This is a genomic window from Geothrix alkalitolerans (genome assembly GCF_022808885.1).
In the GTDB taxonomy this organism is placed as follows: domain Bacteria; phylum Acidobacteriota; class Holophagae; order Holophagales; family Holophagaceae; genus Geothrix; species Geothrix alkalitolerans.
On sequence record NZ_JAKZLE010000003.1, the window covers coordinates 52,789 to 110,459 of the forward strand.

Annotated in this window: 42 protein-coding genes and 1 tRNA gene (2 of these 43 only partly in view); 17 read left to right on the top strand and 26 right to left on the bottom strand. The window is 67.9% G+C overall.

Going from position 1 to position 57,671, the window contains the following annotated elements:
• Positions 1-1,024 carry the 3' portion of a Kelch repeat-containing protein gene (locus MLJ35_RS08035; RefSeq protein WP_243383891.1) on the top strand. The gene continues 257 nt to the left of window position 1, outside the view, so only the last 1,024 of its 1,281 coding nucleotides appear in the window; the start codon falls outside the window, past its left edge; the stop codon is at positions 1,022-1,024.
• Here MLJ35_RS08035 and MLJ35_RS08040 read toward each other — a convergent pair.
• Positions 1,021-1,674 (bottom strand): riboflavin synthase, encoded by a 654-nt coding sequence (locus tag MLJ35_RS08040; protein WP_243383892.1) that lies wholly within the window; start codon positions 1,672-1,674, stop codon positions 1,021-1,023. The two genes, MLJ35_RS08035 and MLJ35_RS08040, sit on opposite strands and share 4 nt — an antisense overlap.
• 18 nt (positions 1,675-1,692) lie before the next feature.
• Positions 1,693-3,267 carry an amino acid permease gene (locus MLJ35_RS08045; protein WP_243383893.1) on the bottom strand — a complete coding sequence of 525 codons (1,575 nt, stop codon included), beginning with the start codon at positions 3,265-3,267 and terminating at the stop codon, positions 1,693-1,695.
• A 204-nt stretch (positions 3,268-3,471) separates the two neighbouring features.
• Between MLJ35_RS08045 and MLJ35_RS08050 the strand changes: the two genes are divergently transcribed.
• The 3 genes from MLJ35_RS08050 to MLJ35_RS08060 all read left to right on the top strand — a co-directional run bounded on the left by MLJ35_RS08050 (position 3,472) and on the right by MLJ35_RS08060 (position 7,740).
• Positions 3,472-4,422 (top strand): DUF58 domain-containing protein, encoded by a 951-nt coding sequence (locus MLJ35_RS08050; RefSeq protein WP_243383894.1) that lies wholly within the window; start codon positions 3,472-3,474, stop codon positions 4,420-4,422.
• Between the two features lie 22 nt (positions 4,423-4,444).
• Positions 4,445-4,861, top strand: a complete 417-nt coding sequence (gene cdd, locus MLJ35_RS08055) for a cytidine deaminase (RefSeq protein WP_243383895.1) — start codon at positions 4,445-4,447, stop codon at positions 4,859-4,861.
• 71 nt (positions 4,862-4,932) lie between these two features.
• A complete protein-coding gene (locus MLJ35_RS08060) occupies positions 4,933-7,740 on the top strand; it encodes a tetratricopeptide repeat protein (RefSeq protein WP_243383896.1) in 2,808 nt (935 codons plus the stop codon).
• A 130-nt stretch (positions 7,741-7,870) separates the two neighbouring features.
• Here MLJ35_RS08060 and fmt read toward each other — a convergent pair whose 3' ends face one another.
• Together fmt and def are read right to left on the bottom strand one after the other, a co-directional pair.
• Positions 7,871-8,791 (bottom strand): methionyl-tRNA formyltransferase, encoded by a 921-nt coding sequence (gene fmt, locus MLJ35_RS08065; protein ID WP_243383897.1) that lies wholly within the window; start codon positions 8,789-8,791, stop codon positions 7,871-7,873.
• The gene (gene def, locus MLJ35_RS08070; protein ID WP_243383898.1) at positions 8,788-9,291 is read right to left on the bottom strand and encodes a peptide deformylase; all 504 of its coding nucleotides are present in this window, start codon (positions 9,289-9,291) and stop codon (positions 8,788-8,790) included. The genes fmt and def overlap by 4 nt, the downstream gene beginning before the upstream one ends.
• A 77-nt stretch (positions 9,292-9,368) precedes the next feature.
• Here def and MLJ35_RS08075 point away from each other — a divergent pair, with 77 nt between their 5' ends.
• The gene (locus MLJ35_RS08075; RefSeq protein WP_243383899.1) at positions 9,369-11,273 is read left to right on the top strand and encodes a peptidylprolyl isomerase; all 1,905 of its coding nucleotides are present in this window, start codon (positions 9,369-9,371) and stop codon (positions 11,271-11,273) included.
• Between the two features lie 24 nt (positions 11,274-11,297).
• On the opposite strand, the gene MLJ35_RS08080 is transcribed toward MLJ35_RS08075, so the two are convergent.
• The 3 genes from MLJ35_RS08080 to MLJ35_RS15900 all read right to left on the bottom strand — a co-directional run bounded on the left by MLJ35_RS08080 (position 11,298) and on the right by MLJ35_RS15900 (position 14,309).
• Positions 11,298-11,936: an ATP-binding cassette domain-containing protein gene (locus MLJ35_RS08080; RefSeq protein WP_243383900.1), complete on the bottom strand. Its 639-nt coding sequence runs from the start codon at positions 11,934-11,936 to the stop codon at positions 11,298-11,300.
• A 29-nt stretch (positions 11,937-11,965) separates the two neighbouring features.
• Positions 11,966-13,234, bottom strand: coding sequence for a serine--tRNA ligase (serS, locus tag MLJ35_RS08085; RefSeq protein WP_243383901.1), 1,269 nt, complete (start codon positions 13,232-13,234; stop codon positions 11,966-11,968).
• A gap of 67 nt (positions 13,235-13,301) precedes the next feature.
• On the bottom strand, positions 13,302-14,309 hold the full coding sequence (locus MLJ35_RS15900) for an asparaginase (RefSeq protein ID WP_275976448.1): 1,008 nt from the start codon (positions 14,307-14,309) through the stop codon (positions 13,302-13,304).
• 124 nt (positions 14,310-14,433) lie between these two features.
• Between MLJ35_RS15900 and MLJ35_RS08100 the strand changes: the two genes are divergently transcribed.
• Positions 14,434-15,339: a YoaK family protein gene (locus MLJ35_RS08100; RefSeq protein WP_243322675.1), complete on the top strand. Its 906-nt coding sequence runs from the start codon at positions 14,434-14,436 to the stop codon at positions 15,337-15,339.
• A gap of 68 nt (positions 15,340-15,407) precedes the next feature.
• Here the strand turns inward: MLJ35_RS08100 and MLJ35_RS08105 are convergent, their stop codons facing one another.
• From MLJ35_RS08105 to MLJ35_RS08115, 3 genes are all read right to left on the bottom strand, one after another.
• Entirely contained in the window at positions 15,408-16,052 is a 645-nt protein-coding gene (locus MLJ35_RS08105) for a hypothetical protein (protein WP_243322674.1), read from the bottom strand.
• Between the two features lie 42 nt (positions 16,053-16,094).
• Entirely contained in the window at positions 16,095-17,612 is a 1,518-nt protein-coding gene (locus tag MLJ35_RS08110) for a response regulator (protein WP_243383902.1), read from the bottom strand.
• 111 nt (positions 17,613-17,723) lie between these two features.
• Positions 17,724-19,028 (bottom strand): hypothetical protein, encoded by a 1,305-nt coding sequence (locus MLJ35_RS08115; RefSeq protein ID WP_243383903.1) that lies wholly within the window; start codon positions 19,026-19,028, stop codon positions 17,724-17,726.
• A gap of 50 nt (positions 19,029-19,078) precedes the next feature.
• On the opposite strand from MLJ35_RS08115, the gene MLJ35_RS08120 reads away from it, so the two are divergent.
• Entirely contained in the window at positions 19,079-19,603 is a 525-nt protein-coding gene (locus tag MLJ35_RS08120; protein ID WP_243383904.1) for a class IV adenylate cyclase, read from the top strand.
• 60 nt (positions 19,604-19,663) lie between these two features.
• Here MLJ35_RS08120 and MLJ35_RS08125 read toward each other — a convergent pair whose 3' ends face one another.
• The gene (locus MLJ35_RS08125; protein ID WP_243383905.1) at positions 19,664-20,818 is read right to left on the bottom strand and encodes a trans-sulfuration enzyme family protein; all 1,155 of its coding nucleotides are present in this window, start codon (positions 20,816-20,818) and stop codon (positions 19,664-19,666) included.
• 42 nt (positions 20,819-20,860) lie between these two features.
• Here MLJ35_RS08125 and MLJ35_RS08130 point away from each other — a divergent pair, with 42 nt between their 5' ends.
• Positions 20,861-21,274: a hypothetical protein gene (locus MLJ35_RS08130; protein WP_243383906.1), complete on the top strand. Its 414-nt coding sequence runs from the start codon at positions 20,861-20,863 to the stop codon at positions 21,272-21,274.
• 23 nt (positions 21,275-21,297) lie between these two features.
• Here MLJ35_RS08130 and MLJ35_RS08135 read toward each other — a convergent pair whose 3' ends face one another.
• The 8 genes from MLJ35_RS08135 to MLJ35_RS08170 form a co-directional block, all read right to left on the bottom strand.
• The gene (locus MLJ35_RS08135) at positions 21,298-22,692 is read right to left on the bottom strand and encodes a serine/threonine-protein kinase (protein WP_243383907.1); all 1,395 of its coding nucleotides are present in this window, start codon (positions 22,690-22,692) and stop codon (positions 21,298-21,300) included.
• Between the two features lie 62 nt (positions 22,693-22,754).
• Positions 22,755-24,755 carry an NAD-dependent DNA ligase LigA gene (gene ligA / locus MLJ35_RS08140; RefSeq protein ID WP_243383908.1) on the bottom strand — a complete coding sequence of 667 codons (2,001 nt, stop codon included), beginning with the start codon at positions 24,753-24,755 and terminating at the stop codon, positions 22,755-22,757.
• Positions 24,755-25,840, bottom strand: a complete 1,086-nt coding sequence (gene rodA / locus MLJ35_RS08145) for a rod shape-determining protein RodA (RefSeq protein ID WP_243383909.1) — start codon at positions 25,838-25,840, stop codon at positions 24,755-24,757. The genes ligA and rodA overlap by 1 nt, the downstream gene beginning before the upstream one ends.
• Positions 25,837-27,723: a penicillin-binding protein 2 gene (gene mrdA, locus MLJ35_RS08150; protein WP_243383910.1), complete on the bottom strand. Its 1,887-nt coding sequence runs from the start codon at positions 27,721-27,723 to the stop codon at positions 25,837-25,839. Before mrdA ends, rodA begins: the two co-directional genes overlap by 4 nt.
• Complete coding sequence (locus MLJ35_RS08155) at positions 27,723-28,211, bottom strand: hypothetical protein (protein ID WP_243383911.1); 489 nt, start codon at positions 28,209-28,211, stop codon at positions 27,723-27,725. The genes mrdA and MLJ35_RS08155 overlap by 1 nt, the downstream gene beginning before the upstream one ends.
• Entirely contained in the window at positions 28,208-29,095 is an 888-nt protein-coding gene (gene mreC / locus MLJ35_RS08160; protein ID WP_243383912.1) for a rod shape-determining protein MreC, read from the bottom strand. Before mreC ends, MLJ35_RS08155 begins: the two co-directional genes overlap by 4 nt.
• Before the next feature lie 19 nt (positions 29,096-29,114).
• Positions 29,115-30,158: a rod shape-determining protein gene (gene mreB, locus MLJ35_RS08165; RefSeq protein ID WP_338028450.1), complete on the bottom strand. Its 1,044-nt coding sequence runs from the start codon at positions 30,156-30,158 to the stop codon at positions 29,115-29,117.
• 245 nt (positions 30,159-30,403) lie between these two features.
• The gene (locus tag MLJ35_RS08170; protein ID WP_243383913.1) at positions 30,404-30,697 is read right to left on the bottom strand and encodes a glutaredoxin family protein; all 294 of its coding nucleotides are present in this window, start codon (positions 30,695-30,697) and stop codon (positions 30,404-30,406) included.
• A gap of 54 nt (positions 30,698-30,751) precedes the next feature.
• On the opposite strand from MLJ35_RS08170, the gene MLJ35_RS08175 reads away from it, so the two are divergent.
• Positions 30,752-31,363 (top strand): hypothetical protein, encoded by a 612-nt coding sequence (locus MLJ35_RS08175; protein WP_243322645.1) that lies wholly within the window; start codon positions 30,752-30,754, stop codon positions 31,361-31,363.
• A 52-nt stretch (positions 31,364-31,415) separates the two neighbouring features.
• Here the strand turns inward: MLJ35_RS08175 and MLJ35_RS08180 are convergent.
• Positions 31,416-31,491: transfer RNA gene (locus MLJ35_RS08180), tRNA-Phe, on the bottom strand.
• Between the two features lie 105 nt (positions 31,492-31,596).
• Between MLJ35_RS08180 and MLJ35_RS08185 the strand changes: the two genes are divergently transcribed.
• The 6 genes from MLJ35_RS08185 (at position 31,597) to MLJ35_RS08210 (ending at position 47,198) form a co-directional block, all read left to right on the top strand.
• Positions 31,597-32,277, top strand: a complete 681-nt coding sequence (locus MLJ35_RS08185; RefSeq protein ID WP_243383914.1) for a YfgM family protein — start codon at positions 31,597-31,599, stop codon at positions 32,275-32,277.
• 25 nt (positions 32,278-32,302) lie between these two features.
• Positions 32,303-33,607: a thymidine phosphorylase gene (locus tag MLJ35_RS08190; RefSeq protein WP_243383915.1), complete on the top strand. Its 1,305-nt coding sequence runs from the start codon at positions 32,303-32,305 to the stop codon at positions 33,605-33,607.
• A 243-nt stretch (positions 33,608-33,850) separates the two neighbouring features.
• Positions 33,851-36,886, top strand: coding sequence for a TonB-dependent receptor (locus tag MLJ35_RS08195; protein ID WP_243383916.1), 3,036 nt, complete (start codon positions 33,851-33,853; stop codon positions 36,884-36,886).
• A gap of 418 nt (positions 36,887-37,304) precedes the next feature.
• Positions 37,305-40,253 (top strand): TonB-dependent receptor, encoded by a 2,949-nt coding sequence (locus MLJ35_RS08200; protein WP_243383917.1) that lies wholly within the window; start codon positions 37,305-37,307, stop codon positions 40,251-40,253.
• Between the two features lie 323 nt (positions 40,254-40,576).
• Positions 40,577-43,756, top strand: coding sequence for a TonB-dependent receptor (locus MLJ35_RS08205; RefSeq protein ID WP_243383918.1), 3,180 nt, complete (start codon positions 40,577-40,579; stop codon positions 43,754-43,756).
• 391 nt (positions 43,757-44,147) lie between these two features.
• Positions 44,148-47,198: a TonB-dependent receptor gene (locus MLJ35_RS08210; RefSeq protein ID WP_243383919.1), complete on the top strand. Its 3,051-nt coding sequence runs from the start codon at positions 44,148-44,150 to the stop codon at positions 47,196-47,198.
• A gap of 135 nt (positions 47,199-47,333) precedes the next feature.
• Here MLJ35_RS08210 and MLJ35_RS08215 read toward each other — a convergent pair whose 3' ends face one another.
• The 4 genes from MLJ35_RS08215 to leuS form a co-directional block, all read right to left on the bottom strand.
• The gene (locus MLJ35_RS08215; protein WP_243295112.1) at positions 47,334-47,891 is read right to left on the bottom strand and encodes a cob(I)yrinic acid a,c-diamide adenosyltransferase; all 558 of its coding nucleotides are present in this window, start codon (positions 47,889-47,891) and stop codon (positions 47,334-47,336) included.
• A 170-nt stretch (positions 47,892-48,061) separates the two neighbouring features.
• Positions 48,062-48,703, bottom strand: a complete 642-nt coding sequence (pyrE, locus tag MLJ35_RS08220) for an orotate phosphoribosyltransferase (protein WP_243383920.1) — start codon at positions 48,701-48,703, stop codon at positions 48,062-48,064.
• Positions 48,703-49,641: a PLP-dependent cysteine synthase family protein gene (locus tag MLJ35_RS08225; protein WP_243383921.1), complete on the bottom strand. Its 939-nt coding sequence runs from the start codon at positions 49,639-49,641 to the stop codon at positions 48,703-48,705. Before MLJ35_RS08225 ends, pyrE begins: the two co-directional genes overlap by 1 nt.
• A 4-nt stretch (positions 49,642-49,645) precedes the next feature.
• Positions 49,646-52,129: a leucine--tRNA ligase gene (gene leuS, locus MLJ35_RS08230; RefSeq protein WP_243383922.1), complete on the bottom strand. Its 2,484-nt coding sequence runs from the start codon at positions 52,127-52,129 to the stop codon at positions 49,646-49,648.
• 147 nt (positions 52,130-52,276) lie between these two features.
• Here leuS and MLJ35_RS08235 point away from each other — a divergent pair, with 147 nt between their 5' ends.
• Positions 52,277-53,551, top strand: coding sequence for an amidohydrolase (locus MLJ35_RS08235; RefSeq protein WP_243383923.1), 1,275 nt, complete (start codon positions 52,277-52,279; stop codon positions 53,549-53,551).
• On the top strand, positions 53,544-54,167 hold the full coding sequence (locus MLJ35_RS08240; RefSeq protein ID WP_243383924.1) for a trimeric intracellular cation channel family protein: 624 nt from the start codon (positions 53,544-53,546) through the stop codon (positions 54,165-54,167). Before MLJ35_RS08235 ends, MLJ35_RS08240 begins: the two co-directional genes overlap by 8 nt.
• Positions 54,168-54,173: 6 nt before the next feature.
• On the opposite strand, the gene MLJ35_RS08245 is transcribed toward MLJ35_RS08240, so the two are convergent.
• Positions 54,174-56,426 carry an aconitate hydratase gene (locus MLJ35_RS08245; RefSeq protein WP_275976450.1) on the bottom strand — a complete coding sequence of 751 codons (2,253 nt, stop codon included), beginning with the start codon at positions 56,424-56,426 and terminating at the stop codon, positions 54,174-54,176.
• A gap of 46 nt (positions 56,427-56,472) precedes the next feature.
• On the bottom strand, positions 56,473-57,671 hold the 3' portion of the coding sequence (locus MLJ35_RS08250; protein WP_243383925.1) for a sodium:solute symporter family protein. The gene runs 514 nt beyond the window's last position; 1,199 of the gene's 1,713 nt are visible here — the last part of the coding sequence; its start codon lies off the right edge, out of view; its stop codon occupies positions 56,473-56,475.

The following is a 57,671-nucleotide window of genomic DNA, read 5'->3' on the forward strand; positions in this document are numbered from 1 at the left end:
GATCCAGTCCATCAGCGAGCCCATCACGGACGTGACGGGCGTGACCCACGGCAGCCTCTTCGGCCAGGTGACGATCGGCACCACCCAGGCAGACACCTTCAGCTTCCAGATCACGGCCTCCGACAAGCAGGCGTCGGCCTCCCAGGCCCTGAACGGGACCTTCCGGGTGGCACCCGTCCCCTACACGGCCCTGCCAGCCATGCCCACGCCCCGCTACCGCGTGGCCACGGCCACGGTGGGTGGCGTGATCTACGTCCTCGGCGGGGGAGACTCCCTCGGCAACCACTTCACCACCGTGGAGGCCTTCGATCCCGCGACGGGCCTCTGGTCCGCCCGGGCCAGCCTGGCCATGCCGCGCGATCCGGCCGTGGCGGGCGTGATCGGCGGGAAGATCTACGTGGCCGCCGGGGGCTTGAGCCGAACCACAGAGGTGTTCGACCCGGCCGCCGGACTCTGGACCACCGTGGCCCCCCTGCCCACCGAACGGCAGGGTGCCTTCGGCTGCGAGCTGGGCGGCCGCCTCTACGTCGCGGGCGGGAACCAGGGCATGGATCTCACCACAGTCGAGGCCTATGACCCCGTCCTGGACGCCTGGATCACCTGCGCGCCCCTCCCCGTCGCCCGGTCCTGGGCCAGCGCCTGCGCCCTCAACGGAAAGCTCTACGTGGTCGGCGGGTACGCCGGGGGGACCGTGAACCCCTGGCTGGCGCGGGTGGATGTCTACGATCCCGCCACCGACACGTGGTCCTCCGCCCCGCCCCTCCCGGCCGTCTCCGGGGTGTACCAGCACGCCGTCCTGGCCCTCGGCGGCCAGGTGGTGGTGCTCGGAGGCGCCAACGCTGAGCCGGCCCTCACCACGGTGTACCGCTTCGACCCCGGGAGCGGGACCTGGACGCAGGGCGCCCCCCTGCCGAGGCCCCTGGCCCAGTACGGCGCCGGCTCGGCCTCAGGAAAGGGCTACCTCTTCGACGGCCTGGGCACCCTCGCCTACGATCCCGCCAAGGACCTGGGACCCCTGAACTAGGCTCTGTCCCAGCCGCCCTGCGCGAAGCGCGCGAGCTTCTCGTCGCGGGCGCGGAGGGCCATGGCGCGGGCCACGAAGCGGCCGATGGGGTCAACCTCCAGGTTCACCGGGTCGCCGGGGCGCATGGTGGCCAGGGCGGTGCGGGTGACGGTTTCGGGGATGAGGGCCACGGTGAACCAGTCCGTGCCGCAGTCCACCACCGTGAGCGAGATGCCCTCCACGGCGATGGAGCCCTTGGCAGCGGTCATGGACGCCAGCTCCGGGGGCATGGCGAAGCGCCAGATGCCTTCCGCCACGCCGCCCTGGACCTGGGGACGCGCCAGCAGCTGTCCCACGCCGTCCACGTGGCCGGAGACCAGGTGGCCGTCCAAGGGATCGCCCACGCGCAGGGCCGGCTCCAGGTGCAGGGTCGCGCCCAGGGGCAGGCGGCCCAGGGTGGTCTTCGCCAAGGTCTCCTCGCTGAGGTCCGCCTCCCAGGCCCGGCCGTCCACGGCGACGCTGGTGAGGCAGGCACCGTTCACGGAGATGCTGGCGCCCAGCTCCGCGCGCGCCAGCAGGTCCGCCGGGGCCGCGATGCGCAGGCGCGCCCCGCCGGCCCGGGAGGACCGGGAGTCAAGGGTGCCGAGATGTCGGATCAGACCGGTGAACATGGGACAGCTCCGGATCCATCATCGCGCAGCTGGCGACTCCAGGCGGCTGTTCCGCGAGCCGAAGAAGAAGTAGATCACCAGCCCGATGCCCAGCCAGCCGAAGAAGCGGTACCAGGTGATGGCGGGCAGGCCCCTGGCAATCCAGAAGCAGCCGAGGATGCCCAGGGGCGCCACGATCCAGGCGAAGGGCATGACGAACTTCCGGGGAGCCTCGGGCCGGCGCTTCCGCAGGATCAGCACGGCGGCGCAGACGATGACGAAGGCGAAGAGGGTGCCGATGTTGGCCAGCTCCACCACCTCATCGATGTTGAGCAGGGCGGCCGGGATGGCCACCAGGAAACCCGTCAACACCGTGGCGGTGGAGGGAGTCTTGAACCGGGGATGGACCTTCCCGAACCAGGATCCGAGCAGGCCGTCGCGGCTCATGCTCAGGAAAATGCGGGGCTGGCCCACCTGGTAGACGAGGAGGGCCGCGGTGGTGGCGATGACGGCCCCGAAGCTGATGACGGCGGCGATGCCGGCCATCTTGTGCTGGGTGAAGATGTAGGCCAGGGGATCCGCGATGCCCCCCAGCCTCGTGTAGTGCAGCATGCCTGTCACCACCAGGGCCACGGCGGCGTAGATGACGGTGCAGATGACCAGGGAGCCCAGGATCCCCCGGGGCAGGTCGCGGCCGGGATCGCGGCATTCCTCGGCCGTGGTGCTCACGGCGTCGAAGCCGATGAAGGCGAAGAAGATGATGGCGGCGCCGGCCTGGATGCCACGGAACCCGTGGGGCACGAAGGGATGCCAGTTGTCCGGGCTGATGAACTTGACGCCGAGCCCCACCACGGCCAGCAGGATGATCACCTTGATCACCACCATGACGCCGTTCACCCGCGCGCTCTCCTTGATGCCGATGTAGCAGAGCCAGGTGATGACCGTGGTGATGATCACCGCCAGGAAGTTGATGGTGATGGGGAAGCCCGCCACCGTGGGCGCGGCCTTCAGCACCTCCCAGTTGGCGAAGGTGGCGCCGCCGCTGATGAGCCCCGCCTTGGCCTGGGCCAGGGCCTGGAGCTTGGCGCCCAGGTCCATGGCCGGCACCCCCTGGACCAGCTTGAGGGCGCTGCGGGGGTCCATGCCCAGCCAGCCGGGGATGTCCACATGGAGCACCGTGGACAGGAAGCTGCGGGCATAGTCGCCCCAGGAGATGGCCACCGCCACGTTGGAGATGGCGTACTCCAGCAGCAGGTCCCAGCCGATGATCCAGGCCATCAGCTCGCCGAGCGTGGCGTAGGCGTAGGTGTAGGCGCTGCCGGACACGGGGATCATGGACGCCATCTCGGCGTAGGCCAGGGCAGTGAAGCCGCAGATGACCGCCACGATGAGGATGCTGAGGACCAGGCCCGGTCCCGCGGGGAGGCGCCCGTCGGCCATGTTCCCGGCGGCGGCGGTGCCGATGCTGGAGAAGATGCCCGCCCCGATGATGGCGCCGATGCCGAACATGGTGAGGTCGAAGGCCCCCAGGTTCTTCTTGAGCTGGTGCTCCGGCTCCTCGGCGCTGGCGCGGAGCTGCTCCAGGGTTTTCGTGCGAAGGACACGTTCCAGCATGGGGGGCCTTGTGGGGATGAAGGACCATGCTAGCAGGCGGATTTCCGATCCCATGGCGGGGTAGGCTGGAGCCATGAGCACGAAGCAGGAGCGAAGTGCCACTTTGGCGCAGCCGAAGCCCGATGGGCGGGGCGCAGGGAGGCTCCGCCTCGGCAAGCGGAGCGCGCCGGAGCACGCGACGCGTGCATTAGGCGGAGGTGCCGCGTGAGGCTCTGGAACGACCGCCGCCTCCGGCTCTCCCTCACGGGGCTGGGCGTGCAGTGCCTGCTGGCCCTGTTGGCGGTGGGCGCCTTCTCCGTGAACACCGGGAACAACCTGCTCTACCTGGTGTTCTCCTTGATGCTGGGCCTCTTCCTGGTCTCAGGGGTCCTGAGCCGCCGCGCCCTCCAGGGCCTCCGGATCGCCAGCCTCGAGGAGGGCAACCTCTTCGCCCGCGTCCGGGGCGGCCTCCGGCTCCGCCTCCAGGACCAGGGCCGGAACCATGGCCGCGGCCGGATCCGGGGCCTGGAACTCCACCTCACCCTGGAGGACGGCCAGGTGGAGCCCGGCTTCCTGGGCCGGTCCACCTCCGATGGCGAGATCCTGGTGGTCCTCCAGGCCCGCGCGGGCCACCGGGGCTGGACGAAGGCGCGGCGGCTGGAGCTCCGCACCCGCTTCCCCTTCGGCCTGGTGGAGAAGGCCCGCTTCATCGACCTGGATCAGGACCTGCTCATCCTCCCCCACCCCCGCACCCCGCCCGCCTCCCCGGTGGGATGGCGGGGCGAGGGCCATCGCACCGTCACCCAGGAGGGAACCAGCAGCCCAGAGGGGGCACGCCCTTGGCGGGCGGGCGATCCCCCAGGCCGCGTCCACTGGAAGCGCACGGCCCAGCGGAGCCAGCTCTGGGTGCGCACCTTCCACGAGGAGCGTCCCCAGGGCCTGCATCTGCGGCTCGACCTCACCGCCTGGACCCCGGGCCGGCCCTTCGAGCGGGAGCTGGAGCGCCTCTCCGGCGCGGTGCTCCAGGCCCGCCTCCAGAAGCGGGAGGTCAGCCTGGAGCTCCAGGGCCCCCTGGAGACCCGGGAGGTGCGGGGGCATACCTCCTGCTGGCGCGCCCTGGCCCTCGCCCAGGCCGAGGGTTCCGGAGACCCAGCGGCCCCCGAGAACCTCCGCTAATCTGAACGTGACGGAGGCGCCGGTGTTCGACGATCCCCAATCCCCATCCTGGACGCCCCTGCTGGAGGCGGCCTGGAAGGCCCGCGCGAATGCCCACGCCGCCTACTCCCACTTCCAGGTCGGGGCGGCGCTGCTGACCGCCTCGGGCGACATCGTGGCCGGATGCAATGTGGAAAATGCCGCCTACCCCGTCACCCTCTGCGCCGAGCGGGGGGCCCTCAGCGCGGCCGTGGCCGCCGGCCTGCGCCCGGGAGGCCTGGTGGCCGCCGTGGTGGTGACGGACGTGGACATGCTGACGCCGCCCTGCGGCGCCTGCCGGCAGGCACTGGCCGAGTTCGCCGAGCGGCTGCCGATCCTCCTGGCCAACCGCCATGGCCGCGAGCTTCACCGCCTGGAGGACTTGCTGCCCCACAGCTTCACAGGGCGCAACTTCACTTAGACCACAGGATCTATCCAAGTGGGCCCCCGCCGCCTACACTTTCCGAACCGTCAGGCATCTTGAGGAAGTGAATGGCCATTGATCGCGTCAAAGTCAAGAAGGAAGCCGACAAGCTCTTGACGGCGGGGAAGGTCGATCGGGCCATCGAGGAGTTCCACAAGCTCGTCGAGGACAACCCCAAGGACTACGCGACCCTGAACCAGATCGGCGACCTCTACGTGCAGATCGGCCGGTCCCGGGAAGGAGTGGAGATCCACAAGCGGCTCGGCGGGTCCTACGAGCGGGACGGCTTCCACGCCCGGGCCGCCGCCATCTTCCAGAAGGTGGTGCGCAACGCACCGGAGGACATCGACGCCGCCCAGCGCCTGGCGGACCTCTACCGCCAGATGAACAAGGTCACCGATGCGGTGAAGGTCCACCTGCAGGTGGCCGAGCACTTCCAGAAGAAGGGCCTCATCAAGCGGGCCCTGGAGGAATTCAACAAGGTCGTCGACCTCGACCCCAAGAACCTGAAGATGAAGGTCAAGCTGGCCGACCTCTACAACAAGGAGGGCATGAAGGACCGCGCGGCGGGCATCTACCTGGAAGTGGCCGAGTCCCTGGCCATGGAGCAGATGCACGGGGAGGCCAACCAGATCCTCGAGCGCGCCAAGTCGATGATCTCCACGCCGCATGTCTTCCTCACCCAGAGCCGGCTGGGGGTGATCCAGGGCGACTATGCCCTCGCCGCCCAGCACCTGCGTGAGGGGCTGGCCAGCAACCCGCGCGATACGGAGCTGCTGGAAGCCCTGGCGGAGATCGAACTCCGCAGCGGACACCCCGACCGCGCCCTGGAGGCCCTGGGAGAGATCGCCCAGCTCCCGGAGAAGTCCCTTCCGCTGGCCGAGAAGGCCCTCCGCAACCTGGTGAACGCCGACCGCGGCAACGAAGGCCTCCTGCTGTTCGCGCCCATCGCCCGCGAACTGGCCCGCCGGGGTTCCGGCGACATCGTCGGCCGCAGTCTCCGTGGGGCCATGCAGAGCGCCATGAGCCTCGAGGCCTGGGTGCTGCTCGCCGAGATCGCCCACCAGAGCGGCAACCGGGCCGACCAGGTCCATGCCCTGCAGAATGCGTACAGTCTGGCCCACCAGGCCAATGACCAGTCCCAGATCGGACAGCTCGCCAACCAGCTCCGCGGGTTGGGCGTGGTTCCCGATGCCTCGGCGCCGCTGCCCAGCCCGCTCCAGGCCGGTTCCTCCGCGGGCTTCCAGGCTCCGGCGATCATGGAGACCACCCTTCAGGGCGGGGGGGACACGGAGCTGGATCCCGTCCGACGCCTTCGCATCGAGCAATTCTCCCGGGAGGCCGAGGCCCTGCTGCGCGGCGGCAGCCACGACCGCGCCGTGGAAAGCTACAAGAAGGCCCTGGAGCTCGATCCATCGGATCTCGCGATCATCGAGGCCATCGTCGCCGTGCACCGGACCACCGGGCACCTCACCAAGGTGCAGATGCAGTACGTGCAGAGCGCCCAGGCCCTCAACCAGCTCGGCAGGAAGCGCGAGGCCGCCCAGCTGCTGGACATGGCCGAGCAGCTCTTCCCGGGATCGACCCGCATCCACCGCCGGACCCTGGGCCTGCCCGAGCCCGGCGCCCGCCTGCCCGAGCCTCCGCCCCCTCCGCCGGTTCCTGCGCCGGCCCCGCCGCCGCCGCGACCGGCCATCCCCCTCGCCGCTCCCGCGCCCGCTCCGGCCCCCGCTCCCATCCCCCTGCCAGAACCCCAGCCCGAGCCCCAGCCCGAGCCCTCCCTCTCCCTGGAACAGCCCATCGAGCTGGAGCTTCCCGACCTTGCTCCGGCGCCGCCGGCCAAGCAGCCGCGCACCCCCTCACGGGAGCCCATCCCCCTGGGTGAAGGCCTGCCCGTGCTGCCGGAGCCCATCCTCCCGGCCGCGGCCCTGCCTTCGGCCCCCACAGCGGCGGCGGTCCCGCCTGCTGCGCTCGACGCCTCCGACTTGAGCTGGATGGACGAGACTCTGTCCGACCTGAGCGCCGGATCGGAAGCCGTCTCCTCCCCCACGCTGCAGCTCCCCCCCATGCCCACGGGCGTCCTCTCACCGGAGGTCGTCGAGGCCCTGCCGCCGCTCTCGGCCGGAGAGCCCTGGGCGCCCCCGGCGGAGCCGGCCCTGCCGGATGAGCTGGGCGGCCTCCTGGGCGACATCGACTTCCAGCTGGATTACGGAAGCCCGGAGGAGGCGGAAGTCGAGATCCAGGCCGCCCTCAAACAGTTCCCCGGGCACCCCGAACTGGAAGCCCGCATGGAGCGGGCCTCCATCGCCCTCCAGAAGCTGGGCCACGCCCCCAAGGCCAGCGCCCTGGAGGAAGGTGACTTCGCCAATTCCTTCTTCGACCTCACGGACGTGCTCGGCACCGCCCTGCTGGACACGGGCGAGGGCGAGGAGATGCACGACGCCACCCACGTGGTGGAGAAGATCCAGAGCGTCGACGAGTTGTTCAGCGCCTTCCGCGAGGGCGTGGAGAAGCAGGTCAAGGGCGACGACTACGACACCCACTACAACCTGGGCATCGCCTACAAGGAGATGATGCTCATCGACCCCGCCATCGAGGAGTTCAAGATCGCCATGGGCGACCCCGAGCGGACCCTCGAGTGCTGCTCCATGCTCAGCATCTGCGAGCAGAGCCGGGGCGATCTCCAGGCCGCCGTGGACTGGCTCCGGCAGGGTGTCGAGGCCCCCGGCTTCCCGCCCGAGGACAGCATCGGCCTCCGCTACGACCTGGCCGAGATCTACCTCCAGCAGGGCCAGACCGCCCTCGCCGCCGCCGAGTTCAAGGCCGTCCACGAGATGGACCCCGACTACCGCGACGTGGCCGCGAGACTGGCCTGACGCTTTCCGGGGGACCCGCGCTCCGCTTCGCTGCGCGCACACCCCCGGTCCCCCACGCCCCCGCCCAGCGAAGCCGGGCGAGGGCTTTCATCCTGCTTGCCCACCCGCTTCCCCTCGGGCCTGGCGTGAGCTAGCTCACTACCCGGCTGCCGCTGGCGCCCCAGGGCTGGAGGGCCTGGAGGGCGGGCTGGACGGGCTTGCCGGGACGCTGGAGCTGGGTGAGCTCCAGGGCGCCTTCGGGGGTGGTGAGCCAGGCGCCCTCCTTACCCCAGAGGAGCTGGCCCGGGTCGCGGTAGCAGGTGCGCAGGGCCCCCACGCCACAGACCTTGAGGGGCTGACCCTCCAGCTGCAGCTCGGATCCCGGCCAGGGCCAGAGGGCCCGCACCTGCCGGTGGAGTTCCGCCGCCGGGCGGTGCCAGTCGAGGTGGCCCATGTCCTTGCGGAGCTTCGAGGCGTAGGTGGCCTCCTCGTGGCGCTGCTCCACGGGTCGGCCGCAGCCGCAGAGCAGCAGGGGCAGCTGATCCATGAGCAGCTCGGCCGCGTCTTCCGCCAGGGTGGCCAGCAGGCTCTCGGCCGTGTCCCCATGGCCGATGGCGCGGCGGGACTGCGCCAGGATGGGCCCTTCGTCCAGCCCCGGGGTGAGGCGCATGAGGCTGACACCCGTCTCCTCGTCCCCCGCCAGGAGGGCGTGATTCACCGGCGCCGCGCCCCGCCAGCGGGGCAACAGGGAGAAGTGCAGGTTCCAGACACCGTTGGGACAGGAATCCAGCATCCAGCCGGGCAGCAGATGGCCATAGGCCACCACCACGGCGAGGTCGATCTTCAGGGAGTCCCACAGCTCGCGGGTCTCCGGCGCCTTCCAGGTCGGGGGCTGGTGGACGGGCAGGCCCAACTCCAGGGCCGCCCCCTTCACGGGCGGGGCCTCCAGGTGGCGCCCCCGGCCCGAAGGCCGGTCGGGATTGCAGAACACCGCCTCAATGCCTTCCTCGGCCAGGGCCCGCAGGGCCGGGACGGCCGCGCGGGGGGTGCCAAGGAACGCGATGCGTGTCATCCCCGGGCCTGTTTTTGGTACTTGCGCTGGATGACCTGGCGCTTGACCGGTCCGAAGTACTCCACGAAGAGCCGGCCGCGCAGGTGGTCGATCTCATGGCAGAAGGCCCGGGCCAGCAGGTCCTCGCCCTCCAGCTCGTGCCAGCTGCCGTCCTTGGCCCGGTTGCGGATGGCCACCTTCTGGGGGCGCTCGAGCACTTCCCGGATGCCGGGAATGGACAAGCAGCCCTCTGGCCCCACCTGGCTGCCCTCGGTCCGGACGATCTCAGGGTTGATGAGAACCAGCTTCTGGGCCGGATCCTCTCCGCAGGAGCAGTCGATGACGGCCAGGTTGAGGTTCACGCCGACCTGCGGCGCCGCGAGGCCCACACCTTCCTCGTCGAGGGCCGTTTCGAACATGTCGGACACGAGCTGTTCCAGCTCGGGGGTCCATGCCCCCACATCCTCGCTGTTCTTCTTCAATCGGGGATCGCCCCAGGTCAGTACGGGCAGGACGGCCATGCATTCGCTCCAGCATTCCAGTGTAATCCATCGGGGTTCCCGGGGTAATCTGAGAGGTCCGTACCCCGGAGCCCCGCATGCTGCGTTCCTTCCGCCAGGTCTTCAAATCCAACCGCACGCCCATGGCGGCGGTCATGATCGTGGTCCTCCTGGGCCTGGTGGCGTATCTGGCCCCCTCCGGGCGGGTGGATACGCCGGATACCGTCGTGGCGCGGGTCTACGGCCGCGAGGTGCTCCTGCGCGACCTGGCCGAGCACATGCAGGAGCTCTACCAGCGCTACGGCAAGCAGGCCAGCCCCGAGGCCCTCAAGCCCTTCGTCCAGTCCCAGGCCCTGAAGGACCTCATGAACCAGAAGCTCATGGAGGAGCTGGCGGAGCGGCACCACGTGGTGGTGACGGATGAAGAGGTGGGCGCCCGTCTCCGTGCCTTCCTGAAGCAGTACCCCGTCCTCCTGGATGCCAACGGCAACCTGAAGTCCACCGCGGAACTGAAGCAGATCTTCCAGGACACCGGCTTCAACCCGGCCATCCAGGAGCGGAACCTGCGCAGCGAGCTGCTGCGCACCAAGCTCATTCAGCAGGCGGCCGTCCAGGTGCCCGTGGACGAGGCCTGGCTGGCGGTGGAGAACCGGCTGCGCAACGAGAAGGTCGCCTTCCAGCAGGCCACCCTGGCCGTGGACCCCGCCGCCGTGGCCGACCCCGGCGACGCAACCCTGGAGGCGTTCTACAAGGCCGGCGGCCAGCGCTTCCTCCAGCCCCCCCGCCGGGTGATCCAGTACGTGGCGGTGGACCGCGCCGCCCTGGGCAAGGACCTCCAGGTGGACGACGCCACCCTCAAGGCCGCCTTCGAGGCCCGGAAGAACGATTTCATCGAGTTCAAGGCCCGCCACATTCTCTTCAAGGCCGAGGGCGACACCCAGTTCCAGGAGGCCACGGCCAAGGCCGAGCTGCTGCGGGAGCGCCTCGTGAAGGGGCAGGACTTCGCCAAGGCCGCCGAGGAGCTCAGCGAGGATCCCAGCGCCAAGGGCAACGGCGGCGACCTGGGCTGGTTCAATGCCTCGAAGATGGTCAAGCCCTTCTCGGATGCCGCCGCGACGCTCAAGCCCGGCGAGATCAGCCAGCCCGTGCGGACCGTCTATGGTGTCCACCTCATCAAGCTGGAAGGCCGCCGGGAGAAGCGGTTCGAGGAGGTCAAGGACCAGCTGGCCCGCGAGATCTCGGAGGACCGTTTCAACGCCCGCGCCCAGGAACGCCTTGAGCAGATCCGCAAGCGCGCCAACGGGGGCGACCTCGGAGCCGCGGCCAAGAGCTTCGCCAGCCAGGCCCAGCTCAGCCAGCCCTTCAGCAACGAGCCCGGCGCCCAGTCCGAAGGCCTGCCGGAACTGCCCCAGATCGCCGGCGAGGCCTTCCGCCTGAAGGTGGGCGAGGTCTCCAAGCCCATGCGGTTCGCCGATCGCCACATCCTCTTCCGCGTGCAGGAGGAGCTGCCTGAGGCCGTGCCGCCCTTCAAAGAGATCCGCGCCAAGGTGCTGACCGCCTACCGCCTGGAGGAATCCCGCAAGCAGGCTCTGGCCAAGGCCGAGCAGGCCATCAAGACCGGCGGCATCCAGGCCGTGGGCCCCGTCTCCGACCAGGCTGCGGCCCCTCTCAGCGGCCTGCGCGACCTGGTGTCCCACCCCGGCATCCGCAAGGCCCTGCTGGACACCCCCGTGGGCCAGACCACGCCCCTGCTCTGGGCTCCGGACGGCAAGCTCTGGGCGGCCCGCATCGTCTCGCGGGAGCCCGCCCCGGCCCTCGACTTCGAAAAGCGCCGGAGCCTCATCCAGGAGGTCCAGACCTCCGAGGCCCAGAAGCTCCTCTCCGCCGAGCTCCAGTCCCTGGACCAGGAAGGCCGCCTGCGCCCGGGCCTCAGCAGCTTCTGGGGCCACTTCGGCGGCATCTACGTGAACGCCAGCGCCGTGCAGGTGCCGGTGGAGGAGTAGCTAACAGCTATCGGCTGTCAGCTGTCAGTGACTGATAGCTGACAGCTCCATCGCCCGATCGCACAGGACCTCCACAGCCGCCTGATCGTGGCTGGCCAGGAGGAGGGCCGTGCCCTCGGCCTTGAGGTCCAGGAGCAGGGTCAGCAGGTGGCTCGCCAGGGTCGCATCCAGGGCCGAAAAGGGTTCGTCCAGCACGAGCAGGACCGGTTCCAGCATGAGGGCCCGTCCCAGACAGAGGCGCTGGGCCAGGCCCCCGGACCAGGCCCCGGGCCGCTGATCCAGGGCCGCCTCCGGGAACCTCACGCGCGCCGCCATGGCTGCCGCAGCCTCCCGGCGGGATGACTCCGTGCCCCGATTCCAGATCTCGAGGGGCTCCTGGAGGATCTCCCAGCCCGTGCGGTGGGGCGGCAGACTGGCCAACGCATCCTGGAACACCGCCTGGATCCGGGGCCGGCGGACCCGCCGTTCCCGCTCCGGCAGGGGCGACCAGGGCGCGCCCTCCAGGAGGATCCGGCCTTCCGTCGGTTCCAGCAGACCCAGCACGAGATTCAGCAGGGTGGTCTTTCCCGCCCCGCTCGCGCCGACCACGCCCAGGGCTTCCCCCTGGGCAATGGAAAAAGAGACACCCCTGAGCACATCCTTCCCCATGCGCTGAAGGCGCAAGCCTTCAGCGCAAAGGACGGGCCCTTCCCTCAGCGGATCACCTCGGCGCCCAGGTAGGGCCGCAGGGCCTCGGGCACCGGGATGCTGCCGTCGGGCTGCTGGTAGTTCTCGAGGATGGCCACCCAGGTTCGGCCCACGGCGAGGCCGCTGCCGTTGAGGGTGTTCACGAAGGCGGGCTTGCCCTCCTTGCCCTTCATGCGGATGTTGGCGCGCCGGGCCTGGAAGTCGCCGAACCAGCTGCAGGAGCTGATCTCCCGATAGGTATTCTGCGAGGGGAGCCAGACTTCGAGGTCGTAGGTCTTCTGGCTGCTGAAGCCCATGTCCCCCGTGCAGAGAAGCACGCGGCGGTAGGGCAGTCCCAGGGCCTCGAGGATGGCCTCGGCGTTGGCCGTGAGCCGCTCCAGCTCCGCCTCCGCGTCATCGGCGGCGGCGAAGGTCACCAGCTCCACCTTGTGGAACTGGTGCTGGCGGATGATGCCCTTGGTGTCCTTGCCGTAGCTGCCCGCCTCGCTGCGGAAGCAGGGCGTGAAGGCGCAATGCCGCAGAGGGAGGGTCTCCGCCGGCAGGATCTCGTCGCGGTAGAGGTTGGTGACGGGGACTTCCGCCGTGGGAATGAGGTAGAGGGGCGCGCCGTCCCCGCGCGAGGTCTTGAAGAGGTCCTGCTCGAACTTGGGCAGCTGGCCCGTGCCGTACATGCTCTCGGCGTTCACCAGGTAGGGCGGAATCACTTCGGTGTAGCCCGCCGCCGTCTGGCGGTCCAGCATGAAGGCGATGAGGGCCCGCTCCAGCTTGGCGCCCAGGCCCTTCAGCACGGCGAAGCGCGCGCCGCTCAGCTTGGCGGCGCGGTCCAGGTCCAGGATGCCCAGGGCGGTCCCAAGCTCCACATGGTCCTTCGGCGCGGCGATCGAGGGGACCTGGCCCCAGCGCTTGACCTCGACATTCGCATGCTCGTCGCGTCCGGAGGGCACGCTGGCGTGGGGCGGGTTGGGGATGCCGGCCAGGAAGTCCCGGAAGGCGGCTTCGATCTCGCGCTCGGCCGCTTCCAGGTCCTTGAGCTTGTCGCCCACCTCGCGCTGCTGGGCGATGAGGTGGTCCGCGTTCTCCTTGGCCCGCTTGAGGCGACCCACCTCTTCGCTGACGCGATTGCGCTCGGCTTTGAGGGCCTCCGCCTCCTGGAGCGCGGCCCGGCGCCGCTGGTCCAGCTCCTGGTAGCGCGCCTGATCCAGGGCGTAGCCGCGCTCGGACAGGCGGGCCGCCACGGCGTCAAGGTCGTTGCGCAGGAGGTTGGCGTCGATCATGGTGGGGATTCCCGGAAACGATCAGTTTAACTTGCTCCGAACGGGCCTTGGCGCGTTCGGAGGAGGCTCAGGCCTGCGCCCAGGCTCCCTCCGGCATGGGCTCTCCTGCCCAAGCCACCCCGAAGGCCTCCCGCACCGCCTCGATGCCGCCATCGGTGCCCAGGACCAGGCCCATTTTGGCCAGGGCCGCCCAGCGGGTATGCAGGCCGCCGGAGATGGCGCCCATCGCCTCGATCTGCCGCCCCAGCTCGTATGCCGAGAGGTCCACGCCGCCGTAGGGGCACTGGGAGATCACCACCACGGGCAGCCGCCGCTGCCGTGCGTCCTCCAGCATGGCCCGGAGGTCCGCCCGGCCCATGGGCAGGTTGCCCGCGCCGAAGGCCTGGATCAGGATCGCCCTGGCGCCCGCGGGGGCCAGGCTCCAGGCCATGCCCGGGTGGGGCGTCAGGGTGTGGATGGCCAGATCCAGCCGCGCTCCCACGCCCTCCGGCACCTGGCGGACGAACTGGCCCACATCGGGGTGGAGGCGGATTTCCGCCCCGATCTCCGCCAGGGGCGGCAGGTTCGGGCTCTGGAAGGCTTCGAACTGGTGGACGCTCAGCTTGTCCGCCGCCACCCCGCGGATCCAGTGGGTACCGAAGCAGATCCCCACCTCGGGGATGCCGCGGCAGGCCAGGTCCACCGCGTTGACGAGGTTGCTGCGGGCGTCGCTGCGCACGAAGGCCAGCGGGCGCTGGCTGCCCGTGATGACCACGGGCTTGCCCAGGTCCGCCAGCAGGAAACCCAGGCATGAGGCCGTGAAGGCCATGGTGTCCGTGCCGTGGATGATCACGAACCCGTCAAAGTCCTGGGCCGCGGCCCGCACGCGGGTGGCCAGCGCCAGGATGTGCTCCGGCTCCAGGCAGGAGGAATCCTGGTTGAAGGGCACCTCCACCGAGAGCTTCGCCATCTGGCCCAGCTCCGGCACCTGCTCCAGCAGGTGGTCCAGGAATCGCCCCGGCGCCAGCGAGGCCGGTTCCCCGCTGGGCATCATGCCCAGGGTGCCACCCGTGTGGAGAAGGAGGATCGTCCGCATGCTTCCACCCTAATCGAAACGGGCCGGACTTCTCCATCGGGCACGGCGCACCGTCGATGCTCTGGTCCATGGTTGGCCCACGCCCCTTCCGGATGGTTAACTGGACCGGGACCTTCGCCAGCTCATGCGCCGCATTCCCCGCTACCTCCAGCTGATCGCGGGCCGCTATCTCCGGCGGCTGCTGAGGGGGCGTCTGTCCGGCCGGCAACTGCAGACGGCCGTGGAGACGGCCATCGCCACCCTGCCCATCCAGGAGAAACTCCTGGTGCGCGAGGGGGCCCTGCGCTCTGAGACCCTGAACCGTCAGCTGGCCTGGGCCATGGCCTTCATCGCCGGGGCGGTGAACGCCGGCGGTTTCCTGGCCGTGAGCCACTACACCTCGCACGTGACCGGCGTGGTGTCCTCCATGGCCGACGAGCTGGCCGACGGGGACCTGGCCACCGCCTTGGCGGCGCTGGCCATGATGCTGAGCTTCCTGGCGGGGGCCTTCGTCTGCACCACCCTGATCAGCTTCGGCCAGCGCCGGCGCATGCGCAGCCGCTACGCACTGACCCTCGTGTTCGAGGCCCTTCTGATGATGGTCTTCGGACTCATGGGCAACCGCCTCCAGCAGGAGATCCGGTTCACCCTGCCCAGCACCGTCATGCTGCTCTGCTTCATCATGGGCATGCACAACACCGTCACCTCCATCATCTCCGGCGCCGCGGTGCGCACCACGCACCTCACGGGCACGGTCACGGACATCGGCATCGAGCTGAGCCGCCTGACCTACGTGAACGTCCACCACCGGCACGGCCGGGAGCGCATCGTCGCCAACCGCCAGAAGCTCACGCTGCTTCTGCTGATCCTGGTCTCTTTCATCGTCGGCGGCGTGTCGGGGGCCCTCGGGTTCCGGCACATCGGCTTCAAGGTCACGGTGCCCCTGGCCCTGTTCCTGTGCTTCCTCGCGGCCCGTCCCCTGCTGCTGGAGATGCGCCTCCTGCTGCACCGCCTCCGCCGACAGTGGGATCCGGACCACACGACGCCGTGACCTCCGGCCCTCCCCGGGCGGCGGATCGTTGGCTACAACGTGGATGACCGCGGAACCTGCAATGCGGCCTACAGCGCGACCACGGCCGCCTTCAGCTCGTCGAAGCCCTGGTCGCAGGTGCAGCTGATCACCACGGCGCACTGGCCGGGCTGGCTCGGCGGCAGCTGGACCTCCCCGTCGAAGTGGCCATCGCTGGCCGTGCGCCCGCTCAGGAGGCTGGTGGCCTTCTTGAGGCTGGACACCAGCTTCACCGAGACCTCGGCATCGGCCACGGGGCTCTGGCTCTGGCTGAGGCGGGCCTGCAGGCGCACCCGGAAGGGGGCTCCGAAGGCCGGCTTCAGGGGCTGGTCCAGCACCAGCTCCAGCGTGTCCACATCGCCCTCCAGCTGGAGGAACTCGAGGATGGCCTGGTCCAGGGGGCGGTCGTTGAAGGCCTGCTTCTCCAGCAGGTCCGGCGGCGTCTGGTCGTACTTGCCGTTCTTGATGTCCCGGATCACCGCCCGGTGCTGCTCATCCATGCGCTCCTGGACGGCGACATCGGACACGGGTGGGGTCGAGATCAGGTCCTCGTAGGAGGACCGGTAGTTGTCCAGGATCTCGCCGCCCACGTAGATGAGGGTCTCGATCTTGGGGTTCGACATGCCCTTGTCTTCGGTCTGCACGTGGTAGACGCGATTCCCATGGCGGACATCGGTGTTGTAGCCGGTGATCATGGGAGGAACCCGGAAGACGAAGTGGCAGGGCGGTTCATGAACCTACCTTTGCAATCTTCCAGCCAGTTCCGGCATGACCTCCCAGGCGATCTCGCGGATCACCTGATCGCCCATGCGGGCCACCAGGGCCTTCACCAGGGCATCCATCAGCGCAGGATCGGCCAGGAGCGCCTGGACCTGGGCGGGCGTGAGGGCTGCCTGCCCGGGTGCGGCAGGCGCCTGCCCAGGCGCGGCAGTGGTCGCCTCCACCGGGGCGGCCAGGACGGGCATGACTGGCGCAGCGGGCGGCGCGAACGGGACCACCGGCGGAATCCCGGCGACCGGGGGCGCCGGAAGGGGAGGCTCCAGGAACGGGACCGCCTGGGGCTCCGGTGCGGCCGGATGAGGGGACGGGTGAGGGGTCTCGGGAGCGGGCTGGTGAGCCTCCTGCGACCGCCCCAGCAGACCGGCGGCTCCCGCCGCCAGGCCGGCGAAGGCGACGCCCGCCGCAGGGAGGACCGAAGGACGCTCGGCCGCGGCGGGCGGTTCGGGCAAGGGCGGCAGCTCGAGGGTGCCTCCCAGGTCGTCGAGGGCCTCGAGGCCCGAGAAGGCCGGCAGGCTTTCCTCGACCAGGGCCTCCGCCGGGGCAGGTTCAGAGACAGGTTCGGGGGCGGGCTCCGGCACCGAGGCAGCCACCGGGGGAAGCGACGGAGGGACCGGCAGGGACTCGGCCGCCGCAGGGATCGCGGCCGGCAGCGAGGGGAGCGACTCGGTGGCCAGGCCGTGAAGGCTATCCAGGTCCAGTTCTTCCAGGTCGAGGTGGACCTGGGCCACAGCCGGGGGTTCGGAGGCCAAGGCGGAAATCGGCACAGCCATCGGTTCGGGAACCGGTGCGTGAATCGGTTCAGGAGCCGGCACGGGGGCCGCCCCGACCGCCACATCCTCGGGCCAGAGGTCCTCGGCCGTCAGGACCAGCAGGTCATCCTCGGCCGTGTCGACGAGGGCGATCTGGGGAGGCTCGGGGCCCGCATCAAGGGTTGGCAGGCTGATGTCCGGAACTGGGAAGTCGGCCGCCACCGCCGGAGGCGGGAGGTCGGGCGGAAAGACCGGTCGGGCGAATTCGGCGGTCTTCGCAGGCTCCTGCGTCGGAGGGGCCACGGCGGCAACCAGTGCGGCGGCAGGCGCGGCAGCCACCGGCGCAGCGGAGGCGACCGGGGTCGCCAGCAGCGCCTTCACGCGGTCCGCCAGCTCCCGGAGCTCGATGGGCTTCTTCAGGAAGCCCTGGATGGGGGCCTGGGCCAGCTTGGCCGGGTCCACGGGGTCCAGCACACCGGCCATCATGGCGATGGGAAGGCGGGCGGTGGCCTCCATCTCCCGCATGCGGGCCAGCAGGGCCCACCCGTCCATGCCGGGCATGGCGGTATCCACCAGCGCCACGTCGAACCGTTCGCCCCGGGCGATCCGGTCCAGGGCCTCGGCAGCGGAGTCGACGCAGACCACTTCCACATCCGTGGGAGCCAGCAGGGATTCGGCGATGCGGTGGATGCTGGGATTGTCGTCCACGAGGAGGAGGCGGGGCATCTGGTTACCTCGGGAGGCCGGGAGGAAGAAAGAGTGGCTGGGCACAACGCTACCAGAAATCTGCACTTCCAACGCAAGCGAATGGGCCGGAGGCGTGTCTGGAATCTGACGCTAGCGCAACAGCTTCTTCAAGACCCGTACCCGTTCCACTTCCACCAGGCGGACCAGCAGGACCCGGTCCCCCACCCAGATCCAGGCGACGCCCAGGGGTTCGCGCAAGGCGACCTCGGGGCCTCCGGGCAGCCAGCCCTTGACGGAGACGCGCAGGTTCAGGGCGGCGCGCCAATCCGGACGGAAGGCCTCGTTCAGCGCCTGGCGCTGGCGCTCCGGCGGCAGGGCGCTCTCGTTCCACCGCTGGTCCCAGGCATCGAAGGCCCCGTTGTCCCGCCAGGCCCAGGCCGCGTCCCAGGCGGGCCAAGGCAGCGCCCCCTCGGGCACCGGGGTCCAGTCCACCCCCGTCATCGGGCTCGTGCGGCGGGCCATCCCCTCGTCGGCGAGAGGCGAAGCCAGGGCCATGCGCTGAGGCGGGTGGGCCGTGAGCAGCCCCGGTCCCGCGGCGGCGCGGCGCCACCGGCCCTCCTTCAGAACCCAGGCGGCCCACCCCTGGACGCCTCCGTACCAAAGGCGGTCCGCCCGCGGGAACCAGAGGCGGTCCCCCGCGTGCCAGGGCAGCTCGATGCGGGCCCCGGGCAGGTCCCGGCCATCGTCCGACAGGGCCTCCAGCTTCGTGGCCAGGCCCCGGGGCGGAGGGGGGAGACCCGCTTCGTCCCAGGCGGCGAGGGTGGCTTCCCCCAGATCGGTCTCCAGGGGCAGGACGCCGACCAGAAGGCGGGATTCCGCCCGGGGATCCGGTTTTTCGAAAAAGCCCAGCAGCACGGCCTTCCCGTCCCAGCTGAATCGGCTCCAGGGCCCGGACTCCGTGGACCAGATCACCCGGCCCTCGGGCACCTCCAGCAGCCGAGTCTCGTAGCGGCCGTCTCCCATCTGGAGGGTGACCAGCAGGCGGTTGCCCTTGCCCGGATCCAGCCGAGCGGAGGAAAGGGGGGCATCGAATCGGTACCGGCGCCATTCCAGCCCGCGCCAGAGGACGACCTCGCTCCGTCCCTGGGGACCGTTCAGGGCTAGGCCCTGGTCGCCAAGGTAGGGCGAGGCCGGCTCCCAGGGTGTCCCGAAGCCGCCTTCGAAGGGCCAGGGCTCGGACTGGTCCGGGTCCAGGGCCCCCTGGAAGCGGGGCGCCCAGCCATCCTCCAGCCTCAGCTCGGCGAGGGTCTCACTGCCGCCAAAGCTCATCACCGCGGGGGCGTCCGCCGCGCCCACCCCGCCCGAGGTCACCGGACGCGGCGCCTGCACCACCGCGAAGAGCAGCAGCATGGCGGCGATGAAGAGGGTGGCGATGATGTACCGTTGTGGGATCACGATGGGACCGCAGAGACAGCACCATCATGCCTGATCGGAGGCGCGCCGCGATGAAGCACAAACCCGCCGTGGAGACCGAGCTCAAGCTGCGCATCCCGGCCACGGGGCCCTACCGCGCCCTGCTGGAGGCTCTCGGGTTTCGCGAGGTCATCCCCGCCCAGGCCGAGGTGAGCGTGCTCTGGGACCGGGATGGCGAGCTTCGGGCCGCGGGCTCGGCGTTGCGGACCCGGCGCTTCGCCGGGGCCTTCCGGCTGACCTGGAAGGGCCCCAAGGTGCCGGACCCCATGCTCAAGATCCGCCCGGAGCACGAGGCTGGCATCGACGACGGCGAATCCCTGGAGGCCATCCTCCGCGCCCTGGGCTACGTCCCCGTGCTGCGCATGGAGAAGCGCCGGGCTGTGTGGGAGCGGGAGGAACTGGAGGCCTGCCTCGACGAGACCCCCTTCGGCTGCTACCTGGAGCTGGAGGGCGACCCCCAGGCCATCCGCGCCGCCATGGAGGGCTTGGGCCTCGCCCCCGACCGCGCGGAGCCCCGCAGCTACCCTGAGCTCTACCAGGCCCACGGACTCGGTTAGGCCCCTAAAAGAAGAACCGCCAACCGCGGAGAATCAACCGCCCGGATGGGTCGGCGCGATTTAGACCTTCAGCACCTGCTCCAGGTCCTCGATGAGGTCCTGGACGTCCTCCACGCCCACGCTGAGGCGCAGGAGGTTGTCGTTGATGCCGAGGCGCTGGCGGTCGGCCTCGGGCACGCTGCCGTGGGTCATGCTGGCGGGGTGGCAGACCAGGCTCTCCACGCCACCGAGGCTCTCGGCCAGGGAGAAGACCTTGAAGCTGGAGGCCATGCGGCGCGTGCGCTCCGCGTCGCCCGTGTCGAAGCTGACGATGCCCGAGAAGCCTTTCATCTGCTGCTTGGCCAGGGCGTGCTGGGGGTGGGACTCCAGACCCGGGTAGTAGACGGCCTTCAGGTCCTTGCGGGCCTCCAGCCAGCGGGCGATCTGGAGGGCGCTCTGGTTGTGGCGCTCCATGCGCAGGTGCAGCGTCTTGGTGCCACGCAGGATGAGCCAGGACTCCATGGGCGAGAGGATGCCGCCGGCGGCCTTCTGGTGGAACCGCAGGCCCTCTGCGATGTCGTCGCGGCTGGTGATGGCGATGCCGCCGATGGTGTCGCTGTGGCCGTTCAGGTACTTGGTGGTGGAGTGGAAGACGAGGTCAGCCCCCAGCTCCAGGGGGCGCTGGTTGTAGGGCGTGGCGAAAGTGTTGTCCACGGCCAGCACGGCCGTGCAGCCCGCCTCCGTCATCACGCGGCGCACGCCGGGGATGTCCGTGAGGCCCAGCATGGGATTGGTGGGCGTCTCCAGCATCACCAGCTTCGTGTTGGGACGCAGCGCCGCCTTGAAGGCCGCCAGATCGCCCGTGTCCACCTGGGTGTAGGTGAGGCCGAAGCGGGTCATTACCTTGTCCAGCAGGCGGAAGGTGCCGCCGTAGACGTTGTCGCCCAGCACCACGTGGTCGCCGCTGGAGAGCTGCTCGAAGATGGCCTGCACCGCCGCCATGCCTGAACCGAAGGCCATGCCGTGGGCCCCGCCCTCGAGGGCCGCCAGGTTGGCCTCCAGCGCGTCGCGGGTGGGGTTGCGCACGCGGGCGTAGTCGAAGCCCTTGTTCTGGCCCAGGCCCTCCTGCACGTAGGTGCTGGTGAAGAAGACGGGCGTCATGATGGCGCCGCTGGTGGGATCCGGGCTCTGGCCGGCGTGGATGCAGCGGGTGTCGAAACGGCCTTGGGGATTCATGGGACCATCCTTCCTGGTCCACCAGTGTGAAGGTGAGCGTCCATGAGGAAAAGCATCGCTTTGGTTTCTATGCTGGCGGTCCTCCTGGCTTGTCGATCCGACAAGCCCGAGGACCGGATCCGGAAGGCCTTCGAATCCTGTCGCGCCGCCGTGGAGGACGGGGACGCGGCGGCCGCCGTGGGGCCTCTGGACCCGGCCTTCCGCGGCCCAGAAGGCATGGACAAAGGTGGCGCCCGGCTGTTCCTCACGGGCCTCCTGAGGCAGGACAAGGTGGGTGTGACCGTGCTGCGCAACGACCTCGCCGTGCGGGGAAACGAGGCCTTCCAGGAGGTGGACCTCATCATCACGGGCCGCCAAGGCGGTCTCCTGCCCCGGGACGCCACGCGCCGATCCTTCGGCCTGCGCTGGCGGAAGGCCGGCGACGACTGGCGGATCCTGGAGATCCAGGAGCGCTAGGAACGTCAAGAACGCTGGGAGCGCTAATCCCCCAGGTAGGCCATGAACTCCTGGTGCAGCTCCAGGGGGAGGTGGCAGGCGGCGGCCTCCTCATCCACGAGCTGAGCGCAGCGGGGGACCGCCTTCAGGAGCGAGGCCGGAATGCCCCCATCCCGGGCGTGGCGCAGGCTCTGCATCATGGCCTCCCGCCAGCCCAGGCGGTAGAGCGTGACCAGCAGCATGGCGTGGGCCCTTGCATTGCCCGGATCGATGGCGAGGGCCTGGAGCAATTGGCGTCGCGTGGTTTCCAGGACATCCTTCCGGACTTCCGCCTGGCCCGCGGGACGCTTTTCCAGTGGAACCTCCCCCTCATGCTCCGGAGCCGGCGCGACCCCTCCGGCCCTGGCGACCCCCCGGGGCCCCGAACCCGGGGACGGGGGCCTCGCAGGGGGGGTGTCCCGGGGGCGCCCGGAGGCAGCGGGGGCAGAGGCGGGGAGTTCCCTCGGCACTGTGGCCTCCTGGGCTCTCGCGGGCCGAGGCGCAGGAGCCGCTGGGAACGGGGCCGGGGCCCCGCGGGGCGGCGGGGGACCGGCGTGGAGGCACTCCGGGCTCCAGCGCCAGTTCGGATCCTTGGCGGCCCTCAGGGCCGCCGCCAGGGCCTCGGCGCTCTGGAACCGGTTCGCCGGGTCCTTGGCCAAGGCGCCGCTCAGGAGGTTCCAGACGTCGCGGCTGATGCCGTGGAAGGCCGTGGGCAGGAGGGGCGGCGGAGGCTCGTGCAGCAGGCGGTAGATCACGGCGCCGGGATTGGGCCCGTCGAAGGGGGGGATGCCCGTCAGCGTCTCGTAGAGGACCACCCCCACGGCGAACAGGTCGCTGCGGGCATCCGGACGGCCCCCCTGGAGGTACTCCGGCGCCATGTAGGTCACGGTGCCGAAGACGATGCCCTCATCCGTGGTGTCGGTGTTGAAGATCTTGGCCACCCCGAAATCCAGAACCTTGGCCTGGAGGGCCTTCCCGTCCCACACCACCCGGATGTTGGACGGCTTGATGTCCCGGTGCAGCACCTGGTGCTGGTGGGCCACCGCCAGCCCGTCGCAGACCTGGGCCAGCACCTCGAGGGTGTCCCGCGGCGAGAGGGTGCCCGCCCGGATGAGCGTGGCCAAGTCTTCGCCCTTCACCAGCTCCATGGCGAGGTAGAGCACCCCCTGCTCCTCCCCCATCTCATGGATGGTGACGATGTTCGGATGGTTCAGCGCCCCGGCGGCCCGGGCCTCCCGGGCGAACCGCTCGCGCGCCTCGGGCCCCGCGGCCGCCGAGGCCTGGATGACCTTGATGGCCACCTCCCGCCCGATGATGGGATCGCGGCCCACGTAGACATCGCCCATGCTTCCCTGAGCCAGCAGGCGGAGAATGTCGAACTTGCCGAGGCGCGTGAGCACGGGACTTTCCAAGGATTCGGCCCCGATCATCGGACGATCCCCAAGCCGGCGTCCAGGCCTTTTCAGTCCCCCTGCCCCAGCAGCCAGCCCTCGTCCCGCACGGGAATGCCCAGGGCCTCGGCCTTGGCCAGCTTGGAGCCGGCCTTCTCCCCGGCCACCAGCAGCGTGGTCTTGGCGCTGACGCTGCCCGTGACCTTCGCCCCCAGGCGCTTCAGCAAGGCCTCAGCCTCCTCCCGGGAGAGCGTGGGCAGGGTGCCGGTGACGACGGCCACCTCGCCGGAGAGCGGCAGGCCGCTCCGGTCGCGGGGTTCTGGCGGAGTTGGATGGATGCCCAGGGCGGACAGCCGCGCGGGCAGGTCCGGGTGCAGGGCCGCAAAGGCGCGCAGGGCGGCGGCGACCTTGGGACCCACTTCCTCCACGGCCTGGAGGCGGCCCTCTTCGGCCGTCCACAGCGCCTCCAGTGACGGGTAGGCCTCCGCCAGCAGCTCCGCGGTGCGGGCGCCCACCATGGGGATGCCCAGGGCGTGGAGCCACCGGGACAGGGGCTTCGTGCGGGCCGCCGCCAGGGCGTCCATGAGGTTCTGGGCGGATTTCTCCGCCATGCGCTCCAGGTTCGACAGGTACGCCAGACCCAGCAGGGGCTCCTCCAGCAGGGTGAAGATCTCCCAGGGCTGCTGGAAGCGGCTCGACGCCACCAGCTGCTCCACCAGGGCCTCGCCCATCCCCTCGATGTCCAGGGCGGACCGCCCGCCGAAGTGGAGCATCCGCGCCACCAGCTTGGCCGGGCACTCGGGGTTCAGGCAGCGGATGGCCACCTCGGCGTCATCGGCCTTGCCCACCTCGCCGCCGCACACGGGGCAGACGGGAGGTACCTCCGGCGCCGGCAGGTCGCGGTCCTCTTCTCCGGGCACCAGGGCCACCACCTTGGGGATGACCTCCCCGCCCTTCTCGATGAACACGCGGTGGCCCACCTTCAGGCCCAGGCGAGCCAGCTCGTCGGCGTTGTGGAGCGTCGCCCTGCGCACGGTGGAGCCCGCCACCTCCACGGCCTCAAGCTCCGCCACCGGCGTGAGCTTGCCCGTGCGGCCCACCTGCCAGGTGATGCCCAGCACCGTGGTGGTCACCTGCGTGGCGGGGTACTTGAAGGCGATGGCCCAGCGCGGCACGCGATCCGTGGCGCCCAGCCGCTGCTGAAGGTCGGCATCGAGCACCTTGATCACCACCCCGTCCGTGTCGAACGGGAGCTTCTGGCGAGCCTCGGCCTGGGTGAAGATGAAGGCCAGCATGGCCTCCAGGTCCCCGGTGGCATGGGCAGGCATGACCCCGAAGCCCCAGGCGCCGAGGTGGACCATGGACCGGGCGTGATCTTCTGCCGGGCCGCCATCCCAGAGCGCCTGCCAGGGCAGGAAGGACAGCCCGCGGCTGGCCACCTCCCGGCTGTCCAGCAGCTTCATGGTGCCGCTTGCGGCGTTGCGGGGGTTGGCGAAGCGGGCCTCGCCCCGGGCGTCCCGCTGGCGGTTCAGCTCCTCCCATCGCTTGCGGGACAGGAACACCTCGCCGCGCACGGTGAGCGTGTCCGGGGCGTTCTCGGGCAGCCGCATGGGGATGTCCGCGATGGTCCGCGCGTTCTCCGTCACCAATTCCCCGGTCTCGCCGTCGCCGCGGGTGAGGGCCTCCACCAGCTCGCCTTTCTCGTAGCGCAGCGACAGCGACAGCCCATCCACTTTCAGCTCTGCCGCGTACCGCGGCGGAGCCTCCGGCGCGAGCTTCCGCCACTTGGTCTCCCAGTCGCGCAGTTCCGCTTCGGAATAGGCGTTGTCGAGGCTCAGCATGGGCGTGGCGTGGCGGCGCTTCTCGAAGGCCTCCACGGGCGGCGCGCCCACGCGCAGGGTGGGGCTGTTGGGATCGGCCAGCTCGGGATGGGCGGCCTCCAGGTCGCGCAGCTCCCGCTCCAGGGCATCGTACTCCGCGTCGGAGACGGTGGGCTGGTCCAGCACGTAGTACCGGTGGCGGTGCTGCCGCACCTGGTCAGCCAGCTGCTTCATGCGGGTCCGGAGATCCATCACTTCACCTTCGACCGGTACAGGATGCCCATGATGAGCCCCAGGGCGAGGAAGAAGCTGAGGGTGCTGCTGCCCCCGGCACTGAAGAAGGGCAGCACCATGCCCTTGTTGGGCAGGGCCCCGGCCACCATGCCCACGTTCACCAGCAGGTGCAGGGCGAAGATGCCCGCCGCCCCGGCGCAGAAGTAGGCCTCGGCGGTGGTGTGGGCGGCCTTGGCCGCGTCGAGGATGCGGCCGAGCAGGAGGCCGAAGAGGCCCAGGGCCAGCAGCACGCCCAGGAAGCCCCGCTCCTCCGCCCACACGCTGAAGGCGAAGTCGGTGGTCTTCACCGGCAGGAAGTTCAGCTGGGTCTGGGAGCCGCTGGTGAAACCCTTGCCGATGAGGCCGCCGGAACCGATGGCGATGCGGCTCTGATTCACCTGGTAGCCCTTGCCCTGGAGGTCGCTGGAGGGATCCAGGAAGATCATCACCCGCTGCTTCTGATAGGGCTTCAGCACGACTTTCCACGCAGCGAACCCACCCACCGTCACCAGCAGCAGGAGGGCCACCACCCACCGCGCCCGGAGCCCCTTCATGAGGGGGATGATGAGCAGGATGGGCAGGAAGCTGAGGGCCATGCCGAGGTCGGGCTGGCGCTGGACGAGCAGCATGGGAAAGGCCACCAGGCCCACCGCGCCCAGCAGCTCGAGGCGGCCGATGCTGTCCGCGGGCCGGGAGCCCAGGCGCTGGGACACGTAGAGCAGCGTCACCCACTTCATGAGCTCCGAGGGCTGGAAGGTCTGGCCGGCCACCACGAACCAGCGGGTGGCGCCTCCGATCTTCTTGCCCACCACCAGCACCGCCGCCAGGGCCGCCAAGCCCAGCAGGTAGGCGGGAAAGCTGTAGCGGAGGACGCGGCGGGGGTTCGTGTTCGCCAGCAGGAGCATCAGCGCCAGCCCCATGAGGTTCCAGACGGTCTGCTTGAGCCAGATGGTGGCCTGGGGCGTGTTCCGGCCCGCCGAATAGAGGGTCAGCGTGCCCAGGGCCATGAGGGCGAGGATGACCCACAGCAACCGGGAATCCAGGGCTCGGACGCGATCCTTCATTCCGCCGCCTCCGCAGGAGGGGCGAAGGGATCCACCATGCGGCCCCTCGGGGGCGGGATGGGATTCTTCACGCGATCCACGAACCAGTACTTCACGAGCTTGGCGGCGATGGGCGCGGCGGCGGTGGAGCCGAAGCCCGCGTTCTCCACCACCACGGCGAAGGCGATCTGGGGCTTGTCGTGGGGCGCGTAGCCCGCGAAGAGGGCGTGGTCCTTCAGGTGCTTGGCCTGGCGGGCGTAGTGGCTCTTGTCCACGAAGGTGGCCACCTGGGCCGTGCCGGTCTTGCCCACGAAGGGGGCTTCCCGCGCGATCTCCCGGATGAAGGGGTTGGCCGCGGCGGTTCCGCTCTGGACCACCTCGTACAGCCCCTCGTCCAGCACCGCCCAGAGCCTCGGATCGAGCGGTGTCTCCTTGGTGCCCGGGGGAGGCGCGGGCTCCAGCTGATTGGTCTGGTCGCTGCGGAAGCCGTAGAAGAGGTGGGGCGTGAGCACCTTCCCCCGGGTGGCCAGCGTGGCGTAGAACCGCGCCAGGCCAATGGGCGTGACGCCCACGGCCCCCTGGCCGATGCCCACGCTGATGGTCTCGCCGGCATACCATTTGGGATCCTTGGGCACGGCCTTGCGCTTCCAGGCCCGGCTGGGGATGCGGGTGCGCTTCTCCCGGGGCAGGTCGATGCCCGTGCGCTCCGTCAGGCCGTACTTCTCCGCCGTGGCGTAGATGTCGTCCACATCCAGCCGGGAGGCCACCTCGTAGAAGTAGACGTCGCAGCTCTGGGCGATGGCCTGGACCAGGTTCAGGCCCCCGTGGCCCGTGGGCTTGTCGCAGCGGAAGTCGCGGCCGTAGAAGTTCTTCTTCCCGGCGCAGTAGATCACGGTCTGGGGGGTGATGACGCCCTTCTCCAGACCCGCCAGAGCCACCAGAAGCTTGAAGGTGGAGCCCGGCGCGTAGATGCCCTGGATGGCCCGGTTGATCATGGGGCGCGTGGGATTGTTCAGGTAGCGGTCCACCATCTCCTGGCTGAGGCGGTTGAGGAAGAGGTTCGGATCGTACGAAGGGCTGGAGTACATGGCCAGGATGCCGCCGTCGCGGAGGTCGAGCACCACGGCCGCGCCGGCCTCCTCTCCGTAGGCGTCCTGCATGACCTTCTGGAGGCCCGCGTCCAGGGTGAGGTAGAGGCTGTGACCCGCGACGGCGTCCGTCTGGCCGAAGTGGGCGACTTCCGTGCCCAGCTGGTCCACGAGGATGCGCCGCTGGCCGTCCACCCCCTTGAGCTTGTCGTTGCCGCTGGCTTCGAAGCCCTCCTTCCCGATGGTCTCGCCCAGCCGGAAGACATCGGGATTGGCCTTCATCATCGGCTCGTCCACCTCACCCACGTACCCCAGCACGTGACCCGCCAGCTCGTCGCCGAGATACACACGCCGCGGCGCCACGTCCACACTGAGGAAGGGGAAGCGGGCCCGGACCCGCTCCGCCTGAGCGATGCCCACATCATCCAGGTTCTCCTTAAGTACCAGCGGACGGCCCTTCCCGGCCAGACGGTAGCTCTGGATCTTCCGCATGAGCCCGGCCGGGTCCAACTCCAGGGCCTGGGCCAGGCTCTGCACGACTTCCGGTCGGGTGGGGAGATCCTCCCGCTGGATGACGAGATGCAACGCGCGGCGGTTGTCCACGAGGCGGTAGCCGTTGCGGTCCAGCACCAGGCCCCGCGGTGCGGCGATGGGGCGGATCTTCACCGCCTGCTGCATGGCCAGCTGCTTGAACTCTCCGTGCCGGACGATCTGGAGCCAGGCGTAGATCAGCACCAGCAGGGCCACCAGGCCCCAGGCCAGGCCCTTGAACACCCCGAGGCGGCGGTGGAGGAGGGGGCGCTGCCGGGGGTCCATCAGCCCAGCCGGGGAGAAGGCCCGGAGTACAGCAGGCGCCAGGTCGCCCAGCCCCAGAGCGGAAGGCTGAGGAAGGCCCAGAACCAGCCGGAGCCCCAGGCATGCGGGCCCGCGGCCAGACGCACGGCCGCGTGGACCAGGAGGGTGTGCGCGACGACCAGGCAGGCCAGCCGCGCCAGCCAACCCTTCAGACCTTCCAGCGGCCAGCGGCCCGCCATCCAGCCGGCCGCCAAGGTCAAGGTCATGTCGGCCCAGGCCGTCCCGCCCAGGTGTGGATAGAGTCGCAGGGATCCCTCGAAGGCCCAGCCGGCGGCCGCCGCCCAGAGCACGCCCGTCAGAGCAGAGCCCGCCCGGGGCGCCAGGGCCAGCACCAGCAGCACATGCACCACGGCCTGGAGCCGCGGGAAGGGGGCGCAGAGGAACACCAGGCCCAGGGCGGCCGCGCACAGGAGGTTCTGACGCATGGCGGAAGGAGCCGGGATCCTCATGGCGTCCCCCGCTTGCGCTGCGGCTTCTGCTCCGGCGCCACGAAGGGCGGCTGCACTTCCAGCGGCGGCTGGGCGGGCAGCAGCAGCACGGTGGAGATCCGATCCAGAGGCGCCGACAGGTTCACCTGCACCTTCAGCTCCAGGTCGCCGCGCGCCACCTCGGCCACGTAGCCCACCAGGAGGCCCCGGGGAAACACGCGGTCCAGGCCCGACGTGAGGACGGCTTCGCCCACCTGCACCACCTCCTGGTTGCTGATGTAGCGGATCAGGGCGCGCCCGGACCCCAGGCCCTGGAGCACGCCCGTCGCGCGGCTGCGCATGAGCATGACGGCCACGGAAGCGTTCGGCGCGTCCGCCGGCAGGATCTTCGACTGGGTGGGCCCCACGGACCAGAGGCGACCCACGATGCCCTCGGGCACCAGCACGCCCTGATCCGCCACCAGGCCCAGGTCCTGGCCCCGATCCAGGATGAGCCCCCCGAAGGCGGCGGGCCGCGTGCTGAAGATCACCCGTGCCCCCTTCAGATCCAGGGGGACCTGCCGCTTCAGCCCCAGGAGCCGCACGGCCTCGTCCGCCTCCATCAGCCGGGGCGCCTCCTGTGCCATCTGGGTCCGCAACTGCGCAAGCTCCGCGCGCAACCGTTCATTCTCGGCCTGGGTCTCCGCGAAGCTGCGGGCCGACACCCGCCGGGCCGCCCGCCACTGCGTCCACCGGGACGCCAGGCCCTGTCCGGGCTTCGAGAGGACATCGGCGGCGCGCGCCCAGTGACGGCCGGGATGCGGGCCCAGCAGGACCCAGGTTCCGTGGCCCAGCCACAGGAGGAGGACGAGCAGGCGCTGCCAGCCCGTGCGGCTCCATCCCCACTTGGCTGCGCGGAGGGCCATCTGTCGAACCTCCCGCCAGCTAGTCGAGGATCTGGATGCGGCGCAGGAGCGGGATGTTCTCCAGCAGGAGCGCGGTTCCCCGAACCACGGCGGTCTGGGGATCCTCGGCGCGGAAGACCGGCAGGTGGGTCTCCTTGCGCAGCCGCTCGTCCAGGCCCTGGATCAGCGAGCCGCCGCCCGTGAGGCAGATGCCGCGATCGATGAGGTCGGCCGCCAGCTGGGGGGGCGTCTCGTTGAGGGCCTTGCGGACCAGGTCAATGATGGCGTTGATGGGCTCGGCCAGCGCCTCGCGGATCTCCGCGTCGTTGAGTGTCAGGGTCTTGGGCAGGCCCTCGAACTGGTCCCGGCCGCTCACCTCCATGGTGCGCGTCAGCTCCGAGGGGAAGGCCGATCCCAGCGTCCACTTCACTTCCTCGGCCGAGGCCTCGGAGATCAGCACGTTGTACTTCTCGCGGATGTACTTGATCACCGCCTCGTCCATCTCGTCGCCGGCGATGAGGATGGAATCCGAGAACACCTTGCCGTTGTAGCTGATGACGGCCACGTCCGTGGTGCCGCCGCCGATGTCGACGATCATGCAGCCGCGCTTCTCATTGATGGCGAGGCCCGCGCCGATGGCGGCCACCATGGTCTGGTCCACGATGAAGACCTCGCCGGCCTTGGCGTCGTAGCAGACCTGCTTCACGGCCCGGCGCGCCACCTGGTGGGCCCGGGGCGGCACGCTCACCACGATGCGGGTGCGGGCGATGCCGCGGTTGGGCCGGGCCTTGGAGATGAACTGAGCCAGCATCTTCTCGGCGGCGTCCACCTCGAAGATCATGCCGTCCTTCATGGGTCGGATGGTGCGCACGCCCTGGGGGGCCCGGCCCAGCAGCTGCTTGGCCTCGTCGCCCACGGCCTCCACGTCATGGGTGACCGTGTTCACGGCCACGATGGAGGGCTCGTAGATGACAATGCGGCCCGCCTGCTTCGTATGGATCAGGGTCGACGCCGTGCCGAGGTCGATGGCGAGGTCCGAATTGAAGATGTTGGACCAGAACTGGCTGGAAAAAATGCTGGCCACTGGCGGCTCCCGGAGAACCTCCTAGAGTGCCACGAACCACCCCTCCCCGGCCAGCCGAGGAACATCCGCCCGCCGGGCCCTGGAGCGGCGTTGCATCCCCGCGGCCAGCAGCTCCTCCACCTCCCGACCCTGTGGGTCGCGGAACAGGCTGCGGGGCCGCCTGTGGAGCGGGGCCCCACAGGGAGGGAATCACGCCCGGGTGGGTCGAAGTCCCCGATCACCCATGGCGCGTGTCCGGGGCGGCGTTACATCCCCGCGGCCAGCAGCTCCTCCACCAGCAGGTTCCCGTCCAGCCGCTGGGGCAGCTCCTTGTGGTAGCCCCGGACCCAGCGCCTCCCGTTCACCAGCACGAACGGAATGGCCCGCTTCCCGGTCTCCGTCTCGAGTTTTTCCGCGGCACCCGGGGTCGTCTCGATGTCCACCTTCCGGTAACCCACGCCCTGACCCGCCAGCCAAGTCTCCAGGCGGCGGCAATCCGGGCACCAGGCGGCGCTGTAGACCGCCAGATCTAGGCCCTTCAGGTCATCAATTCGACTCATGCGATCCTCCCGGACCTGTCATTCTGGAGTTTAGATGCCTTTGTTGGGGGTTCCATGTCCAAGATGACCCATCGAGCCGGCCTGATCGCGGTGCCGGCCCTGTTCCTCGCTCTCGCCCTGGGCTGCGGCAAGGCCGTCAAGCCGGATTCCAGCCGCGTCATTGCCAACATCGGCGGGAGCAAGCTCACCGAAGCCGAGTTCCAGGACATCGTGAAGAGCCTGTCTCCAGATCCCAAGGAAGCCCAGGCCTTCCTGACGGACGCCGCCGCGCGCAACGACCGGGCCCAACTCGCCCAGCGCATCGCCATGTCGCGGGCCATCACCACCTATGCGGCGCAGACGGGGCTCGACCAGGATCCCTCCGTGAAGCGCCAGCTGGAGCAGCAGCAGGCCAACGTCTACTTCCAGGCCCTGATGAAGAAGCGCATGGCGGGCATGAACCCCACCGACGAGCAGCTCCAGGCCTTCTACAAGGAGCGCGTCGAAGCGCTCAAGACCCAGGGCCGTGCCCAGGGCATCCCCCCCTTCGAGACGGTCAAGTCCCAGCTGCCCGAGCTCTGGCGCCAGCAGCACATGCAGACCCTCAGCGACCAGATCCAGAACGAGGTCAAGCAGAAGGTCCCCGTCACCCTGGCCGACGACTACCGGCCGGCGGGGGCGGAATAGGAACCTTTCGCGCGCTCGCGAACCAAGGCCCCCGGTTGGGGGCCTTGATTTTTGGTGCCTGGAGACGGAATCGAACCGCCGACACATGGATTTTCAATCCATTGCTCTACCAACTGAGCTACCCAGGCGGGAAGAGCCAGCATATCAGGCAGCGGCGCATTTTCAAGTGCCGGAACCGGGGGGATTGGTGCATCCTCAATGGTTTGAGTGCTGCTCCGACAGAGAGGTCCGCCATGGCCCGTCCCACCAAGAACCGCGAGATTCAGGTCCAGAAGCCAGCGCAGAGCCTGGCCCATTTCCAGACCAAGCTGGGCAAGAACGAGGACGAGGATGGGGGGCTTCTGAAGCCCATCCTCATCGGCATCGGGGCCCTGGTGCTGGCGGGGCTCGCCTACGGCGGCTGGAGTGCCTATCAAACCCAGGCCGTGGAGAAGCACGAGGCCGCCCTCTCGGCGCTGGAAATGGAAGTCGAGGGTGATGGCGTGACGCCCGTCCCCCCCGCGGAGGTGGAGAAGCGCATGCGGGAGCGCCTGGGCCGCCTGGAGGCCCTCGTGAACCAGGCGCCCTCGTCGCGGAAGGCCGCCACCGCGGGATTGCTGAGCAGCTGGCGCCTGGCCCTGGACGGGAAAGAGCAGGCCCCGAACAAGGCTGACGACCCCTGGGGCAAGATCCGCCTCGCCCAGCGGGCCCTGGCCCTGGGGCAGGCCGATGCCGCGCGGGCCCAGCTGGAAGGCCTCCGGGCCAAGGCCACCCCCGGCGAGCCCTGGGCTGAGGCCTTCTGGGCCAGCCAGATGGATGTGGACCGTCTGGCCGGTGACCGTGCGCAGGCCATGAAGGACCTGGCCGAGTACAAGGCCCGCTTCAAGGGCCGCGGTGACGTCGGCACCTTCGAAAGCCTGATCCAGAGCATCTGAGGGCCTTCGGCCGAGGAGTCATCCCATGCGGATGTACGACCTGATCTACACCAAGAAGCTGGGCGGCGCCCTGTCGCCTGAGCAGATCGCCTACTGGGTCAAGGGTGCGGCCGACGGCAGCGTCCCCGACGAGCAGAGCGCCTCGCTGCTGATGGCCATCTGCTGGCGCGGCATGACCACCGAGGAGACCCTGGCCCTCACCCTGGCCATGCGCGACTCCGGCAAGCGGATGGACCTCTCCGCCGTGCCCGGCACCAAGGTGGACAAGCACAGCACCGGCGGGGTGGGCGACAAGACCACCCTCATCCTCGGTCCCATCGTGGCGGCCTGCGGCGTGCCCTGCCCCATGTTCAGCGGCCGCGGCCTGGGCCACACCGGGGGCACCGTGGACAAGTTCGCCGCCGTCCCTGGCCTCAAGGTGGAGCTCACGGACGCGGAATTCATCCGCAGCCTGAAGGAGACCCGCTTCGCCAACTCCGCGCCCACGGGGAACATTGCCCCCGCGGACAAGAAGCTCTACGCCCTGCGCGACACCACCGCCACCGTCGAGAGCATCCCCCTCATCACCGCCAGCATCATGTCGAAGAAGCTGGCCGGGGGCGCCGACGCGCTGGTGCTGGACGTGAAGTGCGGCCCGACCGCCTTCATGAAGACCCTGGAGGACGCCCGGACCCTGGCCCAGAGCATGGTGGACGTGGGCACCGCCCACGGCATGCAGATCCGCGCCCTCATCACCCGCATGGATGCTCCCCTCGGCTGGGCCATCGGCAACGCCCTCGAGGTCATGGAGTCCGTGGAGATCCTCCGCGGCGAGCACAGCGATTCCGAGCTGGCCCAGATGAGCTTCCGCCTAGCTGCTGAGATGCTGATCATGGGCGGCGGCGCCAAGACGCTGCCCGAGGCCCAGGCCCTGGTGGAGGCCAGCATCCAGGACGGCTCGGCCCTGGAGACCCTGCGGCGCTTCGTGGCCCTCAACGGCGGGGATGCCACGGCCCTGGACGACTTCAGCCGCCTGCCCCAGGCCGGTCAGACCCTGGACATCCGGGCCGATCGGGCCGGCTACGTGTCCGCCATCGACGGCCGCGCCCTGGGTCTCCTCGCCATGGAGCTGGGCGCAGGGCGAAAGGATCAGAAGGACGTGCTGGATCTCGGCGTGGGGATCCGGGTTCGCGCCACCGTCGGCCAGCGGATCGAGCCGGGGGACGTGGTCTTCACGGCCCATGCCAAGGCCGGCTACTTGCTGAAGCCGGACGCCTACCTGGCCACCCTGGAACTCGCGGCGGCGCGGCCCGCGGAGGCCCCCTGGCTGCTGGACAGCATCGGCTGCTGAGTCTCAATAAAGCGGACAAGTGCGCCCTTGCCGGCAAGGGTTCCCGAAAATTTATAAAAAAAGACGATTGACCTGGGTCCAGCCGCTATAATGCGACCCAACCAGAATCGATCTTTTCCACGATGAAGTCCCAGACGTCAAGCCTGGGGGCCCGAGCGGACCCTTGATCGACGACGTCTGGTGGAGGACCCGTGTTCACCCTCGGGACCTGCGATGCATGGCCCCGATTTCCATGGAGGCTGTATGCATGGACGTTTTTCCCACCTCGGCCGTCTGACGGCCCTCCTCGCACTCGGCGGGGTGATCCTGTGCGCACAGGACGCCACGACGGGCGCCATCTCGGGGACGGTGACCGCCCCGAACGGGGCCCCGGTCGCCGGCGCGAAGGTCATCCTTGATGGCGGCCGCGGCCAGGTTGTCCGCGTGACCGACGCCAACGGTGCCTTCAAGGCCTCCGCCCTGATTCCCGGCCAGTACCACCTCACGGTGACGGCGGCCGGCTACGAGACGGCGACGAAGCTCATCGCCACCGCCTCCATCAACACCCTGACGCCCGTCCGGGTCACCATGACCAAGGCGGCAGGCGCCGTGGTCGAGGTCATCGCCGCCTCCCAGGTCCTGGACACCACCACCCAGACCTCGGGTTCGACCTACACCGCCGAGACCATCTCCGCCCTCCCCCTGGGCCGGTCCTTCTCCTCCGTGGTGAATCTGGCCCCTGGCGTCTCCAGCAGCGGTATCGACGCCAACAACCCCTCCGTGGGCGGTTCGTCCGGCCTTGAGAACCAGTACATCATCGATGGCGTCAACACCACGGGCGCCGGCTACGGGGCCAGCGGATCGTATTCCATCGTCTACGGATCCCTCGGAACCGGCATCAACACCGACTTCATCAGTGAGGTGCAGATCAAGAGCTTCGGCATGGACGCCGAGTTCGGCGGCGCCACCGGCGGCATGGTCAACGCTGTCACCAAGACCGGTGACAACTCCCTGCATGCCCAGGTTTTCACCTATTTCGACATCGACAGCCTCCAGGCCAAGGACAAGGTCCCGCCCCGGATCGATCCGACCCTCCGGATCACTCCGTCTTTCGACAGCAGGGACCGCTATGAAATCGGCTTCACGGTCTCCGGCCCCATCATCAAGGACCGCCTCTTCTACTTCATCGGTTACAACCCCATCCGCACCAAGGTGAAGCGGACCCAGGTGGATCCCGACCAGCCCTACTACGGCCGGCAGGTCGAGCAGAAGACCGAGACGGACACCTACTACGGAAAACTGAACTGGATGATCACCACCACCCAGTCACTGGAATTCAGCATCTTCGGGGATCCCGGCAAGCTGCCCTTCGGCCCCAACCTCACCAACGCCATCTACAACGCCCCCTATTCCTGGGAGGAAGTGGAGTTCGGCGGCCGCAACTGGACCTTGAAATACAACGGTGTGTTCTTCAACGACTTCCTGGTGGAGGCCCGGGTCTCCCAGGCCAACAACAAGTTCCGGCGGAAGCTGGATCCCGCCGTGCAGGCCACCTTCCGGGTGACGGACGTCTACACCGGCTTCGCCTATGCCCCCGGCCCCGGATTCGTGGACGGCACCGACGACCGGAACCGCCAGTACGACCTCAAGCTGACCAAGACCTTTGGCCCCGTCGAAATGAAGGTGGGCTACTTCAAGGAGGACATCGACCACAAGGGCGGCAACACCTATCAAGGCCCCGCGGGCTTCGTGGATCCGCACACCACGGCCACCGGCCAGCCCTACTCCAGCGGCGCCCTGGTCAGCCAGCGCTACTACATGCTGGATCCCACCCTCGTCGATGTGAACGGGCACACGCCCCTCAACAACATCGCCCCCTACTGGCGCATCACCCGCGCCCGCACCTCGCCTCCCCTCATCCCCACCTCGGCGCCTTGGGAAGGCTACTTCATCCAGGCGAAGTACTCATGGAACAACCGCCTGTTCGTGAAGGCCGGGTTCCGCTGGGAGCAGGAGGACATGAAGGGCCTGCAGCAGACCTACAAGTTCAAGGCCCAGGACGCCATGGCGCCCCGCCTCTCCATCACCTGGGATCCGGAAGGTGACGGCCGGAACAAGATCTACGCCTTCTACGGCAAGTACTTCGAGAAGGTCCCCCTGGATCTCGCGGTCCGCTCCCTCAGCACCGAGGTCGGCGTGAGCCGGTCCGACTTCTACAACATCAGCAGCGGCTACAACGGCCTCAGCAACCCCATCGAGAATGGCGTGTCCATCCGCGACGTCCGTCCGGACACGGTCAATGGCTACGGCATCGCCGGCAGCACCAACTCCACCCACTTCATCGGGAGCCAGGGGTTCCTGACGCCTGTGCTTCCCAATACCAAACTTCCCTACACGAACGAGTATGTCCTCGGCTGGGACATGCGCCCCTCCGAAGGGCTCACCCTCAGCAACCGGATCATCTACCGCTCCGTGGGCCGCGTCCTCGAGGACCTGGGCATCGACGGCGGCAACAACCTGCCCTATTTCATCGGCAACCCCGGCGAGAACACCGACGTGATCACCTCCATGGCGGCGGCCATCGACCCCACCCTGGGAAACAGCATCACCCCCACCGCTTCCTGGCCCAAACCCAAGCGTGATTACTGGGCCTTCGAATTCGAGGCGACGAAGAACGCCAAGAACTGGATGGCCTTCTTCAACCTCCGGCTCTCCCGGCTCGAAGGAAACTATGAGGGCCTGTTCCGCAATGACAACGGCCAGAGCGATCCGAACATCACCTCGCTCTTCGATTTCTCCCTGGAGTACATGAAGAAGTACGAAACCCCTGGCAATCCCGATTACCACCCCCGTGGTTTGACGGGTGACGAGGCCTTCGCCTCGGGCCCCCTCCCCAACGACCGCACCGTCGTGGCCAATGGTGGCTTTACCTACCAGTGGGACTTCGGCTTCTCTCTCACCACCCTGGTCAAGTTCCAGACAGGCACGCCCCTGAACAAGCTCTATGGCCTCATCGACTACGACAACAGCGGCGAGCTCGCCGCCGGCGGCCGGGGCTCCATGGGGCGCACCCCCAACACCCTGAACTTCGATCTGAGCGGCCAGTACGTCTGGAAGCTGGCCAACAAGCACCAGATCTCCGCCCGCATCGATGTGTTCAACCTGTGGAACGTCCACAAGCCGGTCACCTACGACCAGAACTACGAGGCCTCGGTGGATGCCCCCAACGGCAACTTCATGAACGTGCTGACCTACCAGACAGCCCGCCGGATCCGGTTGGGTCTGAAGTACCAGTTCTGATCCACCCTCGCCACGAGGACTACGGGCCCCTTCGGGGGCCCGTTTTACGTCTGCCGAACCCGGTCAAACCTGCAGGCTCGGCCCAGCCCGCATGGTCTTCCGGGTAGACCAAAGAAAATACCGTCTCACCCGTTCAGACAGCTTCTTGACACTGCGATAACCTCGCAAGTAGAGGCATGCCTTCGAAGCTAAAGTGGAGTGCCGATTCGGTCGAATCGGTTCCCAACTTTCTGGCCGAATTCACAAAAATTAATATCCCTCGCAAGACAATGGCCGCATCATCGTGCTCTGATCTTTCTCCCCTTTAATGCCTTCTGCCGTCCCCGATGCCTGGGCAATTCCCCGGGCGCCCTCGGAGATCGCGGATGTTTTTTCAACGCAGAGCCGCCCTGTCCGGCTCTGGTCTTCGGAGGATGCAATGCATCTCTTGAACAACCGCCTGGGCCGCCTCACGGCCCTCATCGCCCTGGGCGGGGCAGCGCTGTACTCGCAGGGCACCCAGACTGCGAACATCACCGGCACGGTGGTCGACGCCGCTGGCGCCCCCGTGGCTGGCGTCACTGTCCGCCTCACCTCCCCCGCCCTCCAGGGCGTCCGCACCTACGTCACGGACGCGACGGGCAAGTTCATCGCCCGCCTGCTGCCTCCCGGCCTCTACACCATCCAGTACACCAAGGACGGCCTCGAGACCCGGAAGATCACCGAGCAGATCGGCATCGACCAGACCTTCAGCCCCAAGGTCACCCTGAGCAAGGCTGGTGGCGCCGTGGTCGAAGTGATCGCCGCCGCTCCCGCCGTGGACAAGACTGACGTCAAGACCGCCAGCAACTACCGCAACGACACTGTCGATCTCCTTCCCAACGCCCGCACGATGGAAGGCGTCGCCCTCCTCACCCCCGGCGTCACGGCCGGCGTGGGCGGCCGCGTGCAGATCCGCGGCGCCATGACCTCCGGCAACCTCTACCTGCTGGACGGCCAGAACATCGCCGACAACGCCTACAACAACCGCGGCGTCCGCACCATCGATGACTCCATCGAAGAGACCCAGGTCATCACCGGCGCCATGTCCGCCGAGTACGGCGACGTGGACGGCGGCGTCATCAACTCCATCACCCGCTCGGGCGGCAACGAGTTCTCCGGCTCCCTCCGCTGGGAACTGAGCAACGCCGCGTGGAATGCCACGGCCCCCACGCAGGACCGCACCAAGATCAACAACGTGCTCAACGAAGAGAAGACCCTCTTCCTGAGCGGGCCCATCCTCAAGGACCGCCTGTGGTTCGCCGCCTCCTTCTTCAAGACGGATCAGGCCACCGCCGGCGCCATCACGCGCAACCAGAAGGATGTCTACGGCCTCTGGCCCGCCGGCACCAACCTGAACGGTCCCGAGGGCCTGAACGCGGGCTACACCGCGACCTCCAAGGAAATCCGCAGGCAGGCGAAGCTGACCTGGTCCGTCAACCAGGACCACACGGTCATCGCGTCGTTCATGAACTCCAGCACCGACCAGATCAACCGCAACTACTCCGCGGCCGAGCTGCGTTCCCTGGTGCCCCAGATCAACACCAGCGAGTTCTGGAAGTTGTCCTGGCGCGCCGCCTGGGCCACCAACTTCACCACGGAACTGAACATCGGCAACAAGAAGCAGAACCTCTCCGCCGGCGGCTCGCCCAACGGCGAGAGCCCCTTCTACACCTACGGCATCGGCGGCTACAGCAACAACGGCATCTTCAACAGCGCCGACGGCGGTGACGAGCGCGACAACCGCACCTACAACGTCAAGGCCAGCCTCTTCTGGGATGCCGCCGGCAGCCACCAGACCGACTTCGGCATCGACTACTACGAGGGCAAGCGCCAGGCCAAGAACGAGCAGACACCCACCGGCTACATCTTCGGTGTCTATGGCCTGAACCTGGCCACCCGCCAGGCCTTTGGCGCCGACGTCTGGACCTACCAGAGCGGGTCCGGCTCCGCCAAGAACTACTCCTACGGCCTCTACGTCAACGACAAGTGGAGCCTCAACCAGCACTGGAACTTCCAGCTGGGTCTGCGCTTCGACAAGTACAAGGCCAAGAACGAGGGCGGCACCGAGACCGCCGGCGCCGACGGCCTGTCCCCCCGCCTGGGCCTGAAGTACGACCTCTTCGGCGACAGCAAGCACATCTTCGGCCTGAGCTACGCCCGCTACAACGCCAAGGTGCTGGAGGGCATCACCAACTCTGTCACCAGCCAGGGCAACCCCACCGAGATCGACTACGCCTACATCGGACCCTGGCAGCCCATGAGCCTGACGGCCCTGCAGGACCTGTCCCTCTACGACATCGGCGGCACGCCCACCTACTACAACGATCCCAAGCTGAACGTGCGCCTGAGCAATGACCTCAAGGCCCCCACCGTCGATGAAGTGCAGGGCAGCTACGCCTACTCCTTCAACTACGGCCCCATGGGCGACGGCTACGTCAAGGTCACCGGCGTCTACAAGAAGTGGAAGAACCTCATCGACTACAGCGTGGGCAACATGGGCACCGTGTCCGATCCCACGGGCACCCCGATCTATATCCGCGTGTGGGACAACAACCCGGATGCCCAGCGCAAGTACAAGGGCCTGGAGCTCGAGGGCAGCTACAACCGCAATGAGTGGAGCTTCCTGGGCAACATCACCTGGAGCGAGCTCAAGGGCAACTACGAGGGCGAGAGCACCAACTCCCCCGGCCGCGGCGAGGGCCTGAACAACTTCAACGTCCAGGATGGCGTGGCCCTCTACGACCGCAACTGGACCACCCCCGAAGGCTACCTCACCGGCCACGTGCCCATCCGCATGCGCGTCACGGGCAACCGCACCTACCTGAACTCCTTCGGCAAGACCTCCATCGGCCTGGTCTACCGCTTCGACGCCGGTTCCCACTACAGCGACACCCGCAACATCACCCCGCGGGCCCTGGGTGGTACGAGCACAATCGCGGACCCGAACTACGATCCCACCCGCGCGCTCAGTGACACCAACAACCCCTACCTGACGAACCTCAGCAGCCAGTTCGGCACCGCGGCCACTCAGTACATGAACCAGCAGCGCGGCACCGGCGTCTACAACGCCGCCTCCTACCTGGACCTGGCCATCACCCACGACTTCCCCCTGTTCAAGGTGGCGGGCAAGGACGTGACGGCCTTCGGCAAGGTGGTCATCGGCAACGTGTTCAACCACCAGCAGCTCGTCACCTTCGACACGTCCTACAACTCGGCGCCTCAGGCCGTGGCCGGCGGCAGTGTGAACTCCCCCTGGATTCGCACCTCCGCCTTCGGCAAACCGACCAGCTACCTCAGCTACGGCACGGCCCGCACCATCACCGCATCCGCCGGCTTCCGCTTCTAATTGGGAACGCCGCTTTCGGAAAGAGGCCCGCAAGGGCCTCTTTCCTTATGTACTAAGAAAAATTATGTCGAAAGATCTAGACGGATTAGCATCTCATTGCGATGTATGTATTCCCGGACTCAAGGTCAAATTTATTTGTAAAGTTCTTGGAACCTGGCCTATCCTTTCGACACTCGTCCCCGCTCTTTGGCAGTCCTCCGAATTCGGAACCGCCCCCGCCGCAGACCCTGCGGCGGACTTGTTTACCCCCACTCGACCCCGCTTTTTCTCGCTTTTTACCTGCACCATGCGGCATTGCCGCCTTCCCCCCAAAAGGAGTTTCTATGAATCGTGTCTTAACCCGGCTGGGCTTCACGGCCGCCGCCATCGTCGCCGGGAGCGGCATCGTCGCGCACGCGCAGACGGCCACCACCGGTGCCATCAGCGGCGCGGTGACGGATGGCAAGGGCGCCCCGATCGCCGGTGCGACCGTCCGCCTGACCTCCGCCCAGACCACGCGCCAGGCGGTGACGGGCGCCGACGGCTCCTTCCGCCTCGGCCTCCTGAACCCCGGTGCCTGGACCATCGAGGTCACCAAGTCGGGCCTTCAGAAGTTCACCCAGAACCTCAACGTCCTGGTGAACCAGACCCAGCCCGTCAACATCAAGATGGCCTCCGAGGCGGCCACCGTGGTCGAGGTGCTCGGCACCACCGCCACCGTGGACACCACCACCACCCAGACGGGTCTGGTGACCTCCATGGACAACCTGTCCGCCATCCCCAAGGGCCGCGACATGAGCACCGTGGCCTTGCTGGCTCCCGGCGTCGTCGCCGGCGGCACCTTCGGAACCGGTCTCAATCAGCACAACGACCCCTCCATCGGCGGCGGTTCCGGCGCCGAGAACAGCTACGTCGTGGACGGCCTCTCCACCACCAACACGGCCCGCGGCTTCCAGGGCGCGCAGCTCGTGACCGACTTCATCGACCAGGTGGAAGTCCAGACCGGCGGCTTCAAGCCCGAGTTCAGCGCCCTCGGCGGTGTGGTCAACGCCATCACGAAGTCCGGCACCAATGCCTTCAAGGGTTCCGCCTGGGCCACCTGGGACGCCATCGGCATCCAGGCCGTGCCCAAGAGGAACGACTACTTCAAGCAGGAACCCGCCAGCAGCCGCTATGACCTCGGCGGCGAGGTGAGCGGTCCCATCATCAAGGACAAGCTCTTCTTCTTCGTCGGCGTGGACGGCAGCAAGACCGAGTCCCCCGAGAGCAACAACTTGCCCAACCGCAGCGGCCTCCGCAACGGAGACGAAACCCTGGACGCTTTCCAGGTCATCGGCAAGATTAACTGGTACCTGACCCAGGACCAGCAGATCACCTTCTCGGCCAACGTGAACAACACGAAGGACGATTTCCCCAACCAGTACCCCGGAACCCTGGGCAACGCCCAGCTGGGCTACAACGCCAAGCTGACTGTCCAGAACTTCGTGCTGAACTACGACTGGAACATCAGCCCCAGCCTGTTCCTCAGCGCCAAGCTGGGCACCACCCAGTACAAGACCACCAACAATCCCACGGATACCACGCATGTCCGCGTGACTGACTACCTCTGGGAGGAGACCGGCCCCGGCTTCCTCAACGGCGATCCCAATGCCGGCAGCGGCCTGGCCTTTGCGCGTGGCGGCGCGGGCTACTACGTGGGTGAAGACAAGACGCAGACCACCCAGGCCCGTGTGGACCTGAGCTGGTTCGTGGGCAACCACAACATGAAGTTCGGCGTGTCCCAGCTCACCTCCAAGTACACGGAAGTCGCCGCCACCTCCGGTGGTGAGCGCGTTTCGATCAACCCTCTGGGCTCGTCCACCCAGATCATCCGCCAGTTCCTTCACACCAACGCCACCGTGAAGGCGATCATCGGCGCCGTCTACGCCCAGGACACCTGGGATGTGGGCGCCGGCGTGAAGCTGATGTATGGCTTCCGCTTCGAGACCCAGGACCAGCGGGATCTCCACGACAAGTCCTTCATGAAGTTTGACAAGTTCAGCGACTACATCCAGCCCCGCCTGGGCTTCACCTGGGACGTGAACCAGGATGGCAAGACCAAGGTCAGCGGCAACTACGCCAAGTACTTCGAGCAGATCCCCCAGCGCATGGCCATTCGCGTCTACGCGAACGAGACCTACCTGCGCTACAACTACCGTCCCTCCAACTCCACCTACGACAACGCCACCGGTGCCTACACCTACGGGGCCACGCCGAACACCATCACCGACTACGGCACGCCCTTCAGCTTCGACCCTATCGCCGAGGGCACCAAGCTCCCCGAGCGCAATGAGTACATCCTGGGCGTGGACCACACCTTCGCCAGCGGCTGGACCGCGGGCGTCCACGCCAAGTACCGCGAGCTGAAGAACCCCATGGAAGACATGGTGTTCACCGATCAGTACGGCAACCCTTACGATGAGGGTCCGGCCATCTCCTACACCGCCGGCGGCACTCCCCGCTACGGCGCTGGCGCGGCCGTCATCGGCAATCCCGGTGCCTTCCAGCAGTGGCGTCCGAATGCGAAGAGCATGACCAACGTGATCCTCGCGGGCGGACCCGGCAGCTCCACGTATTTCGGCTATCCCTACCCCTACAACAGCTACGGCATCAACATCCTGGACTACTACAACCCCGCCACGGGCCTCTTCACGGTCCAGAACACCGGGTATGAGAAGGCCGGCAACAAGTACTCCAGCGTGGACTTCACCCTGGACAAGAAGACCGACCGTGACACCTTCAGCTTCAGCTACACCTGGAGCCGCCTGGAAGGCAACTACGAGGGCGTGGTGTCCAGCTCCAATGGCCAGGCGGATGGCAACATCACCGCCAGCTTCGACTACTTCCCCTATGTGGGCTGGGGCCTGCTGCCCAACGACCGCACCCACGTGGTCAAGCTCTTCGCCAGCCACCGCTTCGACTTCTTCGGCGGCGATCTGAACGTGGGCGTCAACTGGACCTACCAGAGCGGCACCCCCAACAGCGCCTGGGATGACGGCTCCCTCACCCACGGCAAGGCCCCGGGCTACGACACGGCCCACCTCGGCTACCTCGATTACGACAACAACACCACCCTGAGTGGCAACCCCGTCGTCATCTCCTCCGAGGCCGCCTACAACGATGTCAACAACTGGGGTCCTGATGGCGTTGGTACCCAGTGGATCGGCCCCGCGTCCGACACCTACAATTTCCTCGACATCGGCTTCTACGGCGATGCCGTGGCCACCAACGGGAAGCAGGGCGACGCCGGCCGCTCGCCCGCGCTGAACAACGTGGACCTGCACCTCGACTGGGCCTACAAGATCGGCAAGAAGTACAAGCTGATCCCCAGCGTGGACGTGTTCAACCTGTTCAACACCCGCTACGCCACTGGCCAGCTCCAGCAGGCTACCGACCAGGGCGGCACCGCAGATGTCCGCTACGGCGCTGCCAACGGCTGGCAGGTCGGCCGCCGCTACCGGTTCGGCGTGAAGTTCCAGTTCTAATCGGAACCCACGACCGCAATGAAAACGGGCCCTTCGGGGCCCGTTTTCATTGGGCATCACGCCATTATTGATGATGAATCAATCGTCTATTATTTCGACAAGACAGCATCAATCTCCTTCTGTTTCGTGGTCTTCCAGTCGCCTGGTTCATTAATATCGCGTTGCGATGTAACGCATGAAAAGGCCAAGAAAAGCATGAAGAAACTCGAGAACCTGTCCTATCCTTATCGCACTTTCCGCTCTTTCGATCTCGACGTCCTGTTACTCCCGGGGCTTGTCGTCCCGCCTCCATGAATCCTGGATGGAGGTCGGCCGCGGTCTAGGCGAAGGCAGGCTCGAAGTCTCGACAACCTTCACCCGTGCGGCCTACCGCACCCACCAGGAGTTTTGCATGCATCTCTCCCCCTCCCGAATGGCCCGCACCACGGCCCTTCTTGTGGCCATGGGCGCCACAGCCTTCGCTGCCGGCGACGGCAACCTGTACGTCAAGGTGCTGGATTCCCAGGGCAAACCGGTCGCCGGCGCGACGGTCATTGTCACCAGCCCCACCCAGATCGGCGGCGCCCGCACCGTGCCTTCCGACAAGGAGGGCAATGCCCGGTTCATCCGCCTGAGCCCAGGTGACTTCAAGGTCCAGGTGTCCAAGGAGGGATTCCAGACCGCCACCCTCTCCGCCATCGAGGTCAAGGTGGACCAGACCTCCTCGGCCAACCTCAAACTCCAACCCCTGGGGTCGGCGACTGTGGAAGTGGTGTCCAATGTGGCCGCAGTGGATTCCACCACGGTTACCACCGGCACCCAGATCACCTCCACGGAACTTGAAACCCTTCCCGTCGGCCGCACCCAGCTTTCCACGCTGAACCTGGCTCCCGGAGTCATCGCCACCCTCGGCAACACCAACGGGAATCCCACCCTTGCCACGGGCCTCAACCGCGACAACTTCGGATCCGGCGGCGGCCGTAACAACACCTACCTCGTGGACGGCGTGGATGTGACCAGCCCCGAGGCTGGCACCCTGCGCACGACCATCGCCCCTGAGTTGATCCAGGTGCAGGATGTGAAAACCGGCGCCATCACGGCGGAGTACACCGCCCGTGCAGGCCTGTTCTCCAGCGTGACCACCAAGGTGGGGGGCAACGAGTTCTCGGGCGGTGTCACCGTCGACTACCAAAGCCCCTCGCTCCAAAACAAGGTGGGTTACGGGAAGTACGACGTGGGCGAGCGCAGCGTCCGGGACTACAGTGCCTACTTCATGGGCCCCATCATCAAGGACAAGCTCTGGTTCGTCGGCAGCGTCCAGAGCGTGAAGGATGAACTGACCGTCAAGCTGCCCAGTGGCGAATCCCGTACGGGTCTGAACGAGGACAGCAAGCGCTTCTTCGGCAAGTTGACTTGGCAGATCTCCCCTGAAGATCTGCTCAGTTTCACCTACAATACAAACCCTTATGATTTCAACAATCTCTCCAACCCTGGCATCGTCACGCGCCGGGCGGCCAAGACCGAGCAGGGTGGCAACCGCTGGATCGCGGCCTACTCCCACCAATTCACCAACCTCTTCGTGGACGTGCATTACTCCCACCACCAGGAGGACAACAAGGTCACCGGCCTCTACACCGACGCCGGCCCCCAGAACACCATCGTCTCGCTCTCCGCCCTCACGCCCGACCAGGCGCAGCAGGGCAACAGCTCTGCGATGGACCTGCGTGTCTATAAGAAGGACCTGCTTCGCGCAGATCTGACGTGGCTCTTCAGCGCCCTGGGCAACCACACCGTCAAGTTCGGTGGCCAGAGCGGCGAAGATTCCCTCACCCGCACCTCAGGCATCAGTCAGGGTGCAGCTTACGAGAGCTTCGACCTCGGCACCTATACGTGGGGAGCCCTTCCCGGCGGTCAGGTGAGGTCACAGCGTGCCCGTGTCCTGGGCGCCATCAACAACACACCCTCCCTCAAGGCCACAGCCATCGCCGCGGGCTACACGCCGACCGGCACTGGTGGCGTGTTCCAGTCCTCGGACTTCAACAGCTACACGTTCAACGAAGCGAATCCCATCGGCGGCTACTACGGCTACCGGAATAATTTCGTGTCTTCGGCAAGTTCCACGCCGAAGCAACTCACCCAGGGATTCTACCTCCAGGATCAGTGGCAGGTTGGCCGGTTCACGCTGAGCCCCGGCTTCCGATTCGATAAGTACGAGTACAAAGCCGACAACGGCCAGTCCCTCTTCAAAACGGACTACAACTTCGCACCCCGCGTCGGTGCGACCTACGATGTGAAGGGCGATGGCCATTCCAAGATATACGCCTACTGGGGCCGCTACATCGATCCCATCCGCCTGGACATGGTGCGCTTCACCGGTAGCCTCCAGGCCTCGGCCACGACCGAAGACGTGCGGATGTTCAACACCTGGATCACGGCCATCAACCGTGGGACCAAGGGCTCTGTGGACGCGGTCTTCGTGGACAAGTTCAAGCTCCCCAAGACCGATGAGTTCCGCCTCGGCTACGCCACCGATTTCGCCAGGATCTACTCCTTCGAAATCGTCGGAACCCTGCGCCGTGACTTCGATATCGTGGAGGACTGGGATATCGGTCTCTATTCCAGCGCCGACAATCTTGAGGGTGAGGCCAGAGCGTTGTGGGGCATGGGAAGCGCCGCCACGACTCCCTACGCCAACCTCACCACCCAGCAGAAGCGGGTCGTGGACTACTTCCGTGGACTCGCCATGCCGGTTGACTATTTCGCCGGTGGTGGGTTCAGCGGGGCCCAGAACCTGGCTCGAGCCAACGCGGGCCAGCTCAACTTCGCCCTGGCCAACTTGCCGGGCGGCGTCCGCAAATACAAGACTCTGGACTTGACCCTCACCCGCCGGGAATCCAATAACTGGGGCGGCTTCGCTTCGGTCAGCCTGGTGGACGGCCAGGGCAACAGCTTCAGTCTCGGTAATGCGGACTACCAAGGCGATCTGGCGCAGTATGACCCCCGCCTGCCCTACATGAACGGCAAGCTGGATGGCTCCGTGGACTGGATGGCGAAGTTCAATGCCTTCTACCACTGGGACATGGGCCTGCAAGTGGCCATGAACTTCAACGCGAACTCCGGCTACCACTACAGCGCCAGCGACAAAGTCGGCACGCGTGTGCTGAATAGCGCCCCCAAGGACATCAACGATGTGTTCACCGAGCAGGCCGGGAAATACCGGACTCCCAATTTCTGGCAGAGCGACATCCGCGTTCAGTACGCCTGGAAGTGGAACCAGAAACTCCGCTCCGAGGTCTATCTGGACATCATCAACCTGACGAACCGCCAGGAAGTCACCGGGGTTTCCGAAGGCCTGAATGTCCGCTCCGGAACGACAACGATCTACAATGCGGCCGTGGCAGGCCAGCCCTACGCCTTCCAGGCGCCACGTCGCTACCAGATGGGTTTCCGCCTGAAGTTCTAGCAGAACCTTCTGCACCACGGAGAAGGGGGCCATCTGGCCCCCTTCTCCTTTCCCAAGAAGTGATGCTTTGGCACGTCCGGCCCGCGCGCCTCAGGCAGTGTCGCCAGACCTTGTCAGGCGATGGCCATCATCAAATCAGTCCTTCGGCACCCACTGGATGTCGGCCACGCCGGCGGTGGCGTTCTCGGCGCGGGCGAGGGCGAAGAGCCAGTCGCTGAGCCGGTTCAGGTAGGCCAGGACAGCGGGGTTCAGCGGCTCCTCGTGGGTGAGGGCCACCACCTCGCGCTCGGCCCGGCGGCAGACCGTGCGGGCCAGGTGGGCGTGGGCCGAGGCGGACGTGCCCCCAGGCAGCACGAAGGCCGTCATGGGCGGCGCCAGGGCGGTCAGGCGGTCGATGTCCGCCTCCATGTCCGCCAGGGCCCAGGTGGGGGTGCTCATGCGAGCGCCCAGCAGCTCCTGGCGGTTGGCCGGCGTGGCGAGGATGGCCCCCAGCACGAAGAGATCGTGCTGGATGCGCTGCAGGGTCTCCTGCGTGGCGCAGGGAGCCGTGGCGTGGAGCAGCAGCAGGCCCATGACGCTGTTCAGCTCGTCCAGTGTGCCGTAGGCCACCAGCCGCAGGTGGGACTTGCTGACCCGCTCCCCCCCGAAGAGCCCCGAGGAGCCGTCATCGCCGGTGCGTGTGTAGAGCTTCATGACTGGACCCCAAAAAAACAGGACAGGATGAACAGGATTTTGAAGGATGAACAGGATTCAAAATCAAATGACGGAAGCAACATCAGAACTGTTTTTCTTCTTTCATCCTGTTAATCCATCATTCCAGCCTGTTAATCCTGTCCGCGACTTTCGCCGATGCGGGTCGGCGCCTACGCCCCGCCACGGGCGCGGCTCCAGGCCACAGTATCGGTCCGCCAGTCCGCCAGGGCGGCCAGGCCGGCGGCATCCAGGATGCCGCGGTGCTCGGCCTCCTCGGACAGCACCTGGAAGGAGCCGAGCACCTCGAACGGAATGTGAGCCGAGGCGAAGGCCTGTTCCGCCTGGGGCAGGCCGTAGCTGAAGAGGGCCAACACCGCCGGCACCTCCGCGCCCTCGGCCCGAAGCGCGTCCGCGCACTTGAGGCTGGACATGCCCGTGGAGATCAGGTCCTCGATGAGCACCGCGCGGTGTCCCTTGGCCAGGGGGCCCTCCACCTGACGACCCATGCCGTGGTTCTTGGGCGTGGGGCGCACGTAGGCCATGGGCAGGCCCAGGCGGTCCGCCACCATGGCCGCCCAGGGCACGCCTGCGGTGGCGGCGCCGGCCACGAGCGTGGGGGTGAAGCTGGCGGCTCGCTCCGCCAGGGCCGCCACGATCTGGCCGCGGGCCTCGGGAAAGCCCAGGAGCTGGCGGTTGTCGCAGTAGATGGGCGCCTTCAGGCCGCTGGCCCAGGTGAAGGGGTCCAGGGGCTGGAGGCGCACCGCGCCGGCGTCCAGCAGGCAGGCGGCGAGGTCTCGGGGCGAAAGCGACATCAGAGCTCCAGGTCGGCCACGGGCTGCTTGGACATGTAGCGCTCGGCCCCGTCTGGGAAGAGCGTCACCACCCGGGAACCGGCGGGCAGGGTCTTCGCATACTCGCGGGCCGCCCAGGCATTGGCGCCGGCGGAGGCGCCCACCAGGCAGCCCTCGGTGGCGATGAGCTCCCGGGCCGTGGCCAGGCTGTCTGCGTCCGCCACGTCGATGATCCGGTCGGCGATGGAAAGGTCGAGGCTGGCGGGAATGAAGCCGTTGCCCACGCCCTCCACCACCCACTCGCCCACGGGAGCGCCGCAGTAGACCGAGCCCACGGGCTGCACCACCACGGCCTTGAGGGCGGGGTTCTTCTCCTTCAGGTAACGGGCGATGCCCGTGAAGGTGCCGCCGCTGCCGGCGCCCAGCACCACGGCGTCCACGCGGCCCTCCATCTGCTGCCAGATCTCGGGGCCCGTGGTGGCGTAGTGGCTGTCGGGGTTGCTGGGGTTGTCGAACTGCTGGGGCACGAAGGCGTGGGGAATGCTCGCCGCCAGCTCCTGGCACTTGGCGATGGCGCCCTTCATGCCCTGCTCCTTGGGGATGAGCACCAGCTCCGCCCCCAGGGCCTTCATGAGCATCATCTTCTCCCGGCTGTATTTCGTCGGCACGCAGAGGATGCAGCGGTAGCCCAGGGCCTTGGCGGCGATGGCCAGGCCCACGCCGGTGTTCCCGGCGGTGGGCTCGATGATGGTGCTCACGCCGGGCTTGATCTGGCCGAGCGCCTCCGCGGCCTTGATCATCCCCACGCCGATGCGGTCCTTCACGCTGCCGCCGGGGTTCAGGTACTCGAGCTTGGAGAAGAGCTGGAGGCCCGGCGCGAAGCGGGTCAGGCGCAGCAGGGGGGTGTTCCCCACCAGGTCCAGGACGGTATCGACGACGGAAGGGAGGGTCTTGGTCACAGGATCAGCCTTTCACCACGATGCTCACGAGCTTGCCGCCCGGAGGAAGAACCACTTTCACGATCTCCTTGCCCGCCAGGTGGGGCTGGGCTTCGGCGCAGGCCAGGGCGGCCTCGCGGCGCTGCGCCTCGCCGGCGTGGGCCGGCACGGTGATGCGGCCGCGCACTTTGCCGTTCACCTGCACCACCACCAGCACCTCGTCGGCCTCCAGGAAGGCAGGATCCACCTCGGGCCAGGCCGCCTGCATGCAGAGGCCCGCCTTCCCGAGCTGATTCCAGAGCTGCTCGGCCAGGTGGGGCGCCACGGGCGACATCATGCGCACGAAGGCGTCGAGGGCGTGTTGCATGACGGCCCGGCGGTGCGGCGCGTCCGCGGGCAGGTCACCCAGGGCGTTGGACAGCTCCATGAGGCCCGACACCACGGTGTTGAACTGGTAGCGTCGCTCCAGGTCGTCCGTGAGCCGGGCGATGGTCTGGTTGAGCTTGATGAGGAGGGTCTTCTCTTCGGCGCTGAGCTGGTCCTTGGCGGGCAGCGGCTGGGAGGTGACCGGCGCGGTGGGGACTTCGTGAGCGTCAGCGAACAGGCGGTCCCCCCCGCCAGCATTGGCATGATCCTCCACCATGCGCGTGACGCGCTTGAGGAAGCGGCTGGCGCCTTCGATGCCCTCGAAGCCCGTCCAGTCGATCTCCTTCTCGATGGGGGCGGCGAAGATCATGAAGAGGCGCAGGGCGTCCGCACCGTATTTGGAGATCACCTCGTCGGGATCCACGATGTTGCCCTTGGACTTGCTCATCTTCGAGCCGTCCTTCAGCACCATGCCCTGGCAGATGAGCTTCTGGAAGGGCTCAGGGCCGCTGGCCAGGCCCAGGTCGCGCAGCACCTTGTAGAAGAACCGCGCGTAGATGAGGTGCATGGTGGCGTGCTCGATGCCGCCCACGTAGAGATCCACGGGCATCCAGGCGTCGCTCTCGGCCTTGGCGAAGGGCAGCTCCGTGTTCCTGGGATCCAGGTAGCGCAGCCAGTACCAGCTCGAGTCCACGAAGGTGTCCATGGTGTCGGTCTCGCGCTTGGCCGGCTTGCCACAGCTTGGACACGTCGTGTCCAAGAAGGAGGAAGACGTCGTCAGGGGCGAGGGACCAACGCCGGTGAAGGCCACATCCTCAGGCAGACGCACAGGGAGGTTCTCGGGCTTCTCGGGAACGACCCCGCAGGCCTCGCAGTGGACCGTCGGGATGGGCGTGCCCCAGTAGCGCTGGCGACTGAGGCCCCAGTCCTTGAGCTTGTAGGTGGTGGTCTTCTCGGCGCGGGCGCCGAGCTTGGCGATCATGGCCGCGACGGCCTCCTCGCTCTTCATGCCCGTGAACTCGCCGCTGTTCACCAGGGTGCCGAGGTCCCATTCGCTTTCCGATTCGATGACCTGGGGAATGGGCAGGCCGTACTTCTTCGCGAAGTCGTGGTCGCGTTCGTCGTGGGCGGGCACGCCCATGACGGCCCCGGTGCCGTAGTCCATGAGCACGTAGTTGGCAGCGAAGACCGGGACCTTCTCGCCCGTGAACGGGTGGATGGCGGAAAGCGACGTGCGGTGGCCCAGCTTCACATCGCTGGTGAGGCGCTCCTCGCGGCTCACCGAGGCCACCTGATCGCAGAAGGCTCTGAGCGCCGCATCGCTTTCCGCGGCCTTTTCGATGGCGGGATGCTCGGTGCTGAGGGCCATGAAGGTGACACCGAAGAGGGTGTCCAGGCGCGTGGTGAAGACCTCGACCTGGCCGCCGGTCTCCAGGTCGAAGGCCAGGCGGGCGCCCTCGGAGCGGCCGATCCAGTTGCGCTGCATCGTCTTCACGTTCTCGGGCCAATCCAGGCCGTCCAGGCACTCGAGCAGCTCGTCCGCGTACTTCGTGGTCTTGAAGAAATACTGCTCCAGGGGCTTCTGCACGACGGGGAACCCCGTACGTTCGTCCTTGCCGTCCACCACCTGCTCGTTGGCCAGCACGGTGCCCAGCTCCTCGCACCAGTTCACGGTGCGCATGGCGCGGAACACGTCGCCCGCCTCCCACATCTTGAGGAAGAGCCACTGGTTCCAGCGGTAGTAGTCGTCCTGGAAGCTGGCGATCTCGCGGTCCCAGTCGTAGCTGATGCCCATCTTCTGGATCTGGCCCTTCATCTCCTCGATGTTCTTGCGGGTCCAGATGGCGGGGTGGATGCCGTGCTTGATGGCAGCGTTCTCCGCCGGCAGGCCGAAGCTGTCCCAGCCGAGCGGATGCATGACCTCGCAGCCCCGCATGCGGCGGAAGCGGGCCGTGACGTCGCCCAGGGTGTAGTTCCGCACGTGGCCCATGTGGATGCGGCCGCTGGGGTAGGGCAGCATCACCAGCATGTAGAAGGTCTTCGACCCGGGCAGCAGCTCCGAGGCCCGCTTGGCGCGGAAGGCGCCGGACTCGAGCCAGCGGCGCTGGATCTCGGGTTCCTGGGTCAGGGGCTGGAAGGGCATGGCGAAACTCCGCTAGAACCCTTGATTCTACAAGGAAACCCTCCTGCCTCCAGCCACGGCTTGCCGCAGGCAGGACAACCGCTTCATCTCACGGAATTCCCCACCTGGATCTGGAATCAGGGCAGGATACTTGCCCACGGAGGCTCCATGGACCCGCTGGCCAAGGCGCTCGATTCCCATCTGGAGGCGCTCCTGCCGGAGCTGGAGGCCATCTACAAGGACCTGCACAGCCATCCGGAGCTGTCCATGCAGGAGGTGCGCACCGCGAAGCTGGCAGCCGAGCACCTGGCCAAGCACGGCTTCGAGGTAACCACCGGGGTGGGCGGCACGGGCGTGGTGGGCCTCCTGCGCAACGGGCCCGGGCCCACGGTGATGCTGCGGGCGGACATGGACGCCCTGCCCGTCACGGAAGCCACCGGCCTGCCCTACGCGAGCACGGCCCGGGCCACGAACGACGAAGGCGCGGACGTGGGGGTCTCGCACGCCTGCGGCCACGATCTGCACGTGACCTGGCTCATGGGCGCCACCCAAGCGCTCAGCCAGCACCGGGACCTGTGGAGGGGGACCCTCCTGGCCGTGTTCCAGCCTGGCGAGGAGGTCGGCCGCGGCGCCCAGGGCATGGTGGACGACGGCATGACCGCGCGCTTCCCCCGGCCCGACGTCATCCTGGGCCAGCACGTGATGGTGGGAGCGGCCGGCACCGTGGGCACCCGCAGCGGCACCATCCTTTCCGCCGGGGACAGCCTCCAGGTCCGGCTCTTCGGGCGGGGCTCCCACGGCTCCCAGCCCCAGACGTCCATCGACCCGGTGGTCATGGCGGCCTCCACGGTCCTGCGGCTCCAGACCATCGTCTCGCGCGAGGTGGGGCCCCTGGATAGCGCCGTGCTCACCATCGGCGCGCTCCAGGCCGGCACCAAGGAGAACATCATCCCCGAGGACGCCACCCTCAAGCTGAACATTCGCACCTACGATGAGGGCGTCCGCGATCACGTCCTGTCGGCGGTGAAGCGGATCTGCTGCGCGGAGTGTGCGGCCTCGAACGCGCCGCGGGAGCCTGAGTTCACCCCCCTGAACAGCTATCCCATGACCGTGAACGACGACGCCGCCATGGCCCGGGTGGCGAAGGCCTTCCAGGCCCAGTTCGGCGAGCGGGCCTACGAGACGGCGCCTGCCGCCGCCAGCGAAGACTTCAGCGTTTTCGGCCGCACCTGGAAGACACCCTACGTGTTCTGGTTCGTGGGCGGCACCGATCCTGAGGTCTACGCCAGGGCCAAAGCCGAGGGGCAGATCAACCGCATCCCCAGCAACCACTCGTCCCGGTTCGCCCCGATGCTGCACCCCACCCTGAAGACCGGACTCCAGGCCATGCTGGCGGCCGCCGGGGCCTGGCTCTGTGATGGGGAGCCCACCGACCATGCCTGAGCATGCGATCTTCGAGTTCCTCGACCTGGCGGGCATCTTCGTCTTCGCCATCAGCGGCGCGGCCGCGGCTCGGGAACGGGACCTGGATCTGTTCGGCATCGTGGCCCTGGCCTTCGTCACCGCCTGCGGCGGGGGCATCGTGCGCGACCTCTGCCTGGGCGCGCTGCCCCCCGTGGGTCTGGCGGACTGGCGCTACCTGGCCTGCGCCACCCTGGGCGCCCTGGCCACCATCGGCGCCTACAGCTGGGTGCGGCGCCTGCGCTACCCGGTGCTCCTCTTCGATGCGCTGGGCATGGCCATGTTCGCCGTGGCCGGCACCCAGAAGGCGCTGGGAATGGGCCGCAACGCCGAGACCGCCATCCTCCTGGGAATGATGACCGCCGTGGGTGGGGGCATCCTCCGCGACATGCTGCTCAACCGGGTGGCCGTGGTGCTGGAGCGCGAGATCTACGCCTCCGCGGCCCTGCTGGGCGCCCTGCTGGTGGTGCTGGCGCACCACTTCCACGGAGGCCCGGCCTGGACCACCTGGCCCGGCCTCCTGGCCTGCTTCGGGTTGCGCTACCTGTCGCTGCGGTTCGGGTGGAACATGCCCCGCTTCGGCCGGCGGACTGCCTGAGCGGGCCTACGTCCGGGCCTTGCCCATGAGGTTCAGGGCCGAGCCCGCCTTGAACCAGGCGATCTGGCCCTCGTTGAAGGTGTGGTTCAGGGTGATCCGGTCTTCGGTTCCGTCCGCGTGCGACGCCACCAGGGTGAGGGGCTGGCCGGGCGCGAAGGCGGTGAGGCCCTGGAGGGCGAGGCGGTCGTCCTCCTGGAGTTTGTCGTAGTCGGCGGGGTTCGCGAAGGTGAGGGGCAGCATGCCCTGCTTCTTGAGGTTCGTCTCGTGGATGCGGGCGAAGCTCTTCACGATGATGGCGCGGCCCCCCAGGTGGCGGGGCTCCATGGCTGCGTGCTCGCGGCTGGAGCCTTCGCCGTAGTTCTCGTCGCCGACCACCACCCAGTCGATGCCCGCGGCCTTGTACGCCCGGGCCACCTTGGGTACCTCCTCGTAGTCGCCCGTGAGAAGGTTCTTCACGCGATTCACGGCACCGTTGAAGGCGTTGGTGGCGCCGATGAGGAGGTTGTTGCTGATGTTGTCCAGGTGCCCCCGGAAGCGCAGCCAGGGTCCGGCGGCGGAGATGTGGTCGGTGGTGCACTTGCCCTGGGCCTTGATGAGGATGCGCAGGTCCGCCAGATCCTTCCCTTCCCAGGCCTTGAAGGGCTCCAGCTTCTGGAGGCGCTGGCTGGCGGGATCAATCTTCACCTCGATGCGGTGCCGGTCCGCGGGGGGCGCCTGGTAGGTGGCCTGGCCGGGGTCGTAGCCCTTCTTCGGGAGGCTGTCACCGCTGGGCGGCATCAGCTTGAACGCCTTGCCGTCGGCCCCGGTGAGGGTGTCCGTCTCGGGGTTGAAGGTGAGGCGGCCCGCCAGGGCGAAGGCCGTGACGATCTCCGGCGAGGCCACGAAGGCGCAGGTCTCGGGATTGGCGTCGTTCCGCGCGGCGAAGTTGCGGTTGAAGCTCGTGATGATGGAGTTCCGCTCGCCCTTCTGGATGTCGTGGCGCTTCCACTGGCCGATGCAGGGCCCGCAGGCGTTGGCCAGGACGGTCCCGCCCACCTGGGTGAAGACGGCCATCTGCCCGTCGCGCTCGATGGTGGCGCGGATCTGCTCGCTGCCCGGCGTGATGGTGAAGGTGGATCTGGCCTTCACGCCGTGGTCCAGGGCCTGCCGCGCCACACTGGCGGCCCGCTCCATGTCCTCGTAGCTGGAGTTGGTGCAGCTGCCGATGAGGCCCACCTTCAGCTCCTCCGGGTAGCCCTTCTCCTTCACGGCGGCGGCGAATTTCGACAGCGGCCAGGCCAGGTCCGGCGTGAAGGGGCCGTTGATGTGGGGTTCCAAGGTGCTGAGGTCGATCTCAACCACCTGGTCGTACGCGCAGCCCTCGTCGGCGCGCAGGTGCTCGGCGAAGCCCTCGGCCAGCGCCGCAAGCTCGCCTCGGCCCGTGGCCCGCAGGTAGTCGGCCATGCGGTGATTGAAGGGGAAGAGGCTGGTGGTGGCGCCGATCTCGGCGCCCATGTTGCAGATGGTGCCCATGCCCGTGCAGGAGATGGCGTCCACGCCGGGGCCGAAGTACTCCACGATGGCGCCGGTGCCGCCTTTCACCGTGAGGATGCCCGCCAGCCTGAGGATGACATCCTTGGGGGAGGTCCATCCGCGGAAAGCGCCGGTCAGCTTCACGCCGATGAGCTTGGGCGCCTTCAGCTCCCAGGGCAGGCCGGCCATGACGTCCACGGCGTCCGCCCCGCCCACGCCGATGGCCACCATGCCCAGGCCGCCCGCATTGGGCGTGTGCGAGTCCGTGCCGATCATGAGGCCGCCGGGGAAGGCGTAATTCTCCAGCACCACCTGGTGGATGATGCCGCTGCCGGGGCGCCAGAAGCCCAGGCCGTACTTGTCGCACACGGACGACAGGAAGTCGTAGACCTCCTGGTTCTCGGTGTTGGCCCGCACCAGGTCCGGCCCGGAGCCCACCTCGGCCTGGATCAGGTGGTCGCAGTGGACCGTGGAAGGCACCGCCACCTCGGGCAGGCCCGAGGTCATGAACTGGAGGAGGGCCATTTGGGCCGTGGCGTCCTGCATGGCCACGCGGTCCGGGCGCAGCTCCAGGTAGCTCTTCCCCCGGACGATCTCGGCCGCCTCTGGATCCTCGAGGTGGCCGTAGACGATCTTCTCGGCCAGGGAGAGGGGCCGGTTCAGCCGCCGGCGCACCACCGCCAGGCGGGCGGCCATGCGGTCGTAGACAGCCTTCACGAACATGGGGGTGGATTCGATCTGCGCCATGGCGGAATCCTCCGGGGCCAGTAGTGTAGTCCTTCCACCTGGGAGGTCACGCGGTTTCGAGCGGATCTCCCGGTGCCTCGGCCGACGGCTGAAGGAAGCTGAACGCATATGCGAGTCCCACCACCGCCACACAGCCGACCACGTTGTACCAGAGGAAGGAGATGGAGGTGAACGCGAAGCAGAGCAGGACGGCGGCCTCGGCCGCCAGGGCCGCGTAGAACGCCATGCCGCCGCGGGCGCGCTTGACGTAGAAGGCCGTGATGAAGATGCCAAGGATGGTGCCGTAGAACAGCGACCCGAGGATGTTCACCGCCTCAATGAGGGAGCCGAGGCGGGCCGCGTATTCGGCGAAGGCCATGCCGAAGCAGCCCCAGGCGAACGTGGCGGCGCGGCCCACCCACACCTCGCGCACGCCACGGCTGCCGCCGATGAGGCGGCGCCAGAAGTCCACCACCGTGGTCGCGCCCAGGGCACTGATCTCCCCGGACATGGAGGACATGGAGCCCGAGAACACGGCGGCGAGCACCAGGCCCACCAGGCCGGCGGGCAGGCTGCTCAGCACGTAGGCGAGGAAGATGTAGTTGACGTCGCTGGGACGGGTGCCTGGATTGGCCTTCTCGATGAGGGCCAGCCCCTTCTGCCGGACCGCCTCGCTGTCCGCCTGCGCCTGCTGGAGCTGCCGCTTGGCGGCAGCGATCGGCCCTGCCTCCCCGGCGTGCCGGGCGGCCACGAAGGCCTCGGCCCGCTGGCGCTGCAGGTCCCTGGCCTTCGCGTAGTCGGCCTCGAGGGCCCGGTAGGCCGGGGCCTCCGGGCCCGCCAGGACCTGCTTCACGGGCCCCGGGTTGAAGAAGAGCGGCGGCGCGTGGAACTGGTAGAAGGCGAAGACCATCACACCCAACAACAGAATGAGGAACTGCAGCGGCACCTTCACCATGCCGTTCAGCAGGAGCCCGAGGCGCCCCTGGGTGAGCGAGCTGCCCGCGAGGTAGCGCTGCACCTGGGACTGGTCCGTGCCGAAATAGGAGAGCATGAGGAAGAAGCCACCGATGAGTCCCGACCACAGGTTGTAGCGATTGTTCAGGTCGAAGCGCAGGTCGACGGCGTTCAGCCGCCCCAGCCCTCCCGCCACATGCAGGGCGTCGCCGAGGCTCACATGGGCGGGCAGGCGGTGGACGGTCATCACGCCCGCCAGGATCATCCCGAAGGCGATGATCACCATCTGCGAGCTGTGGGCCCAGGCCACGG

Excerpts from the sequence above, each read along its gene's own strand:
- MLJ35_RS08040 (WP_243383892.1), bottom strand. The coding sequence starts at position 1,674 with ATGTTCACCGGTCTGATCCGACATCTCGGCACCCTTGACTCCCGGTCC.
- MLJ35_RS08045 (WP_243383893.1), bottom strand. The coding sequence starts at position 3,267 with ATGCTGGAACGTGTCCTTCGCACGAAAACCCTGGAGCAGCTCCGCGCC.
- MLJ35_RS08060 (WP_243383896.1), top strand. The coding sequence starts at position 4,933 with ATGGCCATTGATCGCGTCAAAGTCAAGAAGGAAGCCGACAAGCTCTTG.
- fmt (WP_243383897.1), bottom strand. The coding sequence starts at position 8,791 with ATGACACGCATCGCGTTCCTTGGCACCCCCCGCGCGGCCGTCCCGGCC.
- def (WP_243383898.1), bottom strand. The coding sequence starts at position 9,291 with ATGGCCGTCCTGCCCGTACTGACCTGGGGCGATCCCCGATTGAAGAAG.
- MLJ35_RS08075 (WP_243383899.1), top strand. The coding sequence starts at position 9,369 with ATGCTGCGTTCCTTCCGCCAGGTCTTCAAATCCAACCGCACGCCCATG.
- serS (WP_243383901.1), bottom strand. The coding sequence starts at position 13,234 with ATGATCGACGCCAACCTCCTGCGCAACGACCTTGACGCCGTGGCGGCC.
- MLJ35_RS15900 (WP_275976448.1), bottom strand. The coding sequence starts at position 14,309 with ATGCGGACGATCCTCCTTCTCCACACGGGTGGCACCCTGGGCATGATG.
- MLJ35_RS08100 (WP_243322675.1), top strand. The coding sequence starts at position 14,434 with ATGCGCCGCATTCCCCGCTACCTCCAGCTGATCGCGGGCCGCTATCTC.
- MLJ35_RS08105 (WP_243322674.1), bottom strand. The coding sequence starts at position 16,052 with ATGATCACCGGCTACAACACCGATGTCCGCCATGGGAATCGCGTCTAC.
- MLJ35_RS08110 (WP_243383902.1), bottom strand. The coding sequence starts at position 17,612 with ATGCCCCGCCTCCTCCTCGTGGACGACAATCCCAGCATCCACCGCATC.
- MLJ35_RS08120 (WP_243383904.1), top strand. The coding sequence starts at position 19,079 with ATGAAGCACAAACCCGCCGTGGAGACCGAGCTCAAGCTGCGCATCCCG.
- MLJ35_RS08125 (WP_243383905.1), bottom strand. The coding sequence starts at position 20,818 with ATGAATCCCCAAGGCCGTTTCGACACCCGCTGCATCCACGCCGGCCAG.
- MLJ35_RS08130 (WP_243383906.1), top strand. The coding sequence starts at position 20,861 with ATGAGGAAAAGCATCGCTTTGGTTTCTATGCTGGCGGTCCTCCTGGCT.
- ligA (WP_243383908.1), bottom strand. The coding sequence starts at position 24,755 with ATGGATCTCCGGACCCGCATGAAGCAGCTGGCTGACCAGGTGCGGCAG.
- rodA (WP_243383909.1), bottom strand. The coding sequence starts at position 25,840 with ATGAAGGATCGCGTCCGAGCCCTGGATTCCCGGTTGCTGTGGGTCATC.
- mrdA (WP_243383910.1), bottom strand. The coding sequence starts at position 27,723 with ATGGACCCCCGGCAGCGCCCCCTCCTCCACCGCCGCCTCGGGGTGTTC.
- MLJ35_RS08155 (WP_243383911.1), bottom strand. The coding sequence starts at position 28,211 with ATGAGGATCCCGGCTCCTTCCGCCATGCGTCAGAACCTCCTGTGCGCG.
- mreC (WP_243383912.1), bottom strand. The coding sequence starts at position 29,095 with ATGGCCCTCCGCGCAGCCAAGTGGGGATGGAGCCGCACGGGCTGGCAG.
- MLJ35_RS08170 (WP_243383913.1), bottom strand. The coding sequence starts at position 30,697 with ATGAGTCGAATTGATGACCTGAAGGGCCTAGATCTGGCGGTCTACAGC.
- MLJ35_RS08175 (WP_243322645.1), top strand. The coding sequence starts at position 30,752 with ATGTCCAAGATGACCCATCGAGCCGGCCTGATCGCGGTGCCGGCCCTG.
- MLJ35_RS08185 (WP_243383914.1), top strand. The coding sequence starts at position 31,597 with ATGGCCCGTCCCACCAAGAACCGCGAGATTCAGGTCCAGAAGCCAGCG.
- MLJ35_RS08190 (WP_243383915.1), top strand. The coding sequence starts at position 32,303 with ATGCGGATGTACGACCTGATCTACACCAAGAAGCTGGGCGGCGCCCTG.
- MLJ35_RS08195 (WP_243383916.1), top strand. The coding sequence starts at position 33,851 with ATGCATGGACGTTTTTCCCACCTCGGCCGTCTGACGGCCCTCCTCGCA.
- MLJ35_RS08200 (WP_243383917.1), top strand. The coding sequence starts at position 37,305 with ATGCATCTCTTGAACAACCGCCTGGGCCGCCTCACGGCCCTCATCGCC.
- MLJ35_RS08205 (WP_243383918.1), top strand. The coding sequence starts at position 40,577 with ATGAATCGTGTCTTAACCCGGCTGGGCTTCACGGCCGCCGCCATCGTC.
- MLJ35_RS08210 (WP_243383919.1), top strand. The coding sequence starts at position 44,148 with ATGCATCTCTCCCCCTCCCGAATGGCCCGCACCACGGCCCTTCTTGTG.
- MLJ35_RS08215 (WP_243295112.1), bottom strand. The coding sequence starts at position 47,891 with ATGAAGCTCTACACACGCACCGGCGATGACGGCTCCTCGGGGCTCTTC.
- pyrE (WP_243383920.1), bottom strand. The coding sequence starts at position 48,703 with ATGTCGCTTTCGCCCCGAGACCTCGCCGCCTGCCTGCTGGACGCCGGC.
- leuS (WP_243383922.1), bottom strand. The coding sequence starts at position 52,129 with ATGCCCTTCCAGCCCCTGACCCAGGAACCCGAGATCCAGCGCCGCTGG.
- MLJ35_RS08235 (WP_243383923.1), top strand. The coding sequence starts at position 52,277 with ATGGACCCGCTGGCCAAGGCGCTCGATTCCCATCTGGAGGCGCTCCTG.
- MLJ35_RS08240 (WP_243383924.1), top strand. The coding sequence starts at position 53,544 with ATGCCTGAGCATGCGATCTTCGAGTTCCTCGACCTGGCGGGCATCTTC.
- MLJ35_RS08245 (WP_275976450.1), bottom strand. The coding sequence starts at position 56,426 with ATGGCGCAGATCGAATCCACCCCCATGTTCGTGAAGGCTGTCTACGAC.